The sequence below is a fragment of the Thalassomonas sp. M1454 genome (assembly GCF_007097525.1).
Classification (GTDB): Bacteria; Pseudomonadota; Gammaproteobacteria; order Enterobacterales; family Alteromonadaceae; genus Thalassotalea_A.
In genome coordinates, this window is sequence record NZ_VKDD01000002.1 from 980,416 (window position 1) to 1,038,086 (window position 57,671).

Below are 57,671 nucleotides of genomic sequence, written 5' to 3' on the forward strand. Positions count from 1 at the left end.
CTTCCAAGTCTTCAGAGCATGAGTGAATAATTTTACAAATCGACTCATCTGCTAGCAATTGCCAAAACGGTGATAGATCATCTACAGCAACCGGATCAATTAACGCTAATTGTTTGCCATCATAGGCTTGGATCAAACCTAAGTTTGGAAATAATGTACGTGTACGCACAAATTCAGTATCCACCGCCAAAATATCATCACTACTAATTTGCTGACAATAATCACTTAGCGCTTGTTGAGTTTCAATGTAGATAAACTGCACATTATTTCCTGATGTAAATTTTATAAATAATTATACCAATTTGATTAACTTCCCATTAGGTGCGAAATAAATTTAATCAACTTGATATTCGATAGCCCCAAGTCTAATACGATTGACTCAGAAACAAAATAAAAAAAGCCGAAGTTTCATCAACTTCGGCTTTTTGGTTAACAATTTTTACAAGCGAATACGATTAACGTAGCTCTTTACGTAAAATTTTACCTACATTGGATTTAGGTAACTCGTCTTTAAACTCAAACAGCTTAGGTACTTTATAGTTGGTTAAGTTGGCTTTACAGTGTTTAATCAATTCTTTCTCAGAAAGGTTTGGATTAGAGCTAACTAAAAACACTTTAACGATTTCACCGCTTACTTCATGCGGAATACCAATAGCAGCAGCCTCAATCACATCTGAGTGCATTACTAACACTTCTTCGATTTCATTTGGAAATACATTAAAACCAGAAACGATGATCATGTCTTTTTTACGATCAACTATTTTTACATAACCAGTATCATCAACAGTGGCAATATCCCCCGTTGCTAACCAGCCATCTTTAAGTATTTCAGCCGTTGCATCTTCACGCTTGTAGTAGCCTTTCATTACTTGCGGGCCAAATACATGTAACTCACCAGGCTCACCAATAGCACATTCGCTACCGTCTTCAGCAACAATACGAATATCAGTTGAAGGCGCTGGTAAACCTATAGTGCCGTTAAAGCCTTTTTGATTATAAGGGCTTACCGTAACCAGTGGCGCACATTCCGTTAAGCCGTAACCTTCTAACAAATAAGTTTTCGTTACTTGCTCCCAGTGATCGGCAACCGGTTTTTGCACTGCCATACCGCCGCCAAGAGCTAGTTTTAAGTGACTAAAATCTAAGTCTTTAAAACCAGGGGTATTGAGTAAACCGTTAAATAAGGTATTTACACCAGTAAGCGCGGTAAATTTATACTTACCTAGCTCTTTAACAAAACCAGGCATATCACGCGGGTTGGTAATTAATAAGTTAGTGCCACCAAGGGTGATAAACACTAAGCAGTTCGCCGTAAGAGCAAAGATATGATAAAGCGGCAAAGCAGTAACAACTAATTCTTCACCATCATTTAATAACGGGCTAATTGCCGCTTTTGCTTGTTGCATATTGGCAACCATATTACGGTGAGTCAGCATAGCACCTTTAGAAACACCCGTTGTACCACCAGTGTATTGTAAAAAGGCTAAGTCCTCACCGCAGATATCGACAGGGGTAAACGTATGCTTAGCACCTAAAGCTAAAACTTTATTAAAAGAAACCGTATTATCTAATTGGTATGCTGGCACCATTTTTTTCACATGGCGCACCACTAAGTTAACAATTGCGCCTTTGATCATACCTAAGCGTTCGCCAAGTGAGGTCAGGATTACGTGTTTTACTGGCGTATCTTTGATCACTTCGCTAAGCGTTGAGGCAAAGTTTTCAATAATTAAAATAGCCGATACATCGGCATCATTAAGCTGATGTTTTAATTCTCTAGCAGTATATAGAGGGTTAACATTTACTATGGTTAAACCTGCTAACAAACCTCCAAATAAGGCAATAGGATATTGCAATGTATTTGGCACCATAATAGCTAGCTTGTCGCCTTTTTTAAGGCCAAGTTCATGCTGTAGATAGGCGGCAAAATGTTGTGCTTGTTGCTCTAACTCTTTATAGCTTATTTTAACATCCATGTTAATGAATGCGGTTGTATCAGCATACTGTTTAGCATACTTAGTAAACATTTCAGCAATTGAGTTATATTTATCCGCATCAATTTCATGCGCAACACCAGGTGGATAACTCTTTTCAAGCCACACTTTTTCCACAGAACATCTCCTAAAATCTATCTTTTGCTTAGTTTTGTTTTAGCCAAAGAGCATAAAAACAGCCTAGCAATTTTATTATATTTTTGTTTTTTAATGGTTTTCTTAGCAAAATATTGTTGATTATAGTTGATATTTAGCAACTCTCGTTATCAATTAGCCACAATCTAGACAATACATTTACATAAAATTGTCATGTATCATTTCATAGATACAAACAAATGCAAGAGGTATGACCAGAAAAAACATTATTTTAATAAATTATTTACAAGCTCAGCTGTTTTGCCACTGCTTTCCATATGAGGGTGATGCCCACCTTCAATGGTAAAGCAGTTGAAATCATTAATATGCTCAGCAAATACTTTAATGCCGGTTTGGACCATATCAAAACCAGAGCTTCCAACAATTAAGGTAACGGGACAATGAATGTTAGCCACAACTTGAATTGCTTGTTTTAGTGAAAAACGTTGTGGCGATGTATTTCTTAAACGCGGATCTGATCGCCAACTTACCCCGTTTTCAACTTCAATAATGCCGCGCTTAACAATTAACTCAGCAGCACTATTAGGTAAGTCTGAAACATTCATTCTTGCTTGAATAGCAGCATCTAAATTTTTATGAACATTAAGTTTTCTAGGTGCTTTTTTAATTCGACTTTGTAAACCTTTACGTAATTGTTTACTTGGGTTTTCGCTTTCAGTTAATAAACCGATGGCTTCAATCAGCATTAATTTGTCGACTTTATCATTAAATGCCGAGGTAAATGCATTGGCTACCATGCCCCCCATCGAATGACCAATTATGCTAACTTTTTGCCACTGCTTATGCTCAATAATCTGTAATAAGTCATAGCACCAATCAATAAAATGATAATGAGCATCGATACTTCGGTGGGTTGATAAGCCATGTCCGGGCCAATCAATAGCAATAAACTGATAACGTTCAAGTAACTGTGGAAAGTCTTGTTGTAACTGCTTAAATAAAGGGAAAAAACTGGCCGCATTATCTAGCCAACCGTGCAAGCACAACACCACGGGCTTATCTTCATTACCAATAGCAACAGCGCTAATGGTTTTATCTGCTAACTCAAAATTAATATCTCGCATATTGCTCTTCTTTATATTGAAATCTGCTCTTACTTATTTAGGCTAGCCTTTTGGCTTTGCCACTTTACCTTTTCTACCTAAGCGATAAATACTTATTGCCCCAAGTCCTGTCCAAACAGCAATCCAGACAAACTCTGGAATAAAGGTTAGCTGTGACAGCGCACTACCATCACCAATGCCGCGGCCATCAATTAAATATAAAGGGCTTTGAAAACTATTAAGTAACACCATAAGAGCAATGATTTTTAGCACCAAAGGTAGGAGTTGAAAGTGGGATATTTTAACGCTAAGCAAAAATAGCGCGATTAGCAGTGCACAAATAAACAAGGTAAGAAAGTCGCGCACCCACAGTACAGATGAAATAACTAATAACGCTAAGATAAAGTAACTAAAGTACTTACTGTAACTGGATTTAAGGTCGGCAATTTTATAAATTAAAACGCCCCATGCCACCGCGCCAGCATAGCCAGAAAAGGCTATTAGAAAGGCTGAACCACCTAATGTAGTACAAAGGCCTGCACCATTAATAAACAATTGGATTTGCACAATACTACCGCCACTAACAAGTGCAGCTAAGCCATGACTAATTTCATGAAAGTAGCTTTCTAGCCAATTAAAAGGAATGGTTACATAAGGGATTTGTTTAAGGGCGATAGCAAGTAGCAGCAATAACCAAAAATTAGGCGCCTGCCAGGTTAAAAACTTATTGTGAGTATCACTCATTCACTACCATTCCTTACATCCCTCACATTGACTCTGACACCTTGAACCTAGCTTTTTATTCCCTGCCTGGTAGCTTCTGCCAAGTAACCGTGTCACGTAAATAAACCGGCTCGGCGTTTTCGGGTGCGAGTGCATTACCTTGCGCAAATTCAGCTTTTCCTATTGCTAGCATAGCAACAGCATCAGGAAATAATACATCAGCATCAACACTTACTTGCTTTTGGGTATTCGCAAGTTGTTCTTGATACGCATTCCAAGCACTGCCAACACCAACTAATGCAGCATCTGTCGTACTTGTTATATAATCATGGACAACACTTGGTGATAACACCGCTTCATCTTTTTGTGGTTGCATTATTTGCTCATCATTTAAGGCAAATAAACCACAATAACTCTCACTCATACGCGCATCGATGGCGGCAATAACTTGGCTAGCTCCGGATTTATTAAACGCTTGTTGCGCCATAGCTTGCAACGTTGACACGCCAACAACCTTTAAGTCGGCAGAGTAAGCTAAACCTTGCGCCACACCAATGCCAATGCGAACCCCGGTAAAGCTGCCCGGACCACGGCCATAAATTAAACCATCAAGTTGTGCTAACTTAATGCCAGCCTCTTTAAGTACTTCATCAACCATAGGCAACAGCAACAAACTATGAGACTGCGGGCTAAATTCATAACGACTGTATACTTGCCCGGCAACTTCAAGAGCTACCGAACACGCTTCAGTTGAGGCATCAATGGCCAAATAATTCATCTTTTTACTCTATTTCTTTATTAAATTTCGTTAGTGCGAATTTATTCGCACGTTATCTTCAAAAAAGCTAGTTTTTAATTTTTAGTTTTTAGTTTTTAGTTTTTAGTTTTTAGCCCATAAAATATCAGTTAAACCACCAGTTCCAGCAAAACTAAATTCTAGTTCCTCGTTCCTAGCTCTCCGCCTCTATCTCTTGCAAAAACTTAACCGCACTATTAATTTCACGAGTTCTTGCCATTGGCGGCAGGCTACTTAAAAACACTTGTCCATACGGGCGATTTACGATGCGACTATCGCATATCACTAACACCCCACGGTCGCTAACATCACGGATCAAACGACCAACCCCTTGTTTTAAGGCAATAACGGCATCAGGCAATTGGATTTGACCAAAAGGGTCGCCTCCGCGGCGCTTTAAATCTTCACTTTTTGCTTGTAGCAAAGGTTCATCCGGTGCCCTAAAAGGTAATTTATCAATGATAACACAAGTTAAGTTGTCACCTCGAACATCAACCCCTTCCCAAAAGCTGGCAGTGGCTAATAATATCGCATTTTTATCTTCAACAAAATGATCGAGTAAAACGCTTTTCGCCATTTGCCCTTGCACCAACAACGGGTTATCAACTTGCTCGGCTAAAAGTTCAGCCACTTGGTTAAGCACCCGATAAGAGGTAAATAGCAAGAAACAACTACCTTTACTTGCTTTAATTAAAGGCAAGGCAATATTAACTAACGATTTCGCTCGATTAAAATCATTCGCTTCAGGTAAATACCTTGGTACTAACAACTTAGATTGCTTGGGGTAATCAAATGGACTAGCCAATAATAACTGCTGCGCGTGCGTTAAACCTAAATCTTCGGCGAAATGAGTAAAGCTATCATTTACCGCAAGCGTTGCCGAAGTAAAGATCCAAGCCGATTCGTGCTCTTGCATATAGGCGCTAAATTTTTCAGCAATAGATAACGGCGTTTGATGCAGCACAACATGCCTACGGGTTGTTTCGTACCATAAGCTCATGCCTTTAGCTTCGGTATTATTCATTACCTCATATTTAGTCAGTAATTCACTAGCACGGTCAAAGCAATTATCAATAACCTCGGTGCGTGATACACACATTTTTAATACATCGAATAAAAACTTAAGGTCGGTATGTAATTGTACAAAAGCCTGCTTAAACTGCGCATGTTCAATTTTATGACGCCAATTGCCTCGCTCGTTATCATAAGGAAAAAGTAAGCGGAAATCACCCGCGCCTTTTTGCAGTTTCTCGGCGGCAATGCCCAGCTGTTTTACATCGGCTAATTCAGAGCGATACTGACTTATCGCATCACTAGCTAACTCCAATATTTGTCTGGTTGAAAATGCTTGACCAAAATACTCGCTGGCAATATTACCTATTTGATGCGCCTCATCAAAAATCACGACGTCCGATTGTGGAATTAATTCACCAAAGCCAGTGTCTTTTAACGCCATATCGGCAAAAAACAAATGATGGTTAACCACAACTAAGTCCGCTTCAATTGCTCGCTCTCGCGCTTTAACTAAATAGCAATTTTCATATTCAGGACAATTTCGCCCTAGGCAGTTATCTGTAGTTGAGGTTATTTGCGGTAAAATCAATGAGTCTTCAGCCACATCAACCAACTCACCTATATCACCAGACTGAGTAATACTCGCCCATTTACGCACCTTAACTAAATCAGCTAACGCAGTGGCATCTAAAGTTGCCCCTAGTTGATGCCTAGGCGGTGGTTGTTTACCTCTTTGCGGTACAGGTGGCGCACTATTGAAATTCTCTTCTAAGCGAAAGTTACACAAATAATTAGAGCGGCCTTTAAGCAAAGCAACTTTTTGTGAACTGGTTAAGGCTTTTTTTACTAGCGGTAAATCTTTGTGAAACAGTTGCTCTTGTAGATTTTTAGTCCCGGTTGATACCACAACCTTTTTGCCACTTTGCAAAGCAGGTATTAAGTAGGCAAATGTTTTACCGGTACCTGTACCTGCTTCGACAATTAAAGATTGTCCAGATTTGATCACCGACTCAACCTTACTGGCCATATCGACTTGCGCTTTGCGCGGGTTAAATCCTGGGATAATTTTGGCTAGCAGGCCATCTTCGGCAAAGGCCTTAGCAACTGAGGTCATGAATATTTCATTTTATAAAATTAATGCTTTTGAGAATAAATTGATCTAAGCAATATTGCAATATCAGCCATGCGTTTAAGCTATTATTTTCAACATCAAGACCCGCTCAAATAATAAACCATAAAAACTAAATAACTATGCTTATTCCATTTACGACTAAAGTTAATAAAAAAGTCATATTTATTTCATAGTTTGCCCTTGACGACAGGCGCTTAAACCCGATATGGTTATAACAACTAAAGCATTTAGACGAATTTATTATGAATAACCTTAAACTACATCATCACCATTTACTTATCGATTAGCTCTCAGGTTATTCGCTGAGGGGCTATGGACCTTTCAGCGCAGTGCAATTATAAGCAAGCCCCGAAAAGTCCAACTTTCGGGGTTTTTTAGTTTCAGATGCACATTTAAATTCAAATTTAACAAATTAACAGGACTAGTTTATGAGTAATACCGACAGCACCCGCCTTAGAATTGCTATTCAAAAATCAGGCAGATTAAGCGATGAGTCACAAGCCTTACTTAAAGGTTGTGGATTAAAAATCAACTTAGCTGATCGCCGTCTACTTTCTCATGTTGCTAATATGCCGATTGATTTAATGTTAGTGCGTAGCTCTGATATTCCGGGCTTAGTGATGGATGGTATTTGTGACTTAGGTATTGTTGGCGACAACACTCTTGAAGAACACGAATTAGAACGTGTATTAAAAGGTGAAAGTGCTGATTACGATAAAATCCTTTCTCTTAAGTTTGGTGGTTGTCGTTTATCTATCGCCCTACCTGAGGAAATGGAATACACCGGCGTTAAAAGTTTAGATGGCCTGCGCTTAGCAACTACCTACCCTAGATTGCTTAACCGTTTCGCAGAAGAAAACGGCATTAAGTTTGAAATGTGCCAATTAAATGGCTCTGTTGAAGTTGCACCGCGTGTTGGCCTTGCCGATGGTATTTGTGATTTAGTTTCAACTGGCGCAACCCTTGAAGCGAATGGCTTAAAAGAAGTAGCTGAAATTTATCGCTCAAAAGCTGCTTTGATCAAGAGAACTGACGGTTTATCAGATGAAAAACAAACCATACTCAACACTCTATTACCGCGCATCCAAGGCGTATTAAAGGCTCGCGAGAGTAAATACATCATGTTGCACGCGCCAAAAGATAAACTAAATGAAGTAGTCGCTTTAATGCCTGGTACTGAAACGCCAACGGTTTTACCTTTAGCTGAGCGAGATGATCGAGTAGCGGTGCACGTGGTAAGTACAGAAACCTTTTTCTGGGAAACGATGGAGCAGTTAACCGATTTAGGCTGTAATTCAATATTAGTTATGCCGATTGAAAAGATGATGGGTTAAATATTATGCTTACATGGTCTTCTCTTACAGAGCAACAACAAGTAGACGCCCTTGCCCGCCCAGCAATTGCAGATAATGCAAGTTTAGAGGCTGCAGTTGCCGATATCATCAGCGCCGTAAAAACAAATGGTGACAAAGCACTGTTACAGCTTACTGAGCAATTTGATGGCGTAAAATTAAATACTCTAGCACTTGCTAGTGATGCTTATGCACAAGCAAGTGCTCGTTTAAGCGATAGCCGCAAACAAGCCATTGTTACCGCCTATGAGCAAATAGAGCGTTTCCATAAGGCGCAAGTTGCCACAGATATCACCGTTGAAACCATGCCAGGTGTGCTATGTACATTAAAAACAGAAGCGATTGAAAGTGTTGGTTTGTATATCCCAGCAGGCTCAGCGCCATTACCTTCAACGGTATTAATGTTAGGCGTGCCAGCAAAAATAGCTAATTGTGAGCGCGTGGTTTTAGTTTGTCCGCCAAATAAAGACGGTTTAATTGCTGATGAAATCATTTACGCTGCACAAATTTGTGGTATTGATGAAGTTTATACTATTGGCGGCGCACAAGCTGTTGCCGCATTAGCTCTTGGCACACAAACTATTAAGCCTGTAAATAAAGTATTTGGCCCGGGTAACCGCTTTGTTACTGAAGCTAAAAAGCAACTGTCACAACAAGTACCTGGTTTTGCCATCGATATGCCAGCCGGCCCATCTGAAGTGTTAGTGATTGCCGACAGCAGTGCTACGCCTGCATTTGCCGCCGCCGATTTATTATCGCAAGCCGAACACGGCCCCGACTCACAAGTAATTTTATTAAGTGACAGCGAAGAGATTTTAACCGCGGTACAACAAGAGCTTGATAGCCAAGTAGAGTTATTGTCAAGAAAAGACATTGCCAAACAAGCGTTAACATCGAGCCGTTTAATTTTAACTGACGATATAGCACAAGCCGTGCAAGTATCTAACCTTTACGGTCCTGAGCACTTAATTGTGCAAACCGAAAATCCAAATCAATTATTAGCAAGTTTACGTAACGCAGGCTCTATTTTTGTCGGTGACTATTCGCCAGAGTCAGCCGGAGACTACGCTAGTGGCACCAACCACGTACTGCCAACCTATGGTTATTCAAAAGTTGTATCGTCATTATCACTCGCTGATTTTTCAAGACGCTACACAGTGCAAGAATTAACTAAACAAGGCTTAGCCAATATTGCACCAACCATCATTGAATTAACCGATGCTGAAGGCTTAGATGCTCACCAGCGTGCTGTTACCATTCGGTTAGAGGGTTAATACTAATGACTGACTCATTAACCAACAAATTAGTACGTGATGACGTGCGAGATATGGTGGCATACCAGTCAGCAAGGCGCGGCCAAAGTGGTGGTACTTGCTGGTTAAATGCTAATGAAGCGGGCGGTAACAATCAATTACAAATAAATTTAAGCAATTTAAATCGTTATCCAGACTTCCAACCAACAGAATTAGTGAATAATTATGCTCAATATGCCAATTTACCAGCGGAGCAAGTATTAGCAACACGCGGTGCGGATGAAGGCATCGAAGTATTGATCAGAACATTTTGTGCAAGTGCAAAAGATAATATCGTTATTTGCCCGCCAACTTATGGCATGTACGCTATCAGTGCGAAAGGTCATAACAGTCAAACCACCCTTGTACCATTAACCGATGACTTACAACTAGATATCCCTGCGCTTGAGCGACAAGTTGGCCAATGTAAAATTGTCTTTATTTGCTCACCAAATAATCCAACCGGCGATATCATTAACCGTGACGATATTATTCGCGTTATAGAGTTGTTTAAAGACTCGGCTTTAGTGGTTGTTGATGAAGCCTATATAGAGTTTTGCCCGGAGTGTAGTTTTGCTGAGCTAATTAATACTTACCCTAACTTGGTGGTACTGCGCACTTTATCAAAGGCATTTGCACTTGCTGGTTTGCGCTGTGGTTTTACCTTAGCAAGCAAAGATATCATTGCCATGATGAGTAAAATTATCGCGCCATACCCTATTTCACAACCTGTGGCGGCAATAGCAAGTAGCGCCCTAACCACTGAAGGCTTAGCAATAATGACTAATCGAGTGCAACAAACTCTCGGTTTACGTAAGCAATTAGAGCAATTTTTAGATAAACAAAATTGGCTCAATAAACGCTTTCAATCAAACACTAATTATGTTTTATTTAACACTGACTTAGCCCCGCAATTATTTAGCTTTTTAACTGAGCAAGGCGTACTTATTCGTAACCAATCTAGCCAACTTACTTTAGAAAATTGTTTACGAGTTAGCATAGGCAGCAAGCAAGAAATGCAACAATTTATCGATGCGACCAACGCATTTAACCAAACATTGAATAACAATCAACAAAGCAATTAGAGAGTCAGCATTATGAGCAGTGAAAATATTTTATTTATCGACCGTGACGGTACCCTAATTGAAGAGCCACTCATTGATAAACAAGTTGATAGCTTAGAAAAGCTAGTATTTGAACCACAAGTTATTCCGGTACTGTTAAAACTAATTGCCGCTGGCTACAAATTGGTTTTAGTTTCAAACCAAGACGGGCTTGGCACCGACAGTTTCCCGACAGCAGATTTTGAGCTAGCACAGAACAAGATGATAGAGATCTTTGCTAGCCAAGGCGTGCATTTTGATGAGCAATTAATTTGCCCACATTTTGACGAGGACAATTGCAGTTGCCGCAAACCTAAGCTTGGCTTAGTTTCTGACTACTTACAGCAACAGCGCATCAATTTTGCTAATTCATTTGTGATAGGCGATAGAGATACCGATGTACAACTTGCCGCTAATATGGGCTTACCTGCCCTGCAGTATAATCGTGAAACCTTGAATTGGAACGATATTAGCGACAAATTACTTACCTCACCTCGTATTGCTAAAGTAACCCGCACCACCAAAGAAACCGACATTAATGTGGTGGTTAATTTAGATAAAAAAGGCGCTAACAAGATTGAAACAGGCATAGGTTTTTTCGATCACATGTTAGATCAAATCGCCACTCACGGCGGCTTTTCAATGCAATGTAGCGTAAATGGTGATTTACACATAGACGATCACCACAGTGTTGAAGATACCGCCCTTGCCCTTGGCGAAGCATTAAAACAAGCCTTAGGTAATAAACGCGGCATTGCTCGTTTTGGTTTTGTCCTGCCAATGGATGAGTGCAAAGCAGAGTGTGCTTTAGATTTATCTGGTCGTGCGCATTTAGAATTTAATAGTGAATTTACTGATAACCGCGTTGGCGGTATGTCAACACAAATGGTGAGTCACTTTTTTAAAAGTATTACCGATGCAATGGCGGTAACGCTGCACCTTTCAACCACGAAAGGTAATTGCCACCACCAAGTAGAAAGCTTATTTAAAGTGTTTGGCCGCGCGCTTGGCCAAGCAATAGCAGTAAGTGGCGATGCGATGCCAAGTTCAAAAGGTGTGCTATGAGCCAAAATGTAACAACAGCAGATGCCGTTATTATTGACACTGGTTGTGCGAATATCAGTTCATTAAAATTTGCGCTTGAGCGCTTAGGTTATCAAATATTAGTCTCTGCAGATAAAGCCGAGATTAAAGGCGCTAAAAAGGTGTTTTTACCCGGCGTAGGCTCAGCAGAGTTTGCCATGAACAGCATCAATGAGCGCGATTTAGTTGACGTTATTCAAAACCTTACACAACCTGTTCTGGGGATTTGTTTAGGCATGCAATTAATGACCGAGCACTCAATAGAAAATAACATCGATACACCTTGCTTAAACTTAATTCCGGGTGAAATAAAGCGTATTACACCTGACAATGGCGATAATTTACGTTTACCGCATATGGGCTGGAACACTTTAGAGAACTTAAGTGATTCGCCATTGTTTAACGGATTAAGCGCTGACGATTATTTTTATTTTGTGCACACCTACTGCGCGCCAATAAATAGTGCCACTATTGCCGAAGCAAATTACGGCCAACAATTCTCTGCTTGTTTACAAAACAACAATTTTTTAGGGGTGCAATTTCACCCAGAGCGCTCAGGCAAAGCTGGCGCCAAACTACTTAGTAATTTTATGGAGCTGTGCTGATGATTATCCCTGCAATCGACTTAATTGATGGCAAAACCGTGCGTTTATACCAAGGTGATTACCAACAAAAAACCAATTATCAGCAAACACCAGAAGAGCTTGTTGCTAGCTATTATGAGCAAGGCGCACAAATTCTACACTTAGTTGATTTAGATGGCGCTAAAGACAGTAGCAAACGCCAAACCACACGGTTAAAAGAGATCATCAGCGTAGCTAAAATGCCTGTACAAGTTGGCGGCGGCGTACGCTGTCAGCAAGATGTTAATGACTTACTTGCCCTTGGTGCAAGTCGAGTTGTTATTGGCTCTCTAGCAATTAAAGAGCCTGAGCTGGTCAAATCTTGGTTTGGTATTTACGGTAAAGAAAAGATTGTTCTCGCTCTTGATGTACAAATAAGTGCTAGCGGTGAAAAACTCCTGCCAACGCATGGTTGGATCAATGCCAGTGATACCACATTAGAAAGCTTATTAGCGTTTTACGGCGAAGATACCGTACAACACGTTTTATGTACTGACATCTCAAAAGACGGTACCTTAACTGGCAGTAATGATGGTCTTTACCAAGAGTTAAAGCAGCAATTCCCAAGCATTACTTGGCAAGCATCTGGCGGTATTGGTAATTTAGATAATATCAATTCTGTCGCCCAATCTGGCGCTGACGGCATTATTTTAGGTAGAGCGTTATTAGAAGGTAAATTTACCTTAGAGGAGGCAATTGCATGCTGGCAAAACGCATAATCCCCTGCCTCGATGTAAAAGACGGTTTAGTTGTTAAAGGTGTACAGTTTCGCAACCACGAGATCATTGGCGATATAGTCCCACTGGCTCAGCGTTATGCTGATGAAGGTGCTGACGAATTAGTCTTTTACGACATTGCCGCGAGCTCTGATGGCCGTGTGGTCGATAGAAGCTGGGTTGAACGCATAGCACAAGTTATCGACATTCCTTTTTGTGTAGCTGGTGGCATTAAAACCGAACAAGACGCACAAACGCTATTATTAATGGGCGCAGATAAAATATCGATTAACTCCCCTGCGCTGTCTGATCCTAGCCTAATAACTCGCTTAACTCGCCAGTTTGGTCAACAATGTGTGGTAGTTGGCATTGACTCATTTTATGATGACAACACAGGCGTATATCAAGTGCATCAGTTTACTGGTGACGAGGCTAAATCAGCTAAAACCCGTTGGCAAACAATCGACTGGGTTAAAGAAGTTCAACAACGCGGCGCTGGTGAAATTGTATTAAATGTAATGAACCAAGACGGCGTGCGTCAAGGCTATGATATAGAACAGCTGTCTATGGTACGCGAACACTGTAATATACCACTCATCGCCTCAGGCGGCGCTGGTACTATGGAACATTTTAAAGACGTATTTTTGCAAAGTGATGTTGATGGCGCACTTGCCGCTAGCGTGTTTCACAAAGGCATAATCGATATCCAAGAGCTAAAAAGCTATTTACGCACCAACAACATAGCGATGAGAAAATAAATATCAAGGTGTCAGACACCTTGAAAATCAAGAGGGTCAGATCAACTTGAAATTTAAACACATAGAAGCGAACAAAGCATAGACTAGCTCTTGAGAGTTAAAACCAATATTTAACAAGAGAATAACAATGAAAGTAACATTAGAAAATATCAGTAGTTTGGCTTGGGATAAAATGGAAAACCTGATCCCTGCCATTATTCAACACGCTGACACTGGCGCAGTATTAATGCAAGGTTACATGAATAGCGAAGCATTAACTAAAACGATCGAATCAGGTAAAGCAACATTTTTCTCACGTTCAAAGCAGCGCCTATGGACAAAAGGTGAAAGCTCAAATAACTTCTTAGAAGTACAATCTGTACTTACCGATTGCGATAATGACTCATTACTTATCAGTTGTCGCCCGCAAGGCCCTACGTGTCATTTAGGCACTCAGTCGTGCTTCCCAGAAGAGCAATGCTCACAACAGAACTTTTTAAGTTACCTTGAGCAAGTTATTGATGAGCGTAGCCAACAAAAACCTGAAGACAGCTACACTGCTCATTTACTATCAAGAGGCACTGCCCGCGTTGCACAAAAAGTAGGTGAAGAAGGCGTTGAAGTTGCTCTTGCCGCAGCGACCAATCAAAAAGAAGAATTTATTGGCGAATGTGCCGATTTGTTTTACCACACTTTAGTTTTATTAAAAGATCAAGATGTTAGTCTAAGCCAAGTTATGGCAGTATTGCAGCAAAGACATAAGTAACTTATTAACTTAATAAAAATAAAACATGACTCTACAGATTAACTGGCAAGCTAAAACATTTAAGCAACTTACTACTGATGAACTATACGAGGCATTAAAACTGCGCGTTGATGTCTTTGTCGTAGAGCAAACGTGTTACTACCCAGAGCTTGATAACAAAGACCGAGACAGTGCAACCATTCACTTGCTCGGTTTCGATCAAAATACCAAGCAATTAGCGGCTTATCTTAGACTGCTAGCACCTAATATCTCCTACCCCGATTGCGTAAGTATTGGCAGAGTCGCCACTGCGCCAGAATACCGGGGTAAAGGAATTGGCCACCCGTTAATGCTAAAAGCATTAGAGCTTTGCGCGCAAACGTGGCCAAATATCGACATTAAAATTGGCGCACAAGAACACCTAGAAAAATACTACAATCAACACGGTTTTGTCCGTGTATCTGACATGTACTTAGAAGACGACATCCCTCATATCGATATGCTGCGGAGCAACGAACAATAAAAGAAAATCAACAGGGTCAGATGAACTTTAAGTTGCCTGCCCTTTTTAGCTTTTAGCTTTTAGCTATAATTATTTACCAAAATCTAAGCGCACACTAAGGCCTTCTTGCTTAACCGTTTTGCCTTTTTCTATCATAGGTTTGTATTTCCACCTATGTAATGCATCTATCGCAGCTTGGTCAAAAATCAACTCTGGCTCAGAATCAATAATAACAATATCTTCAGCCTTGCCTTGGCGATTGATTGAAAAGCTTAACTTTACCCAGCCTTTAATTTTATTTCGGGCAGCTTCAACGGGATATCTAGGTAATGAGCGATAAATGGGTTGCGCGCCATTATCTTGGATTAACTTTAGGTCAAACTCTTGTGGTGCAAGTGCAATATCAACCTCTAAATTAGGGACATTAATATCATGTTCAATAGGCGTTTTTGTTTCAACTTTATCTTGATTAATAATACCTGTAGGCATTACAGCAGGTTTAGGTGGAGGATCTAAGGTTCGGTGCTTACGCTGAATTTTTGTATCTTCCGGTTTATTGATAATAGTTACAATAGCCCAGTCAGGTACTTCTTCGATGTACCTTTCTTCTTGCACAACAAGAGAAGCCATAATTGCAAATAGGGCAAATGAAATAAATGCAGCTATAAAAATTGAAATAATAAACTTCAACACAGCTCCTAAATCGAACAACATCCTGTTATTTCAGTAAAAAATATACAAGAAGTATAGATGAATTTTTGTAACTTATCTTATTCTACAAGATAAAAAATAACACTAGTTGTTCACAAAACTTTACTCTAAAATGGCGTATCAAACCTATTTTCAAAAGCAAAGGAAACTCTAGATGTTGCAGTCACTGGTTATTAGCGGATTTTATAGCGGAATACTCGCGATTATTTTATTGGCTTTATCTTTTAAAGTTATTGGCCTAAGAAGAGAGCATAAAGTAGGCATTGGAGATGGCGATAACGCCGAGCTTGCTAAAGCTATACGCGTACATGCGAACTTTATTGAATACGTACCTTTAAGCATATTGTTATTGGCAATAAGTGAGTTAAACGGTGCAGCTCCTTGGTTTTTACATGCTATGGGTGGCTTATTAGTAACCTGCCGCTTTTTACATGCTATAGGACTTAGTTCAAGTATTGGCACTTCATGGCAACGCTTTGTCGGTACCTTAGGTACCTTCATCACTCTGTTAATCCTAGCAATAGCGAATATCATCTCTATCTTCTAAACAATATATCAAGGTGTCTGACACCTTGATATTTTGCGAATAAAAAAGGCTGCAAATGCAGCCTTTTGTTTCATCATTTTAACTAGAAATTAAGCTAGTTTTTCAGCAAGTAAAGCGCTTACTGTTTCAACTGGCTGTGTACCATCAATTGTGATGTACTGACAGTTGCCAGACTCAGCTTCTGCTTGGTAGTAAGACACTAATGGTAGTGTTTGCTCGTGGTAAATGCCTAAACGCTTACGCACTGTAGCTTCTTCGTCGTCAGGACGGATCGCTAAGTCTTCGCCTGTAACGTCATCTTTACCTTCCACTTTCGGTGGATTGTAAACTAAGTGATAAACACGACCAGAGCCTGGGTGTACACGACGACCGCCCATACGCTCAACGATAACTTCATCAGCAACATCAAATTCAATTACTGAGTCAACAGCAACGCCGTTTTCTTTCATTGCATCAGCTTGTGGGATTGTTCTTGGGAAACCATCTAATAAGAAACCACCTTTACAGTCGTCTTGAGCAATACGCTCTTTAACTAAACCGATGATCAGCTCGTCAGATACTAGTTGACCAGCATCCATTACTTGCTTAGCTTGTTTACCTAGCTCAGTTCCAGCTTTAATTGCAGCACGTAGCATATCTCCGGTAGAGATTTGTGGAATACCAAATTTAGCCATTAAAAATTGAGCTTGTGTACCTTTACCGGCGCCTGGAGCACCTAATAAAATAATGCGCATAGAGAAGACCCTAAATGTCGTCGTTTAATAAAATTTGTTAACTTACAATAATACTTGCCATCACACTAGCAAACAAGAGCTGAAGCGTAATTGATGTTTATTTTTTTGTATTATAGTCAGTATTGTTACACTTCTAGCAACAAAAGCTACTAGACCTTGGTGGTAAATATAATAAAAACCAGCAAGTATAAAGTTAACGCAAGTGACAAAAATAAAAATGGGAGACATTTGCCTCCCATTTTGCAGTAACAAATATCAAATTGATTACTTGATATTTTTACTTTTAGCTTAAAGTGCTTACTTAGTTAAGCTCAGCATTAATTTGTTTAAACGAGCAACGAACGATGCAGGATCTTTCAAGCTACCGCGTTCAGCAAGCATCGCTTGTTCAAATAATACATCTGTCCACTCTGCAAATTTAGCTTCGTCTTGCTCATTCGATACATGAGAAATTAAAGCATGCTCAGCGTTAATTTCAAAAATAGGCTTGCTCTCTGGTACTTCTTGACCAACAGATTGCATCAGCTTGATCATTTGTGAGCTCATGTCATTTTCGTCAGTAACAATACACACAGGAGAGTCAGTTAAACGTTGCGATACACGCACGTCTTTTACTTTATCGCCAAGCGCTGTTTTTAAGCGAGTAACCACTGAATCAAATTCTTTCTCAAGTTTCTCTTGTGCTTCTTTAGTTTCAGCGTCATCTAAGTCACCTAAATCTAAACCGCCACGAGTTACCGATTGTAGTTGCTTGTCAGCAAATTCAGTTAAGTGGCTCATTAACCACTCATCAATACGGTCACTTAGTAATAATACTTCAATGCCTTTTTTGCGGAATACTTCTAAGTGCGGGCTATTTTTTGCCGCGTCAAAGCTATCTGCAACTACGTAGTAAATTTTGTCTTGGCCTTCTTTCATGCGCTCAATGTAATCGTTTAGTGATACATTTTGTACGGCTGAGTCATTTTCTGTTGAAGCAAAACGAAGTAGCTTAGCAACCGCTTCTTTGTTTGCCGCATCTTCTGCTGGGCCTTCTTTTAATACTTGACCAAACTCATCCCAGAAACCTTGGTATTTCTCAGCATCTTTTTTACCAAGCTTATCAAGCATAGTTAATACACGCTTAGTACAACCTTTACGCATTGCTTGCGTTACTTTGTTGTCTTGTAAAATTTCACGAGAAACGTTTAATGGTAAATCGTTTGAATCAAGTAAACCTTTAACAAAACGTAAGTAAGTCGGCATAAACTGCTCGGCATCATCAAGTACAAATACACGTTGAATGTATAGTTTTAAACCTTGTTGACGTTCACGGTTGTATAAATCAAATGGTGCTTTGCTTGGTACATAAAGTAGTGAAGTATATTCAGTGCTACCTTCAACTTTGTTATGTGCCCAAAGTAATGGGTCGGTGTAGTCATGTGATACGTGCTTGTAAAACTCGTTGTACTCATCATCAGAAATGTCTGACTTATCACGCGTCCATAAAGCTTCCGCCTTGTTAACGCCTTCCCAAACTGCCGGTTGAGCTGGAATTGCAGGTGTTACTTCACCTTCTTCATTAGTGCTTTCTGGCACTTCAGCTACTTCAGGAGTAAGCATTTGTACCGGAATAGAAATATGATCAGAGTACTTAGTTACAATTGACTTTAAGCGCCAGTCATCTAAAAACTCTTTCTCTTCTTCTTTTAAGAACAAGATGATATCGGTACCGCGGTTTTTCTTTTCAATGCTCTCAACGCTAAAATCACCTTCACCTTTTGAAGACCATTCAACACCTTCGCTTGCGTCATGGCCAGCAGCACGAGTGCGTACAACCACGTTTTCAGCAACGATAAATGCAGAGTAAAAACCAACACCAAACTGACCAATCAATTGCGAATCAGACGCTTGGTCACCAGATAATTTTGAGAAGAAATCAGCAGTACCAGACTTAGCAATGGTACCTAAGTGAGCTATAACATCATCGCGAGTCATACCAATACCATTATCTGAAATCGTAATCGTATTGTTGTCTTTGTTTACTGAAACACGTACGCGTAAATCACCGTCACCTTCAAAAAGGCTGTCATCAGATAACGCTTTAAAACGTAATTTATCGGCAGCATCGGCTGCGTTAGAAACTAATTCACGAAGGAAAATCTCTTTGTTTGAGTACAAAGAGTGGATCATAAGCTGCAAAAGTTGCTTAACTTCTGTTTGAAAACCGTGAACTTCTTTATGGCCTGTATCAGACATAAAAATACATCTCCTAATAACTAATTGATTGCACCATTAATGGTGTATTTCTTGGTATGGAATATATGTGGGGATAACTGATTTTTTTTAAAGGGTAAAAATTAAATTTATCTTTTTTAGAAAAGTAATGTGTTTTTTTGCCATTGAAATAAAACTGTAATATTTCGGTAATACAATGCCATTATTCACTTAGATAATCGATTTCATCAATCAAGTAAGCTATATTGATGAAAGCTAAATATATAGATATACAATAACTTAGGAGTCAGCAATGACTAATGCTGCAAATAAATTTTTATTAACTAGTTTATCCTCGGCTTTATTATTCGCAAGTTACTCGGCCCATTCTGAAGAAGATACCAGCGGCTATGACAAGGTTTGGTCAGTAGCAAATTTATACGAAAATAAAGAATCTTCAGGCTTACAAAAGCTTGCTTTAAGTGGCCGCTTACATATTGACGCAGCTCACTTTGAAGCCGATGAAGGCAATGCGCCAGGTGAAACCGATGAATTTGAAGATGCCAACTTTCGCCGTTTACGCTTTGGTTTTAAAGGTCAATTTGCCGATGACTTCTCATTCAACGTTGAAGCCGACTTAGATATTAACAACGACGCTGATGATACCTACAAACGTTTAACCGATGCTTATATTAGCTGGAACGTAAATGACAATGTAACTATCAAGGCATTAAAACAAAGTGTTGGTTTTACTCTTGATGGTGCTACCTCTTCAAAGAAACTATATACACTACAACGTAATAACCTAACCAATAACTTATGGTTTACCGATGAGTACTTCACCGGTATTTCAGTTAGCGGTAAAGTTAATTCACAATGGAGCTACAAAGCTGGTGTTTTCTCAAGTAACGACGACCAAGAAATTGCCGTTGACGATGCCAACACCTTTGTTTTAACTCACCTAAAGTATAACTTTGGCGAAACAAGCTTTGCCGACAAGCTAAGCGTTTCTTTAGATTATGTGCACAAAGATACTGATGATGGTGCCGATAACTCTAAAGATGGTGCGCCTAATCATGAAAACGTTGTATCACTTAACTCCACCATGAAAAAAGGCAAATTTGGCCTAAGCGCTGAATACGCATTTGGTCAAGGTTACAATGGCCAAAGTGACTTATGGGGTATTGTTATCATGCCACATTTCGACTTCACCACTAAATTCCAAGGTGTATTACGCTACACCTACATGGAAAGTGACGACAGTAACGGCATCAAACTAGGCCGTTATGAAAAAGAAATCGGCAGTGGTAAAGGTGACGAGTACAAAGAAATGTACGGCGGTTTAAACTACTACTTCTACGGTCAAAAATTAAAAGTGCAAGCCGGTGTTCAATATACCGAAATGGATGACTCGGTTGATGCAACCGGTCGCTATGAAGGCTGGGGCTTTACTACTGGTTTAAAAATGTATTGGTAATAAAGCTAAAAGCTAAAAGCTAAAAATACTAAAACGCCTTAATGTGAGTAAAAGCATTAAGGCGTTTTTATTTATTCAACATCAAAGCTAGTTAAAAGTTCTTACGCCCCGAAAATGCGTGCGATAAAGTATTGCCATCAACAAACTCAAGTTCACCACCAACCGGGACACCATGGGCGATACGAGAGGTATTAATGCCGTATTTTTTAGCAATATCAGCAATAAAGTGCGCCGTTGCTTCACCTTCAACCGTAGGGTTGGTTGCTAAGATCATCTCATCGAAATCGCCACTGCCAAGTAAGGCATCAAGTTTGTCTAAACCTAGTTCATCTGGGCCAATGCCATCAATTGGTGATAAGTGCCCCATCAAGACAAAATAACGCCCGGTAAACTCACCAGTTTGCTCTATCGCTAAAATATCAGCAGGCGATTCAACCACACATAAAATGCGTTTTAATTGACGCTTAGGGCTTGCGCAAATTTCACAAAGCTCTAACTCGGTAAAGGTTCGACAACCTTGGCAATACCCAATATCAACCATAGCTTTTGCTAAAGTGTCGGCAAGCTTAGCGCCGCCTACGCGATTGCGCTCTAATAAATGAAAGGCCATACGCTGCGCCGACTTAGGGCCAACGCCAGGTAAACAACGTAAACTGTCAATCAGCTCTTGTACTAACGGGCTTAATTTCATGAAAAATACTACACAGATAAATAATGGCTAAAGGTTATCACAATATTTGAATTACGATAATGCTTTAAAGATAAAACTTCAGTAACTAGCAGCTAATTATGTGATAGCTCGGGGTCAAATATGGAGATTCTACATCTCGCTAGAGCGCGTGATAGGATGACGCGTGTTAATTTTCCCTCTAGCTCCTCGTTGTTACATAATCAAAAATCAAGTTGATCTGACCCCCTTGATTTTTATCAAGCTTCAAGAACTCTGACACCTTGACTTTACCTCATCCCTCGTCGTCGTTAACTCTCCCCTAGTCGTTTTCACTTTCAGTCGCTCTTTACCCTCGTCGATCCCTATCCCCTAATAGTACCGTATCCTTTCGTCGTTCCCGCGAAGGCGGGAATCCATGTTTTCCCGCGCTAAAAAACAAAAAGAGAGGCATAGCCTCTCTTTATAACAAGTTCTGTTTACTTAAACAGGATGCTCTTATAGTTCCTCGTTCCTAGCAACTAGTTCCAGCTCTAGCCCTTCACAACTGTTTGGTTGATCTGACCAAAGATAGAGCGGCCTTCTTTATCAAACATTTCCATTTCAATAGTGTCACCAAAATCCATAAAGCGAGTACTTGGCTTACCGTCATTAATGGTTTCAATCATACGAACTTCAGCAATACAGCTATAACCTACGCCGCCGTCATGAACGTGCTTACCTGGGCCATCATTAAGTTTATTAGACACTGTACCAGAACCAATAATAGTACCCGCACATAAAGGACGCGTTTTAGCGGCATGAGCAATTAACTCACCAAAGTGGAAAGTCATATCAATACCGGCATTAGGCTTACCAAATAACTCTTTGTTGTAGCAAGATTGCAATTCAAGCGATAACTTACCATTGCTCCATGCATCACCTAATTCACTTGGGGTAACACATACTGGGCTAAATGCACTTGACGGTTTAGATTGGAAAAAGCCAAAACCTTTAGCTAATTCGCCAGGAATTAAGCCACGCAGTGATACATCGTTAACTATCATCACTAAACGAATGTAGTTAAGTGCATCATCACTCGATATGCCCATTGGCGTGTCATCAACAATAACAGCAACTTCTGCTTCAAAGTCAATACCAAAGCCTTCGCTTTGCGGCATAACAATGGCATCACGAGGTGCTAAGAAAGCATCTGAGCCACCTTGGTACATTAACGGATCTGTCCAAAACGTTGCCGGCATTTCTGCGTTACGCGCTTTACGTACAAGTTCAACATGGTTTACATAAGCACTGCCGTCAGCCCACTGATAAGCGCGAGGAAGTGGCGATGCGCAATTTGTTTGCTCAAAGGCTTCACCTGCAATTGCTCCCGACTCTAACTCTTGAAAACGAGCTTCAAGCTTTGGCGCTACCGTTGCCCAATTATCTAATGCATCTTGCATAGTAGCAGCGATATCGCTGGCACTTACCATTTTGGTTAATTCTGTATTAACGACAACAAGCGCACCATCACGGCCAGACTTTAAACTTGCTAACTTCATTTTTCTACTCCTGGAAATTCTTCATCATTATGCAACCATGCAGCATGGTTCGGGGCTTTCTTAGTTTTAGCCCACTCATCTAGCATTGCTGGTGCAACGCGTTTTAATTCTTCTAACATACCTGGTTTATTGGTATTGGCCACTAACTCTAAACGATGGCCGTTTGGATCAAAGAAGTAAATTGATTTAAAAATTGTATGATTAACCGGACCTAGTACTTCAATACCAGCGGCTTCTAGTTGCGCTTTTTTAGCAACTAACTCGTCCATCGACTCAACTTCAAAAGCAATATGTTGTACCCACTCTGGTGTGTTTACATCGCGGCCCATTTTAGGCGAGTTAGGAATTTCAAAAAAAGCCAATACATTCCCTTGCCCTGCATCTAAAAATACATGCATATATGGATCTGGCGCTTTTGTTGATGGTACTTCGTTTTCAGCAATCGCTAATAAAAACTCCATGCCAACCACATCACGGTAAAACTCGACAGTTTGCTTAGCATCGTTACAACGATACGCCACATGGTGAATTCGTTTAATAGCCATAATCAATTACTCCTTTGCCAACAACTTAAGCCGTTTCGCCGATAACGCCACGTTCAAGTTGGTCACGCTCGATAGATTCAAATAAGGCTTTAAAGTTACCTTCACCAAAACCGTCATCTTCTTTACGTTGAATAAACTCAAAGAACACCGGACCTAACAGCGCATCAGAAAATATCTGTAGTAATAAGCGAGGTTGGCCACCTTCGGTTGTACCATCCATTAAAATGCCGCGCGATTGTAATTCAGCTACGTTTTCGCCATGACCTGGTAAACGCTCTTCAAGCATATCAAAGTATGTTGCAGGAGGTGCAGTCATAAACTTCATGCCATTCGCTTTTAAGCGATCCCAACAAGCGATAATGTCGTCACAAGCAAAGGCAATGTGTTGAATACCTTCACCATTGTACTTCATTAAAAACTCTTCAATTTGACCACCGCTGCCGGCTTCTTCATTAAGTGGAATACGAATTTTACCATCTGGTGCAGTCATCGCTTTTGATAATAAACCTGTGTATTCACCTTTAATATCGAAATAACGGATTTCACGGAAATTAAATAAGTCTTCGTAGAAACCTGCCCAGTAGTCCATACGACCACGGTACACGTTATGCGTTAAATGATCTAAGGTATGAAAACCACAACCTTCTGGGTGAATATCAACGCCTTCAATCCAGTTAAAGTCGATATCATAAATTGTTTTACCTTCAGCATAACGGTCGATAAGGTAAAGTGTTGCACCACCAATACCTTTAATAGCAGGTAAACGAAGCTCCATCGGGCCAGTTTGAATTTCAACAGGTTGAGCGCCCTTTTCAAGTACTTTTGAGTAAGCAAACTGTGCATCTTTCACGCGAAATGCCATGCCACATGCCGAAGCGCCGTGTTCTTGTGCGTAGTAATCAGCATGACTACCTTTAGTGTAGTTAGTGATAAAGTTAATATCACCTTGGCGCCATAATTCTACATCTTTTGATTTGTGCTTAGCGACTAAAGTAAAACCCATACTTGCAAAAATTGGTTCTAAAATACCTTTTTCTGGTGCGGTAAATTCAACAAACTCAAAACCATCAAGTCCCATCGGGTTTTCAAATAAATCAGCCATCTTCTTCTCCTGAAAATATTACCTTTTTTGTCGGTAACTTATATCTTTAATATGCTGCTGACATTAATGATTACGGCGAACAAATACAATTTTAGCTAGTAATTATAAGATTAAGAAAAGTTGCAATTTAGCTGTATAGCTGGCACAAAATGTTTACAGTCAAAACTTCATCACACACAAGTAAAACCAGATAGGTAAAGCAAAGGTAGCTGTACTTGGATTTTTAGCATTAGTAGCAATTTAAATGACAGGGGAAATATTAAAGTTGGGTGACATATATGTGTATAGTAGAGTTTACATCTGAGGTGATATAGAACAAAACAGAAATAAAAAAGTAAAGCCGTATTGTCATTACTAAGAAAAATTTCTCTTACTAATCAATGACAGAAATAGCATCAGAAAAGATGTTAATTAAAGGCTGTAAACGGCCGTTATATCCAGCAATATTTGCAGCTAGCCATTGTTTTGAATTCACGTTTTTCCATGACAATATGAAACCAGCTCTTTTAGCAACTAGCTCACAAAAGAGCCTGAGAGTGCGTCCATTACCTTCCCTAAATGGGTGTACAACATTCATTTCACAAAAAAAGTCAGCGATAACTTTAATAAATACTTCTTTATCCGAATCTAATAAATAGTTATTGTGAGTTAAGATTAAAAAACATTTTTCGGTTTCTTTTTCAATGCGACTTATATTACAAAAACGGGTATTACCTTTGCTAATATCAACCGTTCTAATTTGACCTGCCCAATCATATAAGTCTTGAAAAAGATGAAAATGTAAGCTTTTAAGAGTAGAAAAATTTAGTATGCGCTGAGTGTCATGATATTGAGTAAGTCTTATTGCTGTTAATTCAGCTTCGACATTTTCTAGTACATCGTTGGATGAAATTCCAAATAAATTAATAAGTACGTCTGTTCCAGGGTAACAGTATGGGTCATCATTAACCCCGTACTTATCAACCATGTGATACTTTTAGCTGCTTAATATATTCTTGAACATCTTTAGGGAGGGTTGTTTTATCTTTCACTAAAGACATCCCTTCAAGCTTTAGGCTGTCAATATAGTTTTTCAATTTAACAGCTTCAAACGCCTTGTCACGCTTTTCTTGAGTAGTCATAAATAGTCCTATTATGCGTGTTTAGTGTAGTTATACCATTTCCATTAATTATGTGACCAATTGAGAATTCTAGATAAAGCTTTATAACAGGTAAAATTTATTACCGATAGTTATTAATATCTTTATTAAATTTCAATTAGTTAGGGTGTTTTAGCGACATTCCCTCTGGGTAGTATTTTTATTTTTTATAAATTCTACTCAATGCGCTGAAATTAATGATATTGGTATTAATATAACCACTAATGATGAGTCATTCAACTTTTTATAATTAGCGAATATAGCCTCTCATGTTCACAAAAAAACGCGCTAACCAAAGGCTAGCGCGTTTTTATTTTAAGCTTTGTTAGCTTAGAAAGGCATTTTCATCCCAGGAGGCATTTGCATGCCGCCAGTTACGCTGCTCATTCTTTCTTTGCTTTCTTCTTCAACACGGCGAACCGCGTCGTTAAATGCTGCAGCAACAAGATCTTCGATCATGTCTTTGTCGTCTTCCATTAAGCTTTCGTCAATTTCAACACGACGTACGTTGTGGTTACCAAGCATAGTAACTTTAACCATGCCCGCACCCGCTTCGCCAATAACTTCCATTGCAGCGATCTCTTCTTGAGCCTTCGCCATTTTTGCTTGCATTTGTTGGGCCTGTTTCATCAGGTTACCCATGCCGCCTTTGATCATAATAGTATCTCCAAAATCTGTTGCGCCAACCTTAGAGGCAAACGCGTAAAAATTCAAGTATATTTCAGCAGAAATACACTTATTACTCATGTTATAAGGCTTCTATTGTGTTCTCTTCAATAAAAGCGTCAAATTCGTTTTGTAGGTGTTTAATAAATTTATCATTAGCAATTACGTCAGTCGCATATGCCAAACGTTTATCATTAATTACCGACTGTATATAAAATGGCGTAGTACCGGCATCACTTACTAAGTTAATCAATACGTCTGCATTGCTGTTTTTTAATAGTGAATAACACTGGCTAATTTGGTCCGCCGCAGCTTGCGAGTTTATATGATTAAAGTTTTGATCTAAGTTAATCACCAAGTGGTTATCTGTTGTTGCAGCGTCAATTGTCGCATTAAGGGTTAATTGCCTTACACGCCCGCCTAAGCCCATTGCATCAATCATATTTGCCCAGACATCAATCTGATTGGCATTTTTAATTACTGCGGGGTCAATACCATCTGGATTAAAGCTATTAACTTGCAGGTGCGATACATCAGGTAAAAGTTCATTTTCAGGTAAACTATTATCCGCTTCAGCTGCATCCATATTTTGCTGTAAATTATCGGCTTTATCAGCAAGTTGTTTGGCTGGTAAGTCAGCCTCTATTTCTGGCGTTACAGCAACATTAGACAATGCTTGTGCTACATCTAATGTGTCGCCATTGCCTGCCGAGCTTGTTTGTTCAATTTGCTCAGCTTGCTTTATTTGTTCTGTTGGCACAGCAGCTTGTTGCTCTATAGGCAAATGGCTGGCTTGCTTTTGCTCTTGTAGCTGAGTTTTAGCTACTAGCTTAGATTCAGCTTGCGCTGGCTTTAGCGCAGCCTTAGCTACTGGCTTTTTTGAGCTACCCTCCGAGAGTTTCTTACGACTCCTCAGCTGGTTGCGGATCGCTAGCATTTTCTCTACTTCAGTTACCGGTTGAGTAACCGCATCAGTAGCACTTTGACTATCTAATGGTGTTGGCAAAGCTTCAGTGTTTACCTCAGGCGCGGCTTCAACAGCATGCTCAGGTATATTGCTGGCTGCTTCTTGAGGTATTTGTTGAGGTGCTTGTTCTTGTTGAGCAGCTTGCTCAGCTGATATTTCACTCGGCTTTTCAAATACTTGCTGTGGCTCTGGAGTTTGAACAGGCTCTTGCTGGGCGAATAAATCAGGCTCTGGTGCAACATGAGTTTCAACATTACGTTGCTGCTGGGCAATCGCTTCAAGCTGTTGCTGCTCTGCGTCTAAACTTTGTTTACTAACGTCTTTATTTCTATCGATAGTTAAAACATCAGGCGTTTGGTCAGCTAAAACAGGTTCAGGTTTTTGCTCGGCTTCTTGCTCTAACAGTTGTTCAGGCGCTTGTGCAATTTCTTGCTTAAGCTCTTGTACATCATGTTGCGGAGCTTCAACATTAGTTTCTTGCGGCGCAACTTCTACTGCTGGTGTAGCGACTTTTGCAGTTGTTTGCTCTAGCTCTACATCATCAAATTGATTATTAAACTGTACGCCGCTTTGCTCTGTATTAGTTGCAACCGTATTTGCTAATTGTGCAGGCTTAAATGCAAGCATGCGTAAAATAACCATATCAAAGCCAGCTTGTTCGTCAAAGCTGTACGCAAGGTCTTTACGGCCATTAAGTACGATTTGATAATATAACTGCACGTCTTCAGGTGACATTGCGCTAGCAAATTTAGTTAATAACGTGGCGCGCTGTTGGTCAACATCAACAGAGTTTGGTACCAGCTGCCATAAGGCTACTTGGTGTAAAAGCTGTAATAACTCGGCTAATAATCGATGATAGCTTGGCGCATAACTGGCAATGTTTTTACTTAATTCAAGTAAACCTTGTGCGTCTTGTTTAATTAACGCAATTAAGATTTTAAATACCCAGTTTTGATCAACCCCGCCAAGCATTTGCTGCAGGTTTGCCACTTCAATATGGCCTTGGCCTTGCGCAATAGCTTGGTCAGTTAAACTCAATGAATCACGCATACTTCCGCGAGCAGCTTTTGCTAGCAGAGGCAATGCGCCATCTTCGTATGTAACGTCTTCAGCAGCTAAAATTTCAGTCAGTTTTTGTTCAATTTGACTCGGCGTTAACGCCTTTAAGTGAAACTGCAAACAACGCGATAACACAGTAACAGGTAGCTTTTGCGGATCGGTTGTCGCTAGAATAAATTTAACGTGCGGTGGCGGCTCTTCTAAGGTTTTTAATAAAGCATTAAAACTACTTTTCGACAGCATGTGCACTTCATCAATAAGATAAACTTTATAGCGTCCGCGTGAAGGCGCGTATTGTACGTTATCTAAGATTTCGCGAGTGTCATCAACTTTAGTACGCGACGCCGCATCAATTTCTAATAAATCAACAAAACGACCAGCATCGACATCTTCACAAACATCACATTTGCCACACGGGTTAGAACTGATCCCTTGCTCACAGTTTAAACTCTTAGCAAAAATTCGAGCTATGGTAGTTTTACCTACCCCGCGAGTGCCGGTAAATAAATAGGCATGATGCAAACGCTCTTGCATAAGTGCGTTCACTAAAACGGTAACAACGTGCTCTTGTCCCATTAATTCTGAAAAGTCTTTTGGCCGCCATTTACGAGCCAGAACTTGATAACTCATATGTTATTTATTCACCTGAGGTTATTTATTGTTATTATTTTTTATTGCCTAGCACTTGAGCTAGTTTCTAGTTTTTAATCACCTTCATACTCTAGCATTGAATAGACATCAATACCTAAAGCTTCAAGACGTTTATGACCATTTAAATCTGGTAAGCCAATAACAAAGGCTGCAGAGTTAACTGTAGCACCAACGCTTCTTATTAACTGCGTAGTTGCATCTATAGTACCGCCCGTGGCTAGCAAGTCATCTATCATAAGTACCACGTCATCTTTTGCTAACGCATCTTGGTGGATCTCAAGCGTATCGGTTCCGTATTCTAAATCGTAGGATTGCGAGATGGTTGCTCTAGGTAATTTGCCGGGCTTGCGTACAGGCACAAAACCAATACCTAATGCGAGTGCTAGTGGCGCACCAAAGATAAAACCTCGGGCTTCAGTACCAACAATTTTTGTAATGCCTTGATTTGCATAGCGCTGTTTTAAATGCTCAATACAAAAAGAAAATGCTTTTGGATCTTCTAAGATCCCAGTGATGTCACGAAACATAATGCCGTCAATTGGGTAGTTTGGCACATCATAAATAACGCTTTTAAGGTAAGAAATATCGTTTTCAGTCATCATCATAAATAATCAAATTAATTTGTTACAGGATAATAGAATTTAGATAAATTTTATAGTCACAAATTGCAACTAATCTAGGATAAAACTAATTAATAATGATTAAACAAGGAGGATGAAATTTTTAAGGTGATTAAACCTAAGGTGTTTTGTAGCAAATAGAGGGATATTTTAAATAATATAAAGCCGTGCTGGCTTTATATTATTTAATCATTTTTATCGAACAAATACGTATTCTAGGCTTAATAAGCCATAGAAGTTTGTTCTAATAAGTCAGCCACATTTTCAAGCAAAAGCTCGGTTGAAAGTGGTTTTGCTAAAACTATATCGGCGATGCATAGCTCTGGTAATTGCTCAACAACATCAAGGTCTTGAGTCGTTAAAAAAATTACCGCAGTTGGTGCGCGTTCGCCCATAGAGTGCAAGTTTTTTAATAATTGTGGTCCATTCATCAACGGCATTAAATGATCAACAATGCATAAATCAAACTTTTGAGTTTGTACTTTGGCAAAGCCATCTAAACCATTAACTGCTGTTGTAACCTGATAGCCACGGTTGCTTAAAGCGTCGCGAAATTGTGCTAATGCAGCACTATTATCTTCGACAAGCAATACTCGTTCAGACATAAATTTCCTTTTTATACAGCAAAAAATATTAATAGATTAAGAAGCGTAGGTGTACCAACCCATAACCATAGGTAACAACGGCATCGCGACCAATGTTAACAAAGCAAGGAATAAGTGACGTTTTGAACTACTTTCTTTAAATGAATTATCTTGAGACATATTATAACTACTACCTAATAAAAATTTGCGCGGATAATACACGATCAAATTAAATATTGATATAGATCAAATAAATTAGTTGTCTGTTTGTACAAAAAACATACAAGGATGTTAACAAGGGGTTAACCTTAGCTAATTAAGCCTAAAAATGATGGTTTTATAAAATCGTGGCGACTGCAATAACGCAGCTTATTGTTACTCAAAAAACAAACCCCGATAGATGCAAGCAAATATCGGGGTTGATTATGTTTAGTGTTGAAGCTTGGGCTTGTAAGACTGAAATCACTTTGCTTAATAAATACTAGTTCTCTTTATAACTGGTTTTATTTACCACCTTGTAAAGGCTAACCATAAAACCAAACTGAAATTAATATCGCAAAGTATCAGTTAACTATTTACCTTCACCACACTTGCCTTCGCCACATTTACCTTTGGCTTTAGCTTTACCTTCACCACATTTGCCTTCGCCGCATTTGCCTTTAGCTTTACCTTCACCACATTTGCCTTCGCCGCATTTGCCTTTAGCTTTACCTTCACCACATTTGCCTTCGCCGCATTTGCCTTTGGCTTTACCTTCGCCACACTTGCCTTCGCCGCATTTGCCTTTAGCTTTACCTTCGCCACACTTGCCTTCACCACATTTAGACTTTTCTTTTTCAGCGTCAAAATCTGATGAGCTCACAACTTGTTGGGCTTCAAATGGGTTAGTTTCAGCTTTAGCAGGCATTGCGGCTAATAAACCTAAAATTAACGCACTTAAAGTAACTTTTAATAAATGTTTATTTAATAATTTCATAATTCTCTTCCTAAATTTTAGTTTTTGTACCAAGTTGATTAATGAACTTGGCATTACCATCAACACCTAGTCTATGGCTATTTACTAAGACCAAGCTTCTTTATAAATAATTTCACTAGATCAACAAATTAGCAAGTTTTTAACAAAAACAAATATTTAAATTCTACTTTAGTGGTTAAATGCCCTTCACTTTTTGATCATAAATAATTCAGCAACCCGGTAACCAGAATAAATTTTGTTCAGCTAAATATAAGGTAAATCTCAAGTGGCATATCGCAGTTTAGTTTTTAAAGACTCTCAATATTCAGAAAATTAATGGGGTTATACAATGGGGTTGTAATAAAGTAGCAATGTTATTAAAACCCTAGCTTCCGTGCATATTTTACCTTGGTCAGGGATTGAACTCCTTGGGTAAGCTTTAATAACATTGCGTACAGGCATCAGACAGGAATTAGTTGATTAAGGGAGTTCAGCCAAGTCCATTTATCTGAATCTGTGCTCTGGATTTCTAACAGAGCACAGTAATAAATTTGAGTTGTAAAAGGCTATTTGTCAAACCCCATAATTTTATTTAATTGCTTATATCCCCCCTAAAATAAGCAACTATCTGATATTACTTAAAATATATTTTTTTACTTAGTTAACAGCTCACCTAACAAATGAATAAATAGTGAATAAAAATTGAATAGAAAACATAAAATATTACATTTTTAAAATGTTACAAAATATTTTAAAAAGATATTTGCAAGATTTAAATTAACCCTCTAAGGTTAAACTAACAACTTGAAACGGCGCTACGGATTTCGCCCTACAAACCAATGATATAAGACGATTGAAAAGGGTTTTATTTTTTACATTTGTTCAATAAATGTAATTATATACTCAAACTTTAAATTAAAAGAACATTTGTTCAATTAAGTTTAACTAACAAAAACTAAAATTGAATAAAAACTCTTTAAAATGGATATTTATTAGATTTAAATAAAGGACTAGTTATGAATAACACATCAAAATTAACCTTCATTAACGCTACACCACGTAAAAACAATAAAGCTGACACTTCAGCTGACTTATCTCAGTTCTCTAAGCAGCTATTAAAACAAATCCAACCGATAAAAATAACAAAGCACTATAGCTATAAATTCAATTTACCAAAAATAATACTTAGCTCGAATAAACAGCCAATCAACCCCAACTAGTTGTATAGCAATAACTCAAAGTTAATTTAGTATCGCTTACTACTACTTAACAAGAGTACTTCCACTACTCTATTTGTTATTTGGGTAACAGGCACAGGTGCATAAGGAGTTGCGCCTAAAATGGAAACCTCGATGGATTGAGGCTGCTATGGATAGCACAAGGATGACACTAAGCTAAGGAAAGCTGAAGGATACGAGTATTAAGCTGTAACTCGGAGGGCTAATAGTCCAGATCAGGAAGATCAAATATTAAAGGTGAAAGGAAACACCTTAAACCAGGGAGGATAAAGAGAGCTGTACAAATTTTTGTTGTTTAAGCTAATTTTACAGGAAGTAATTTAGCTCAAGTTTACGCTGATTTGTTTCTCTTTTGAATCTTCAATCAAGGTGGAAAGACTAAAAGCTAAAAGCTAAAAGCTAAAAGCTAAAAGCTAAAAGCTAAAAATAGAGAATTAATTGTTGGAATTTACAATTAAAATGTTGAGGCTAAAATTTTAAATTAAAATTATTTTAGTCCCTTATTTCGTCATCCCCGTGAAGACGGGGATCCAGCTTTTTAAACGGGTCAATAGAGCAATTTAACTATTTAAAAGTAAAAAAATGGAGTACTAATTACTTAGTACTCCATTTTATTTAGTAGGTATTGCTTATGGTTAAATTACTTAACTTGCGTTTTTAAAAAATCAGCAAACTCACCGGCAATTTCAGGGTGGCGCAGGCCATAAATAACATTAGCTTTCATGTAGCCTAATTTAGAGCCACAATCATGCGACTTACCTGTCATATTAAAGGCTTCAACTTGCTCAACATTCATTAAAGTAGCAATGGCATCGGTAAGCTGAATTTCATCGCCAGCGCCAGGTGGTGTAAATTCTAATAGCTTCCAAATTTCTTTCGATAATACATAGCGCCCGACTACGGCTAAATTTGAAGGTGCATCTTCAACGGCTGGCTTTTCTACAATTTCAGTCATTAAAGCTGAGCTACCAGGTGCTACTTCAGCGCCATCACAGTCAACCACACCATAGCTACTCACTAATTCCATTGGCACAGGCTCAACCATAATTTGGCTAACTTTGGTTTCATCAAAACGTTTGATCATCGCCGCTAAGTTTTCGGTTTTAGGATTAGCAGCTACATCGTCAATTAATACATCAGGTAATACCACAACAAATGGTTCGTCACCAACAATAGGCTTAGCCTTTAATACCGCGTGGCCTAAACCTTTCGCTTCACCTTGACGTACATGCAAAATAGTAATGCCTTTCGGGCAAATCGCTTGTACTTCTTCGAGTAAGGTTCTTTTTACACGTTTTTCAAGTGTTGTTTCAAGCTCAAACGACTTATCAAAGTGGTTCTCAATCGCATTTTTTGAAGAGTGAGTTACTAAAACGATCTCGGTAATACCAGCATCAATACATTCATTAACTATGTATTGGATTAATGGTTTATCAACCACAGGTAACATTTCTTTTGGAATAGCTTTAGTTGCAGGAAGCATACGTGTACCAAGACCGGCAACAGGAATAACTGCTTTTTTGATATAGCTAGGGTTAGATAATTTAGCTGGCATAATAATTTGGATCCGTTCAAATGTTATTTAAAATAAGTCGCTTTTATAGTGCTCAATATAACTATAAAAGCTATGCATATTAATAAAACTATATCATTGAATACAATCGGATTAAACCGACAGCAATGAGTTTTTAAAGTTAATACTCAAATAAAGTTAAATACCCTAATTGCTATATCTAGTGAAAACTAAGTTATTAATGATTTAAATCAAAGTAAACGCCAAGCCAGCGACTATGATTTATGTATAGAATTTAGAATAAAACAACATTGAGGTTAAATTATGTCGCACATTTTAGTTATTGCTGACTTTGAAGACGATAGTTTTATCGTACTTGAACAAGCGCAAGTTTTAGCCAAAGCCTATGATTGCTCATTACGAATTGTTAACTTTTGCTATGAAAATTTAGCCGGCATAAGCGATATAGAAGCTGCCAAACAAGCCATTATTAGTGAAGTTCACGAAAATTCAGCCCATAAGCTGGTAAACACGCTAGTTAAAGAAGTTGACTATGACTTTGAAACGGTCTGGGCAAAAAACATTCACCTTTGGATAAATGACTACGTAACCGAGCACAAGCCTAAAATGGTGGTTAAAACCGGCCATCGCAGTGAAGCGTTATTTTATACTCCTACCGATTGGCATCTTATAAGAGAGTGTAATGTGCCAGTAATGATCGCCACAGATAAACACTGGCATAAAGCTAACACGGTGTTAGCCACAGTTGATTTAGCAACTAATCTGCCAGAAAAACAGCAATTAAATGAAAAAGTATTACAACACGCTAGCATCTTAGCTAAGCAATTACATACCGACATGCACATTTGCTACACCATCGAAGTATCACCAACATTAAGTAAACTTGGCATTGTTAATAAAGAAATACTCGAAATACAACAGCTAGGTTTAATTAAAGATAAAGTGAAACTTATGGCAAGCAACTTTGGCGTGAATGAAGAGCACATTCATATTAAAACCGGAGAAATAGACAAAGTAGTAACCAGTGTTGCTGCCGCATGTAAAGCAAGCCATATCGTAGTTGGTACTGTTGGCCGCAAAGGACTTGAGCAAAAGCTAATAGGCAATAGCGCAGAGGCAATTATGCACTTAGCCAAAACAGATATTTTGGTATTAAAACCCTAAAACATAAAGTAAATATCAAGGTGTCAGACACCTTGATGAATAAGTAATGGCGCACAAGCTATTATGTACTTAACTAAAACTGATGATTTAGTATTAAAACCATAGCAAGAAAGTAAAGTTTACTATCAAGGTGTCTGACACCTTGATACTGGGGGCAAGGTAAGTAAAAGCGGATGTGTTAAAAGCGAACATAGACTCCAAGAGCGACGGTCATTGCAAACATATCTTCGTCTCTATCGATAAGGCTTTCATCGCCTTCTTCAATAAAGTCTTCGTAATCGGATGTAGTTCTAAAACCTAAAGAAAAGTCTAAGCCGATGTGTTGCCAGTTATAGCCAAGTCCACCATGAAATTGAGCGCCGGAAAAGTCTTCTTCAAATTCACCAACTTCTAGCGTTTCTGAATAAGCGCCACCACCGATATACCACTTAAAACCTTCATTTAAAAATCCGCCGCCCCAGTGTAATAACACATCAGTGCCACTAACTTCTATTTCTGAAAAATCTTCATGCTCTAGGCCGTAAAACTGTATTCGTGCCGATACTGAATCTGAAAAATGATAATTTACAAAAATTGCGCCACCAACAAAGTATTCATCGTCATAATCATAGTCATCAGCAAAGTAAGAGTTATCTTCAGTATAAAGGCCTAAACTGTATGTACTTAAACCAATAGCCCAATGTTTATCATCTTGAGCAACAGTCAACGGCACTAAACCTGTGGTGGTTACTGTAGAGGTTTCTTGGCTAGTCGTTTGGGTATCATTATTTGTACTTGTTATTTGATCTGACTCTGATGTTTGGCTTACTGTGGGCTCTAAGCTTTCAGGCTTGCTTGTTGATTCTTCACTATAAGCCAAAAATGGTGACGTACTTAGGCATAATATCGCCAATGATTTGAAAACAGTGCGGCTCATGATAAATCCTTATGGTCTGGGTAATATTTTTATTTTTTATAAATGCTACTCAATGAGCAGTAAGTTAATGAGATAGCTATACAGTATTGTTCAAAACAATTATTTTGCAATAACATCAATAATATAAATTAAAAACAGAGCTAATATAAAGCTTTGAAATGATAAAATATTTCAAGCAAGTATATTTGCTTTTAGTGTGTTTAAGGGCTACGTAAATTTCGCGCAAAAAAATACCAGGCATTACCTGGTATTTATATCCATCGCTCGTTTAATACGGGAAAAATAAAACTTATCGTTTTAGAAAAATAATTCAAGCCCCAAACCAGCTGCGGCATATTTCACATCATCATCACCGTACATCACGCCTTCAATATTAAGGTTTGCATCCTTACCTAGCTTAAAAGTAAAGCCTGCGCCGTACGAAGGTAATACTTCATCATCTTCCATAGCAATATCATAAACAGTTTTTTGAACTTCTATTTGTGATAAACCAACAAGTCCATAAACTGCAATACTTTTAGTTAATTCGTAGTTGTAACTGTAATAAACACCAAATAAGCTATTTAACTTATAATCAACCTCGTTTGAAGTGTGATCAGCAAAACTTTGACTAAAGCGGGTTTCAAACATTTGATTGTCTAAAAATTCATAGTTATAGCGTAAAGTGAAAGCAGAAAGTGCCAACTCATCAGCGCCGTCATTTTCATACATACCATGGTTGATCATAACACCGGCAAACATATCACCTTCTTTAGCCTGAATTTGCAAGCTAGAGGCCATTAAAGTAAGAGCGGCAGAAGCTGTAACTAAATTTAAAATTGATTTTTTCATGAAAGACTCTAATTATTATGTTTTTTTTAACATTACATTATCTTTTTACTAAAAACAACGAATATTTGACATCGTTATCAGACATTCTAAAAACAGCAATTGTAATGAACAAAAATAGTTGCAGAGCATGCTTATCTCAATAGGCAAAAGTCTTTATTAACTTATTGTAATTACTAACAATGCAAAAAATATAATCACTGCTATCCTTAAATTTAGCAAGCACTTTAAAAGCCACTTTACAGCCATTAAAGCTGCACAGACATAAAATAAAAAGGACGTTCAATCGATGCTTATTTCACCTAAAACATTATCTGCTTTTAGCTTGGTAATAGCAGGCTTAAGTCTAACACCTTTAACACAAGCGCAAGATTACTCGTATGCTAACTTCACCCCTAATCAACAATATTATTTAGGCGCTATGTTAGGTCATAGTTTACACATTGAAGATTCATTTGAAGAGTTTAATGTAAGCGCTATAGGTGCACGCTTAGGTTATAACTTTGATAAAAACTACAGCGTAGAAGTTCGTTACTCTAAAAGCATAGATAAAGACGACTTAGGCGGTTATGAAAGAGAGCTAGACAGCTTATACGGCATTTATGGCGTTGCTAGTTATCCTATTTTAAAAAAAGTGAATATTTACGGCATACTTGGTTACACTGATGCTGAAATATCACAATATAATAATGGCTTTAATACGACTTCAGACAACAGCGGCCCTGCTTTTGGTGGCGGCTTTGAGTTTGTAGTTAATAAACGTGCCCGCTGGGTTGCAGAAATGATTGTCTATGTTGACGATGAAGTTACATACGGCGCCTTTACTGGCGGCTTTCGAATCAGCTTTTAAACTTAAAGGCAATCCATGCTTTTGCCTTTTCTGTGGATTCCCTTCTGCAAGGGAAAGACGAGTGTGGTTTCAGCGAGTGTTGATTCCTAAGCGAGTATGGATACTAGGAAAATACAGCATATGAAAACAAAAAAGTCTGCACATACGCAGACTTTTTGAGAAGTGAATCACTAGTTAGCGTTTAAGCACCGCCAGATGCGCCACCAGTTTCACCACCTGAATCAACGATTTTATCAGCTTCATCAACGGCGTCTTCAATCTCGCTTAAGTCAACACCTTCGTTAGCAGCTTTTTCAATTTCAACAACTGCATCAGCAGCTTCAGGAGAAAGAGTAATGTTTTCATTGGCAGCAATCATAACCGCATCATCAAGTAATGCATCTTGAACAGCAATCCAAGCTTCACCAGCTTCAGTTGAGTTGGTATCAGCGAGTGTTGCAGCTGAGTCAACAATAGTAGTAATTGAAGTAGCAATATCATCACTTGCAGCAGTTGTTACCGCAGCATTAATAATTGCAAAACCAGATTCAGCAGCATCAGCAGCAGCAGTTTCGGCGGAATCATTTAAGTTAGGTAGTTGTAAATCAAATACGTTAGTACCTTCACTAACATCCACACCAAACATAGCAGCTACAGTTACAGTAACCGCTTCTTGCATATTGGCAAAACCTTCTGGTGAAGTTGTGCTTAAATCAGGTGCTGAGTTTTCAAGGTTAACAATAAGTAACTCTGTAGCTACTGAAGTAACAGCATTAACTTGTGTTTCAATTGTTGTTAATTCTTCTGACTCTTCAACAAAAGTCACGTTAGATAATTCAACGCCAGTTAGTAGCTCACTTGGTACTGTCTCACCAAAAGCAATAGGGTTATCTGCAGTACCACAGTTATCTGTATCACAAATCATAGTGGTGTCAGCATCGGCAACAACTTTAATTAGATATACACCGCTTTGGTCTAGTACAGCATTAAAGCTGTAATCGCCGTTTGCATCAGTAGATGTTGTGTAAATCGCTTTATTTACATCAGTATGGTGGTATAAGCTAACTTCAGCGTTAATTAATGCACCTTTAAGAGCATCACCTTCAAAAGAAGCAAAATTTGAAGAAGAACCATTGTCATCATCAAATAAATCACAACCAGTTAGTGAAACACTGGCGCCTACTAACATTAACGCAGATAATTTTTTTAATTTTGTATTAAACATTTAATATACTCTTATTATTAAAGTGAAAGTCCATTTAACACCTGAGTAACAAGCGCTTAAACTAACAAGGATACCGGTAACAAAATAATTACAGGTATAGCAATAATATAAACATTAATAAATAACTACAACCCCAAAAATGGATAAAATCCAATAAAAAGAATCTTTTTTGCACAAATTAATAAAATTTACTCTGTGCTTAGAAGTATAAGGCTTAAGCTCGTAGGATTTGCAATATTTGTTCAGTTTGTTGCAGCATTAATTCAACATCCCCTTTAGACTCAACATTCAACCGAACTACCGGCTCAGTATTAGATGAGCGTAAGTTAAAGCGCCACTGTCCCTGCTCGTCTTTAAATTCAAGTGAAATACCATCTGTTTGATCAAATGCCACCGCACGATCTTTAAAGGCGGCTAATACTTTTGCGATAGAGGCTTTAGGATCGACAAGTTTAGAGTTAATCTCACCACTTGATGGAAATGCATTAATACGCTCTTTTACCATAGAAGATAAGCTAGTGCCTTTAACAGATAATAATTCGGCCACTAATAACCATGGGATCATACCCGAATCACAATAAGCAAAATCTCTAAAGTAATGATGGGCACTCATTTCTCCACCGTAAATTGCATTCTCGATGCGCATGCGCTCTTTAATAAATGCATGGCCAGTTTTACTCATTACCGCCTCTCCACCAGCACGTTCTACTATATCAATCGTATTCCATGAAAGGCGTGGGTCATGAATAATTTTCTCTTTAGATCCTGAATCAAGTTCAGGATGACGGGATAGGTGTTCAGGATGACGGCTTGTGTTTTCAGATTTTAGTTGTGTGTTTTGTGCTTCTAGCTTTGAATTTGTAACGGTTAACTTTGAGCTTTCAGCTTGTAGCTCTTTCCCTTCAGCTTCTACCTTATCCCCTTGTGATAAGAAAGCTTCTGCGAGTAGGCCAACAATATAATAGCCTTCAATAAATTCGCCTTGTTCATCAAACAAGAAACAGCGGTCAAAATCGCCATCCCAAGCAATGCCCATATCGGCGTTATGCTCTTTAACTGCATTTGCGGTATCTGCTCGGCACTCCGGTAATAAAGGGTTAGGAATGCCATTAGGAAAATGGCCATCAGGCTTGTGATGCACTTTAATAAATTCAATATTAACGCCCGCATCAATTAATTGCTGTTCTATTGCATCTAAAGCGGGACCAGCAGCTCCATTACCACAATTAACTACGAGCTTTAATGGCTTAAGGTTTGCCACATGAATAAACTCAAGCATATGCTTAGCATAAGCTGTTTTTAAATCGCGAGTAACGTATTTACCTAGTTCGCCCGAATTTATTTCAGCACTATTTTCACTTGGTTGACGCGAATTTATTCGCGGGTTATCTTGCGAAGCAGAAATCTTCTCTCTTAGACTTTTACCAACAAGCAGCAACTCACCAGCCATAATTTTTTCAGCCAAAGACTGAATTGCTCTTAAGCCGGTATCACCCGAAATAGGCTTAGAATCTTCACGCACTAATTTCATACCATTGTAATCTAGCGGGTTATGTGAAGCGGTCACTTCAACACCACCACAAACACCAAGATGCTTAGTGGCAAAGTATATCTCTTCAGTCCCCGTCATGCCTAAATCAACAACATCTACGCCTTCATCTTGTAAGCCTCGAGCTAATGCAAATTTAAGTTGCTCAGAGCTTAAGCGAATATCACCACCTACAACCACTTTTTTAGGTTGAATTTCAATAGCAAAAGCGCGGCCAATAGCATAGGCAATTTCTTCATTTAACTCTTCACCTAACCTGCCACGAATGTCATAGGCTTTAAAACAGGTTAACTTCATTTTGAGGTTCTACCGTATCTGTCTTCGAAACGCACAATATCGTCTTCACCTAAATAATCCCCTACTTGCACTTCAATAAGTTCAAGTGGCAATATCCCTGGGTTTTCCAAAGCGTGTATTTGCCCTATTGGAATATAGGTGGATTCGTTTTCACGGACTAAGAAAGTATCTTCACCATTGGTTACTTTGGCCGTACCAGAAACCACAATCCAGTGTTCTGAACGGTGATGGTGCATTTGAATAGAAAGTTTTTCACCAGGTTTAACGGTTATACGTTTTACTTGATCACGCTTACCAAAGTCGATTGAGTCGTAGTTACCCCAAGGGCGATAAACTTGGCGATGTAAATTAGCTTCACAGCGATCATCAGCCTTAATTTGTTCTACAATTTTTTTAACGTCTTGTACTTTATCTTTATGAGCAACTAATACGGCATCTTTAGTTTCAACCACTATGCAATCTTTAATACCAACAGTAGCCACCAGTTTTTGCTCAGCGATGACTAAATTATTAGTACTCCCTTGGCTTACCACATCCCCTTGATGCACATTTCCTTGCTCATCTTTATCATTAATATCCCATATAGCCGAAAAACTGCCAATATCATTCCAATTAGCATCAAGAGGGACTACAACGACAGAGTCAGAGCCTTCAACTTGGCAAAGAGGCTCCATCACAGCATAATCAATTGAATCATCTGGACACTTAGCAAACTCATCGGCATCAACACGGATAAAATCCAAATCCACCGATGTATTGCCCACCGATAATTTACAGGCATTAAGTATGTCTGGGTTATATTTAGCAAGCTCTTCAACATAACGAGACGCTTTAAACATAAACATACCTGAGTTCCAGTAATATTCACCACTGTCTAAATATTGCTGAGCAGTCGCTAAATCAGGTTTCTCAACAAATGCGTCAACAGCAAATGCATTAAGTTGCTCACTCTGAACACTAACATCGTCCTGAACACCAACGCCGTCATCCTGAACTTGATTCAGGATCTCATGTTTTTTATCTTGGCTTGAGTCTTCTATTCGAGCGCCAGCACGAATATAGCCATAACCTGTTTCAGCATGAGTAGGCACAATACCAAACGTAACCAATTTTCCATGTTCAGCCAGATTAACCGAGTTTTGTACCACACGGCGAAATTCTGTTTGGTTTTCAATAACGTGATCGGCAGCAAGCACAAGCATAATAGGATCGTTACCCTTGCTAAGCTCACTCAATGCTGCAAGGGCAATAGCCGGAGCCGTATTGCGCCCTTCTGGCTCTAAAATAATAGAACCGAGGGCGTCAATAGCACGTAGTTGCTCAGCCACAACAAAACGATGTTCTTCATTACAAATACATAAAGGGGCAGTAACATTTAACCCAGCTAAACGTAACACCGTTTCCTGGATCATAGTATTGTCTGATGATATTTTTAAAAATTGTTTTGGCATTAACTTACGCGATAATGGCCACAAACGTGAGCCACTACCACCAGCCATAATTACAGGTGTGATCATAATTGTTTTTCTACCCTTCCTTATGTTTGCCCAATTTAGGGCATATATACATTATAATGCTTCAAAAATTTAATGTTGTTAAAGGACAATTTATGCAAACATATTTATTAGTGTAGTTTATTTTTACAACTCAGTTGCTTAAAACCTATCTCGATTAAAGTAAGCTTGATTTAAGTTATGATACAATCTTGGCTCTTTAGCAAAACCAGTTTTTATGGTGTTGGCTGTGCCCTCTGACTCTAAGTTAGTTTGTACGTAATAATCCCACTGTTCACTACCTTTAATTTGAAAGCCTAAATCTGACTTCATTGATTTAGAGAAGTTCAGTGGAATGCTAAAACCTAATGCAACAAAATCTTCTTCTTCACCGCCGTCAACATCATCAAATTTGGTGCGACTATATCGCAAGCCTACTTGTACGTTGCCAAACCAATGCAGAGAGCGAAAGGTAAAGCCTTTATCACCATGCCAATATTCCCCTGCTGTTAATTCTAAATCCCAATTAAGCGGCAAATAGCGGTAACGGTATTTTATTAATTTTGGGGCGTGATCAACGTTGCGCTTACCGCCCCAAGCATTAATTTCAGATTCATAATCACCATAAAGCAGGTTAAAGCGGTGGGTATTTGAGTTATCTGCCCAACGCGTTTCGTTTAACAAACCATCGACATTATCTTCGATACGGCCATAACTAAACTGGGTAAAGAAATTATATGGCAAGGCAAAACTTTGATGGAATAAGCGAGTATCTATGCCATCAGTTAAACCATATTTACCTTGAATATATTCACCATCTTCAAAGTCATCTGAATTACTGATTGTGTCAGATAAGTGACGCACCTCAATTACACCACCACTCCACACACTCATCTGTAAACGAGAGCTTAGGGCAAAATCATAATCAAATGTGCCGTATTCTGTACCCACTAATGATTTAACTTCAGGAGCAAGTGTAAGTCTTGGAACAAAATGAGCGGACTCAATATTTTCTACTTGCCAATCAACGTTAGAGTTATATTGGGCGCTTGCTAGAGATTGATTAACTTCACTATTAGCTCTAATTGGCTCTATATAACTAACAATACCAGCATTGGTTATTTGGATAACGCCTTGGATGTCACCTAATATCATTAACGCAATGTGACGCACGCTTGCTACGGCATCAAACTCATTACGATTATAAATATTATTCTCTACACGTATTACAACATCAGTATTCATCAGGCCAATAGCGACAGACTCAAAGCCTTCTGAAATTAAGCGTTGCTCTAATAAATCAAACCCGTTATTGCTCTGTAAAGCTGCAACTTTTGAACGAGCTGCTAAAGGCTCATCAGCTTTACTGCCCAATACTTCAACGTTAACAACCTCTTCGCCAACAGAATGGTTTAAGCTATGTTGATATTGTGAGCTTGCGGTTTGCTCTAAAGGCACTACAACCCCCGCACTAAACCAGGCATCGTGTTCGTTATGCTCATCATCACTACTATATAGCTGTGCATTTGCATATAGCTGCCAATCTTTAGGTAAATAAGCGCTTGGTGTAGAAAACTTAAATCCAGCGTTAAATGCATTAGCGTCATGTTCGGCGGCAATTTGTATCCACTCAAAAACTTGATACTCAACAGATGAAAACACGCCATCCATATAGCCAAAATTATTGTCCGATGAAGACACACCAAGGTTAACTCGAACTGCGCCCCACTCATTCAAACTATACTCAGCAGAGGCAAGTGCATAATAAGCTTCCGAGTAATTAGCCGCGCCGCCAAGGTCTTGTACCCCAACAGTCAAATCAAAATAATCATTCGAGATAAAATCAAGATGCCATTTTAGTGAGCCGGACAAATCTCGAAAACCACAGCCTGACTCTTCAAAGCCATTACAATCTAAATCACGCGAGGCTAAGCGACCTACCACTTCAACATTTGGTAATATACCAACGCCAAACTTTAAATCATGGGCTCTAGCAAAGCCGCCATCTTCAAGAAAGCCACCTCTAGTGTCGGTAAAGTTATCAGAGTAATTAAACTCAAAATCGCCCCAATTAATCACTTGCGTATTAGGTGTATTAAACACCCCCGTATAAGCATTAGCACTGATATTACTTACGATAGAAACGGCATTTTTGTCACCTTGCGAGTTACTAGTTTGCGAGTCAGTGTCAGCGTAAACATCTACGACAAATAAGCTATGAGCAATAGCTAAGCTAAATAAGAATGGAGTTTGTTTCATTTCCCTGAGACTTTTTTATATTATTTTTTGATGATTCATGTTAACTAAAAAGTAACAAGATTGCACGAGCCAATCACAAGCAAACCAATCCCCCAAATTATGCTTAAAAATATTTATAAGCTACAAATTAATACATATCGACAACAGCATATACCGCGCTAACCTTGCTATTATGGTGCTTTAAACAAAATAACCAATAAAAGAACCTGCCATGAATAAATTACTAGCTACTAGCCTAACGTTAACTAGCCTGCTTATAACACAACAAGTAAATGCTAAAACAACTGACAGCAATATATTTCAGCCAAATGAAAAGTTGTACCTAGGCGCAATGGTGCAAAGTAATTTATATAACGAAGACAGCAAAGATGATTTAGAAGCCAATAGTGTTATTGCCCGTTTAGGTTATAACTACAACCAAAACATGGCTGTTGAACTTAGGCTAGGTACTAGTTTGGACGCCGATAATATTGGCGGAATAGAAAGTGAAATGGACTCATTAGCCGGGATTTATTTAGTTGGTACTATGCCAATCAACCGCACATTATCTGTTTATGCTTTAATGGGAGCAACCAGCACTGAATTTACCAAAAGCTATCAAGGTTACTCTGAAACAGATACCTTATCAGGCGTATCAATGGGCGCAGGCATAAACATTCGTTTAATGCACCAAGTAGCATTAAATCTTGAACTGGTTAACTATGTAGATAAAGAAACTGCATTTGGCGGCCTAAGCGCCGGCGTAAAAGTTAGCTTCTAAGATAAAGTTAACGCCTAACATACAAGTGTTACTATCTAAGATAAAAGTTAACGTCTAAAACGAAGTTAACTTAATTAATGAACTTGGTATAACATAATTCAAAACAAACAAAGGGGCATAATGCCCCTTTGTATTAACTCGTCTTCCTCGTGTAGACGGAGATCCATAAACCAAAGCAAAAATTAGATAGTTATCTAGTTTCTAACTATCTAAGGGTTGGTCCACGCATCACTCTAGCCTATAGCACTCTATACTCTAGAATCTTGCCCCTGCCCCTGCAAATAAACCAAATCACAAATATCATCACTAGGAGCAAAACCGGTAGGCGCATTTAATAGAATATCGCGAATGCTTTGTTGATCAAAACGAACACAAGCTTCATGCAAATCAGTAAGCATAAGGTTTAACTCATCCCAAGGTAAAAACACTTCAGACGCAGTCATAATACGCTCGTTACCTGTTAGCTCTACGTCATCACCTATTAATAACTCTTCATAAAGTTTTTCACCAGGGCGGAGCCCCGTTTCAACAATAGCAATATCGCCATTAGGGTTACCCTCATGTATTAAATGCAAACCGGATAAATGAATTAACTTACTCGCTAAATCATAAATTTTAACCGGTTTACCCATATCTAATACAAACACATCACCACCCATGCCCATAGCACCTGCTTGGATCACTAATTGAGCAGCTTCAGGTATGGTCATAAAGTAGCGAGTAATATCTTTATGAGTAAGGGTTATTGGTCCACCTTTTGCTATTTGGCTCTTAAATAAAGGTACAACCGAGCCAGAGCTGCCTAAAACATTACCAAAGCGCACCATACAAAAACGAGTGTTATGCCCTTTTTTCTCAGCTAAAGCTTGCAAACAAAGCTCAGCCATACGTTTAGTCGTGCCCATCACATTCGTTGGACGCACAGCTTTATCGGTTGAGATCAATACAAAAGTTTCTACGTTTGAATTAATTGCCGCTTGCGCGCAGCGCAAAGTACCAAAGATGTTATTACGCACACCTTCAATTACGTTGTGCTCCACTATAGGCACATGTTTATAAGCCGCCGCATGATATACAGTTTGCACCTTAAATGCTCGCATGACTTTTTCTAAACGATTTTGTTTAACTACCGAGCCAAGCATAGGGTAAAGTTCAACCGCAAAGCCTTGCTCTGCAATAAAGTATTCTAGTTCTTTATGAATTGCATAAAGGGCAAATTCGGTAAGTTCAAATAACACTATAGCCTGTGGCTCTTGCAAAACGATTTGTCTACATAACTCCGAGCCAATAGAGCCCCCCGCGCCAGTAACCATAACCACTTTATTTTTAATATCAGCGTGCATTAAATCAGAGTTTGGTGGCACTGGATCTCGGCCAAGCAAATCATCAATACTGACTTCAACAAAGTCATCTATTTTGGCCTTACCTGATACCAAGTCAGTCATTCCAGGAATTGCTAGTACTTCTAATTTATGAGCTTCTAACTCATTAAGAATTTTTGCTCGTTGATTTTTACTCGCACTTGGTACCGCCAATAAAATTCGCTGCACGTTATGTTTATTAATCAATTGCTCAATATGTTTTTTATGATAAACCTTTACGCCATTAATCGATAACTTCTGCAAGCCTTTATCATCATCAATAAATGCAACGGGGCTATATTCAACACTTTGGTTCAAAGCATTAACTAACTGAATACCAGATGAGCCAGCGCCATAAATGATTACATTCGATTTTTTACGGTTATTTAAATTACTCGCCCAACTGCGCATAACCAAGCGACTCCCACCAATTAAGATAATTAAAAAGGCAGAATAGATAATAGGAATGGAGCGCGGCATTTGCACATCAATAAACATTGAACCTATGGCAAGAGCGCTTGCTGAAATAAATACACTAACGGTAACCGCAACTATTGCCATAGAGCCAAGAAAACGAATTACCGCGCGGTATAAACCTAAATTAATATTGGCAAGTATAGTAACGGGTACAATAATGCTTAACACTAACCAATAACCACTAGAAAAAATTCCATCATGATTTTCAAAGCGTAAGAAAATTGCTAACCAATAAGCAAAGACAATAAATAACGAATCAATTAAGACACTAATTAATCGTTTAATGGGACGAGATAAAGTAAACAGCCTATCCATGACTACAACAACACTTTTGAGGAAATTACATAGCCGATATACTAGTAAAAAACTTAGTTAAAGTAAATTAAACATTAATCCAAAAATCGCAATTTTGATTTAACGTGTGAAAAATTTCGGACCAACCATTCCACCGGAGGTCCGTATTTATTCGGACGTTATCTCCGAAGGACCAATCAATTTATTCGGACGTTATCTCTTTGATCGTGTGGCACTTCAACAACAGCATCACAAGTGCCAACATTTCCAACAGCATCCTCACTTTGATATGTAAAGGTATAATAACGGCTACCGACATTACCTTCCCTGTCAGACAAAACCATTCCAAGAGTATCATTTAAACCAAGTTCAAATTCTGCCATAGAATTATCTTCATCATTCAACGAATCACTTACACCAATTAAAAAGTAATCAGCTGGTCCTGATACTTGATCAACCGCAGTTACGGTCACCTCAATTTCGATCATACGTTTATTTGGAGGCCAAACTTCATTAGGGCTAGCAATACAGGTCATTTCAGGAGGCTCTTTGTCTATCCAGACTTGCACAGGGCCAACTCTAGTTTCAGGAGCATCATATTTATTGAAACTAAAGAAATTAACCTCATGTTTACCAGAATCAGAAATGATTATACTACCAGTATACAACTCACAATCGCCATTAACATAACTAACCGCATTACACTTTGGTTCACCTACACTATAGTATGTGTCATTAACACCAGATTCTTTAATGGGATTATAAGCAGATAACGTTAGCTCTACATCGGTTGCTACCCAAGTACCAAAGGTATAGATATTACCATCTGCTGTGGCGCTAGCACTCGTTCTTGGTGGGTTGGCTAATAATATTTGGTTATATATCGCATTCTTATATATGATTTGACCATCATAATCAGGGTGAGCACTACCAGCGTGGTCTATTTGTTTGTTCACTGATTCAGGCGCTTTAACAATCCATGATTTACCAGGAAGGTCACCTAAGCCTACCGAGGCACAATAGCCATGTTTTTCGAAAGCTGAAGCTATACCACCCGCTAATTTCCAATGATGAGTTGCTGCTGCATCCGCTACCTCTAAATTTAACGGCACCACCATTTCATTATATAAAAACTCCCATTCAGCAGGTGAAATAGCACCTAAGCCACAGGATAAACTTACAGCGGCACTAGGAAAGTTACCTTGTGAGTCACGAGTCGGATCAAAATACTCACTAATAACAACCACACTCGGAATTTTAGGTTCATTAGCTTCGCGCGCCTCGCCAACCATATGAATACGATTTTGTAAGTCAATGTATGCAACCTCAAGATTATCCATACTATCTCTTAAATCTTGTTTAAATTTATCATCTTCAGAGCATGGTTGTAACGGATTATTAAGAAGACACTTAGTAACAACCTCACCAAAACCGCCAGCAATATTATTAGCACCAGCCGAAATAGTTAACACATCAATTCTTGAAACGTGTTGTCTAACCCAATCTAACTGATCGTTAACTTTAGATATTTGGGCTTGCAGATACTTAGGCTCTGTTTTATTCATTCTAGTGTTATTTAAACTTGCTCCTGAGCAAGCAATATGAATAAAGCTTGTTGCTGGATTAGTCGACTTTATTTTATTCGCGGCTAAAGCAGGTCCCGCTAATGAAGAGCGATGACAACCGAGATCATCAGGGAAGCTAGAAAAATAATTCGAATAAAAATCATCCCAAGAAGGCAGCTGGTAACCTGATTGTTCAATAACGGGGTTGCCTTCACCACTGGCGACAGAGTCACCAATTGACACAATAACAAAATCTTCGGCAGGTTTAACAACAACCTTGCCCCCTGTGATTATTATATTGTTCACGGGATTAAAAGTACCAAAAGGCACATATGACACGGTATACGAATAAGTCCCAGGATTTTTATAGGTAACATTTCCGTAAACACGACAATTTTTAATTTGCAAAACATCTTCACAATTAGCGACCTGCCCTTGTATCGATGAATATTTAGAGTTACCACTAAACTCTATAAAGACTAAATAACGATAAGCATGTGAAATAGTGTCATCAATAAAAGCAAACTCTTGCAAGCCACTTTCGATGCCCGCGATAGCTGTTACAGTGTTATTTTGATTTTTAAAGCTAGATTTAAGGTTTAGATTTGAATTTGATTTAGAATTAATTGTTTGTTGTTCTGGGGCAGGATTTACTACATTAGTTTCTTGTGATGTTGGACTTTGCTCACTTCCACAAGCCACAAATAATAGGCTAAGTGAAAATAAGCAGACTTTTACTACATATTTACTAGTTTTCATAGACCTTCCTTAAATACCATATAGGTATTGGCAGAAACTAGGTAGAAAGAGTATGGCACAAATTGATAAATACACCTCATTTTGATTTAACGTGCGAAAAATTTCGCACCAACCATTCCTCCTCCCATAGGTCCGAATTTATTCGGACGTTATAATGAAATTTCAGGCATTATTTTATTTAACGTGCTAATAAACCTAAAAATGCTATGCTCAAACATTTACGTTGGCGACATATAAATCTAAAGGTAAAAATGTTCTACTTTAAACTAAAAAACTATCAACGCAGTAAAGTAAAAAAACAAGCGGTTATCGGTTGGATTATTATAATGTTAAGCATTTTTATTCCTGGTGGCGTTGACGCTTATTTAGGACAAGTTAATGCTATTCCCTTTAAAGTGATGGCACCTTTTATTGCTATAGGCTTTTTATTATTTATGGCTTCTGTTTTAAATTACATACTTGGCAAGCCAGAGCTTTTAACGCCGAATATAAACATTGACGCGGTTGGTATATATCAACAAAACATGGCAACTTTAACAAGATTAAAAAGTTTGCATAGAAAAACATTCGCCTTAATAATCCTTGGTGAAATTATTCTAGTATTACTATTTAGTAATGGAGAATACTTTGTATTATTACCAATACTTTTTGTTACCGTATTTATAACGATAATAGCAAATCACCTGCTCAATAACCGATACGCACGCTGCACTGCATGCAACGAGCTCCCACTTACCAGTTCAGGGCAACATCAGAACGTCATTTTCAACCTTACAGTGTGCCCTAACTGTAATTCTGAATTGGTTTAGTTAAAGTCACACTAAATTAACTTAAGCTGCACTATGATGATTTTTATCAATGGTGTTTCCTCTCGACAAAGATAGCGACCTACCCTACAGCCCCTGTCTGCTGGGCATTACAGACATAAATTAAAAATACGAAGGCGATAGAAAGACCAAAAATTTGCCATTTTACTCTGTCTTGCTCGCGACAATACTCAGTAAACAGCGCTCAAATATCTGAGTTTGCGTGTTGACTAATGTCAACACAATAGTTCATCGTAATTAACTATGTCCCACCTTTAAATACAACATGATCACGATATTCAAAGTTTGATAGGTTTTTAATGTTCTGGTTAAATAGTAATCTTTTTCAACATACGATTGAAGTATATTAAGTTCTGCGATTGTTGTGCGGAATAACTCGTCATAGCTCGCGGTATCATTCTGCAAGATCAATGTTCTAGATCCCATTGTTTTTATTGCTCAAAAAAATAAACTTTTATCATAATGTTTTCAATTAAATAGAGGCAAGACTATTAGTTTGTTTGCCATAAATATACGCAGCCACTAGCGTGGCTCTATTAGCGTGAGCGCTTATTATTTAATGCTACTGACCAACATATGACGTTTTTCTTCACAATAGATTGCTTTGGTGTACTAACTATTTATCAATCAAACCTAGCGAAATCAGTAGGTATATTAGCTTTTAACTAAAAAGACTTAGTTGTATTTAATTTGGTTAATAGACGCTCTTTATTTCACATTTTCACGCCTTAAAATACAACTTTCCATCACGACCATTTTTATTAATATTGCTACAGGAATGCTAGACATCGCTCCTATTCAAATAAGTCAAACCTTCTAGTGACTTATCTATTACATTGGTGCGATAGTCAGAATGTTTGGTTGGCTCATCACTGAACTATTGATTTCGCAATGATCAGGCAAACAATACCTAAAAAGATCAAGACGCTAGCTTTAATCAGGTCTTTATTAAGTAACCATTTAAGGGCCTCATGTTTGCAATTCACCTGACTCAATACTCGCCTTACTTTATTTAAACGTCTATTCATTAGTGTTAAGCCGCTTTAGGTCTATCGACTTTTTCGGTATGCGTACACTGATCGGCTTTAATAGCATATCCGCTACATCCCCAAAACTGACCATAGCGAGCACTGCGTAGCTTCATTGGCCTTGCACATTTGCCGCACAGTTTCATTTCAGTTTCACAATTGGGATTATTACATTTACTCGAATGTTTACCGTCTATCGAAGGCGCGCCACACGTTTCACACATTCTCGGTTTAGAGCGGCAAACACTGCCACTTGTACAAGAGTAAAAGTCACCAAACTTACCTTTACGAAGTTGATAATAGCCATCACTGCAATGCGCGCATTTATAGATTTTACGGTGTTGTTCTGCAAAATAATCCGACTCGATATGCAAATCAAACTCTGGTGCTAAAAGCTCGGTGATAAATTCTGATGGTGCCATAGGATCTGCGATCAAATGACTTTGATTTTTCGCTCTCGTTAACGCCACATACATCAAACGACGTTCTTCAGAGTGTTTAAACGAATCTAAACTAGGCAATAATGCTTCAACGACAGCTTCTTCTTCATTTTGATTTGGAAAACCTTTTTTACCTTGGTTAAAGCCAATTAAAATACAATAATCTGCTTCTAATCCTTTCGAGCCATGAAACGTCCAATACTTGATATTTTCGTTTTGCTTAGAAAATGATAACGCTTGTTTTGCATCGTTAAGTAAATAGCGATACCTTGCTAAAATCGCAATACTGCCAGTCGGATCATTGGCTCGGATTTGTGCCACTATTTGCTTTGTTTTCAGCTCAAGGTTATTACTGTCGCCTACTCTATCGTCATAAATAAATACTTGCTGCTCTGATACCTGGGTGTGAGTCACGACGTTTTTTACATACTGCTCTGGATTTTTCATCACAAAACGCCCTGCCGTATCGGCAATGCTATTGTTATATCTAAACGTCTTTTGCAATTTAGTGATCGAACAACTGCCGACACGCTTTTCAAACTGTGTCGTTAACTCTAACTTACCACCAGAGAAACGATAAATTGACTGCCAATCGTCACCTACGGCCGTAAGCGCTGGTTTATTACCTTTTTCAATGACCTGATTAAGTAGATTCATCCTCGCTGCAGAAATGTCTTGAAACTCATCTACCAAGATATGCGACCATTGTGGCTTGAACTCACCCGATTGAACACAAGCAGAGGCTTTTATGATCATATCATCAAAATCGATAGCACCTTGTTTACGCAATTCATCTTTATAAGCATGCAATAATTCAGCTAACACAATACTGTACTGTTTACTCTTTTCAATGCCATGCTGCTGCAGGCGCACGCGAATCGACTTTTCATTAAGCTCTTCAACGCGAATGGCCTGCAAACATTTCATGTATCGTTTGATACCTTCAATTAAAACACCTGAATTTTTTAGTGTCTCAAAAATATCGTTTTCGGATTTTGGAGAAATACTAAACCCAGCGTTGACCACTGCCTCTTCTAACGATTCGAGTAAGTTATTTTCGCAAAACTGATAATGGAACGTTTCCAACAAAGTAGTTTCTTGCTCTTTATGTAATGCTCTTTTCGATTCAATTTCTTGGTTGTACTTTTCACTGTCGATATCTGGACGAGTATTTCCCTCTCTATCAATACCAAAATGCTCAAGATAAATATCAGTGCCTGTAAAATGAAAGTCTGGCTTGTAATCAAAGCCAATCTCGATACGGCGCTTGGTCACATAAGGGGCCTCATATTGATAAGCGATACCATTCATGAAAAGCCAGTTTGCAATCAATAGTTCTTGATAACCCTTAACTCGTTCACCTTGTAGTGTTCTATATTCGTTATCTCGCACATAATCGTCATATTCCTTTTTCGTTTTAAAATCAAAAGGGTTAACGGGTTGGTATTGTAAGTCGATAAATTCACTTAAAAATTTTCGGTCAGTTTTCATTTTCTTAATAAACCACTCAGAAAGCCACATCTCAAACTTGATAGGATCTTCCATAAAGTGAGATATACGAACGGATTTATTACACGTTTGCATAATGCCTCTACCTAATGCATGAAACGTTTGTATTTGTGGCATATTATTTTCTGCGATGCCAACCGCTTTACCACGCAATAGCATACGCTCTCGCAACTCAGCTGCAGCCGCATTGTTATACGCCAGCACAAGAATTTCTTCTGGCTTAGCAATATTTCTATCTACTAAATCAAGCGCTTTAGCTACCATGACAGAAGTTTTACCTGTGCCAGCCGCCGCCAATACCAAGTTGCGATCATTATCTCTAATAACCGCTAATCGCTGCTCATCTGTTAAAGGATTAGATTCAATATTGTCATAAAACGATTGTCTGTTGCTCAGTGAACGTTTTTCAAACTCTTTGCGAATAGCGACAACATTTTTCTTAACCGGATATGCATCTTCAATCACATCAAGTTGCTCTAACGTTTTAAGGCTTATATATTGAGCCCAATTACGTTTAGACTTTTTATACGGGTTTAACACACTCTGTAACGCATCATCAATATCAGCGATATTACTGTCACGCAAAAATTCATCAACTGCCTTGGTTTTATACTCGCGAAAACTGTGCTCGACTTTATTTTCTATATGCTGGGCAATCAATTTGTTTAGCGCAATGACTTGCGATTTATCTGGAGTCGATTGAAGAAAGTTAAGATAGAACACTTCTCCTGCATTTATCGAGATTTTCCCACCCCAAAGTTTTTTCTTAAAAACTAAAAAGCCTTCAAGGTCTGAATAAGATATGCAGCGTTCTTTGCCTGATTTACTCTTGAGAATTAAAGAGTCGTCGAAAAACTCAACGCGAGTAAACTTCCCGAATAAACGAGAGAGAAAATCAGTCTTTATTTGTAAACTTAAAATGCATCTATTCATTACTTAAAAATAACCACTATCAATTTGCCGTTATATTTTTCTCAACCTTAAACTTCATCTAAGTGAACGAGAAAAGTGCCATAGCAAATAGTACTATTTTTACTTAAGCTGATTTGTTGCCTTTATTAGTAATGCGTTGCAAATTTGTTACCTAAAAGCCTCCATTCAAACATCATTAACATTTCAACAACAAACTGTCGCAACAATACGCTTCATAATTGACTAAAATTGTTCATAACTATGAGGTGCTAATGCAAGTTACTTAACCTAGAAGTAAGTGACGTATTAAAGTAAGTTTGAATTAAAAAGGCTTTGAAACTATGGCTAATTTCGCCAGTAAAATTTTAGATACATTAAACGGTACGACAACTAAAAAACTTGTCGAACAAGAGCAGTTAATAAAAGAATTACAAAGACAAGTTGATTCATTACGCAGCTCGGTTAGCATTTTAAAAAAGAATGTTGTAGCACTGAAAAGAGGCCAAATTTCTCCCCCTCAAAATGCCCCTAACATATCATGCCCGAAATGTCGCAGTCACTGGATAGCTAAAAAACAATACGGACTGCCTAATTTTGAAAACAAGGAACTAAGAGAGCAACTTAGTCTAGGAGAAATTACTTTAGGTGGTTGTGTAAGAACATACCCGATATCAAAGTCGTTTTATTGTAATGACTGTAAACTTGAATTTAACGCTACGGATAAATATGAGAATGAAGATGCTAAAGGTGTTCACGATTTTGACGATGACATTGAGTTCTAACGAGACAACTAAGCCCTAAAACTAATTAGAACTCTTAATATAGCAATATCTAAACTGAAGGTTCTATCAGAATACAGGGCAACATTTGACTATAGATGTATTGGCTTAGCACTAGTGTCTTAAGGCCTTGCTTAGATCGAGACAGTTCTGTTTATATTGCTCAATATTATCCAATTTACAGGACCATTTGCCATGGGTATTAGTATATTCTGCAATTAGGTTACCTATGTCATCATAAAAATTCACACAGATGTTTTTAGCTAAACTAGGCCAACCTTCTTTACGTAAAAGATCAAAAGTAAAACCCTCTGTGCGATAAGCCTTTTCCCAAATTTTTACTTTATTACCTAGCCACTGATATTTATTGTTTAGCAAAATTGATTTTATAGCGAATGTTCCACTTTCATATGCGTAACCATAGTTACTAATTTGGACAACAATCCCCCTTGCCCTGTCCTTCGGAATGACTGGCGGCAAGGAGTCCCATTCAAGCAATGGTATAGAGTAGTTTTTTAAGATTTCAGATTTAAATTGTGTAGGTTCTTTTATATCATCAATAAGGTAAAGTTCTTGTTCAGCTCTAGTTAGAGCAACATATAAGAGCCTACGGTCTTCTTGAATTATCTTTTCTTCTGAATCACCAAGGATCCGTGAAAACATCCAACTAGGATGAATTAATGGATAGTTAGAGCCATCAAAATCAACAACAATTACAACAGCCTTTTCTAGCCCTTTGTATTTATGTGCACTAGAAATATTGATGCTCTTTCGCACATCTTCTGGGAAGAAAGATTGAATATATTCAAGATAACAAGGTAACGAGCTATTTTTACTGTTAACGTAATGCTTAATATTATTTGTACGTGATAAAATTACGACATCCAAACCTTTGTTAATCGTTCCTTGAATAATTCGCAAAATAGCCGGAGTTAATGTATCCCCAAGATGAGTTCTATGCTCGATATTTGATGGTTTAAAGTGTTGTAATGGTGCTAAGTACACTAGACCAGAAGCACTTTTAGCAGCTATCGATTCTTTGCCGCGCCCTTTCATAAGGCTATTACCTATTTGAACGATATTGCTGCATGATCGATAATTGGTAGATATGTTTAGTATTTCTGCCGGGGATATATATTTGTTGAAGTTTTGATAAAACTCTAAATTAGAACCGGCAAAACCATTAATCGCTTGCCAATCATCCCCTACACAAAACAGTTTAATATTAGGTGACTTTTTTCGGATCGCAGATATTAATTGATGAAATAACTCCGCAAAGTCTTGGTATTCATCAATACATAAATATTTTAATGTTTCTAGATTTCCCTGTGAGCCTTTTCTTTTAAATACCGTTTTATTATTTTCAACTTCGATAATAGCTTTTTGTAGCAGACCATCAAAGTCTTCCTTATTGTACTCTTCAAGGTAAGATAAGTAGCTTTGATATAGTCCGTGAATAGCATTTAAAAATAAATCTTCTACTTGAGAAACTGACTGATATTTTTGAATGATATTAAACAAATCATCAGCAGATAATGATTGCTTTCTACAGCGCCCTACAAAGCCAACGGCAGCCTGAGTATAACGATCTACGGCTCTGTCCTTTATCCGCTCCCATATTTCATCATCAGAAAGTTTATTACAAACAACTCCTCTTCGATTTAGTTCATATTTTAATCGTTCATAAAATTCCGCTTTGCTTACTTTCGAAACATTACTTGAATATATATCAACAAGCTCCCAATTCTTATTGTTTTCCCAATAGACTTTTTTTTCTGCCGTCATTTCATCATAATCAACTTGACCTTTTAAACCAAAATACTCAATGATCACCCCAGAATTTTTAGTAAAAAATATGGTAAAATCAGGTTTATAATTAATCCCATTCCAATGATGGTTTCGTTCATATTTGTAGGCGACATCATGTTCAAATAAAAAGTCGGCGATGAGTTTTTCCCCATAGGATTTTACATACTCACCTTTTAAGCTTTGCGTCCTTAGGGAGCGACGAAATTTAAGCATATCTTCTTTAGATTTATCATAACCACCTTGAAGTATTGAAAACCAATCCTCGGTGAAATGTGCCATCATAATTTCACGAATTTCATCTCTGAATTTTGCATCCCTTAACTTTTCATCAATAACCCTTTGAAAATTCCGACTTAATTCAAAAACCTTAGTTTCACTATTATCAAACAGCAATGTTTCACTAGGGTGGACAATAGCATGCGCTAAAGCATGAAATGTATATACTTGTGGAATATTAATTTGTAATTTTTCAATCGCAAATTGAACTGCCTTCTCAGTCGCTTCTTCTTCATTAAACTCATAATGGCTATTATGCTGTGCTTTTTGTTCTTCAATATTTTTTTGAATGATTAACTCAGAGTCAAAATTTAACAGTTTAACAAGTCGCTCACGTACTTCTTGTACCGCTTTACGGTTAAAGGCTAATA

The 57,671-nt window shown here is 38.3% G+C and carries 49 protein-coding genes (2 of these 49 only partly in view); 17 read left to right on the plus strand and 32 right to left on the minus strand.

The annotated features are described in order from the left end of the window. The 6 genes from rnd to FNN08_RS06425 form a co-directional block, all read right to left on the minus strand. Positions 1-262, minus strand: partial view of a ribonuclease D gene (rnd, locus tag FNN08_RS06400; RefSeq protein WP_143583882.1) — the 5' end (the start) only. The gene continues 878 nt to the left of window position 1, outside the view; 262 of the gene's 1,140 nt are visible here — the first part of the coding sequence; it begins with the start codon at positions 260-262; its stop codon lies beyond the left edge, outside the window. 193 nt (positions 263-455) lie between these two features. After that, positions 456-2,111, minus strand: coding sequence for an AMP-binding protein (locus FNN08_RS06405; protein ID WP_143583883.1), 1,656 nt, complete (start codon positions 2,109-2,111; stop codon positions 456-458). A 245-nt stretch (positions 2,112-2,356) separates the two neighbouring features. After that, positions 2,357-3,214 carry an alpha/beta fold hydrolase gene (locus tag FNN08_RS06410; RefSeq protein ID WP_143583884.1) on the minus strand — a complete coding sequence of 286 codons (858 nt, stop codon included), beginning with the start codon at positions 3,212-3,214 and terminating at the stop codon, positions 2,357-2,359. A 42-nt stretch (positions 3,215-3,256) separates the two neighbouring features. Further along, positions 3,257-3,937: a M50 family metallopeptidase gene (locus FNN08_RS06415; protein ID WP_143583885.1), complete on the minus strand. Its 681-nt coding sequence runs from the start codon at positions 3,935-3,937 to the stop codon at positions 3,257-3,259. A gap of 55 nt (positions 3,938-3,992) precedes the next feature. Next, positions 3,993-4,694, minus strand: coding sequence for a tRNA (adenosine(37)-N6)-threonylcarbamoyltransferase complex dimerization subunit type 1 TsaB (gene tsaB / locus FNN08_RS06420; protein ID WP_143583886.1), 702 nt, complete (start codon positions 4,692-4,694; stop codon positions 3,993-3,995). A 172-nt stretch (positions 4,695-4,866) separates the two neighbouring features. Then, positions 4,867-6,840 carry an ATP-dependent DNA helicase gene (locus tag FNN08_RS06425; protein ID WP_143583887.1) on the minus strand — a complete coding sequence of 658 codons (1,974 nt, stop codon included), beginning with the start codon at positions 6,838-6,840 and terminating at the stop codon, positions 4,867-4,869. A 446-nt stretch (positions 6,841-7,286) separates the two neighbouring features. On the opposite strand from FNN08_RS06425, the gene hisG reads away from it, so the two are divergent. The 9 genes from hisG to FNN08_RS06470 all read left to right on the plus strand — a co-directional run bounded on the left by hisG (position 7,287) and on the right by FNN08_RS06470 (position 15,032). Continuing rightward, positions 7,287-8,192 carry an ATP phosphoribosyltransferase gene (hisG, locus tag FNN08_RS06430; protein WP_143583888.1) on the plus strand — a complete coding sequence of 302 codons (906 nt, stop codon included), beginning with the start codon at positions 7,287-7,289 and terminating at the stop codon, positions 8,190-8,192. A 5-nt stretch (positions 8,193-8,197) separates the two neighbouring features. Then, positions 8,198-9,484 (plus strand): histidinol dehydrogenase, encoded by a 1,287-nt coding sequence (gene hisD, locus FNN08_RS06435; protein WP_143583889.1) that lies wholly within the window; start codon positions 8,198-8,200, stop codon positions 9,482-9,484. A gap of 5 nt (positions 9,485-9,489) precedes the next feature. Continuing rightward, positions 9,490-10,587 carry a histidinol-phosphate transaminase gene (gene hisC / locus FNN08_RS06440; RefSeq protein ID WP_143583890.1) on the plus strand — a complete coding sequence of 366 codons (1,098 nt, stop codon included), beginning with the start codon at positions 9,490-9,492 and terminating at the stop codon, positions 10,585-10,587. A 12-nt stretch (positions 10,588-10,599) separates the two neighbouring features. Beyond that, on the plus strand, positions 10,600-11,670 hold the full coding sequence (gene hisB, locus FNN08_RS06445; protein ID WP_143583891.1) for a bifunctional histidinol-phosphatase/imidazoleglycerol-phosphate dehydratase HisB: 1,071 nt from the start codon (positions 10,600-10,602) through the stop codon (positions 11,668-11,670). Beyond that, entirely contained in the window at positions 11,667-12,293 is a 627-nt protein-coding gene (hisH, locus tag FNN08_RS06450; RefSeq protein ID WP_143583892.1) for an imidazole glycerol phosphate synthase subunit HisH, read from the plus strand. The genes hisB and hisH overlap by 4 nt, the downstream gene beginning before the upstream one ends. Then, on the plus strand, positions 12,293-13,030 hold the full coding sequence (gene hisA, locus FNN08_RS06455; RefSeq protein WP_143583893.1) for a 1-(5-phosphoribosyl)-5-[(5-phosphoribosylamino)methylideneamino]imidazole-4-carboxamide isomerase: 738 nt from the start codon (positions 12,293-12,295) through the stop codon (positions 13,028-13,030). Before hisH ends, hisA begins: the two co-directional genes overlap by 1 nt. Further along, the gene (hisF, locus tag FNN08_RS06460) at positions 13,012-13,785 is read left to right on the plus strand and encodes an imidazole glycerol phosphate synthase subunit HisF (RefSeq protein ID WP_143583894.1); all 774 of its coding nucleotides are present in this window, start codon (positions 13,012-13,014) and stop codon (positions 13,783-13,785) included. Before hisA ends, hisF begins: the two co-directional genes overlap by 19 nt. Positions 13,786-13,912: 127 nt before the next feature. Beyond that, complete coding sequence (gene hisIE / locus FNN08_RS06465; protein WP_143583895.1) at positions 13,913-14,530, plus strand: bifunctional phosphoribosyl-AMP cyclohydrolase/phosphoribosyl-ATP diphosphatase HisIE; 618 nt, start codon at positions 13,913-13,915, stop codon at positions 14,528-14,530. Between the two features lie 25 nt (positions 14,531-14,555). Next, entirely contained in the window at positions 14,556-15,032 is a 477-nt protein-coding gene (locus FNN08_RS06470; RefSeq protein ID WP_143583896.1) for a GNAT family N-acetyltransferase, read from the plus strand. Positions 15,033-15,101: 69 nt separating this feature from the next. Here the strand turns inward: FNN08_RS06470 and FNN08_RS06475 are convergent, their stop codons facing one another. Beyond that, positions 15,102-15,701: an energy transducer TonB gene (locus FNN08_RS06475; protein ID WP_185962574.1), complete on the minus strand. Its 600-nt coding sequence runs from the start codon at positions 15,699-15,701 to the stop codon at positions 15,102-15,104. Between the two features lie 175 nt (positions 15,702-15,876). On the opposite strand from FNN08_RS06475, the gene FNN08_RS06480 reads away from it, so the two are divergent. Next, on the plus strand, positions 15,877-16,269 hold the full coding sequence (locus FNN08_RS06480) for an MAPEG family protein (protein ID WP_143583898.1): 393 nt from the start codon (positions 15,877-15,879) through the stop codon (positions 16,267-16,269). Between the two features lie 89 nt (positions 16,270-16,358). Here FNN08_RS06480 and adk read toward each other — a convergent pair whose 3' ends face one another. Both adk and htpG read right to left on the minus strand, forming a co-directional pair. Continuing rightward, positions 16,359-17,003: an adenylate kinase gene (gene adk / locus FNN08_RS06485; protein ID WP_143583899.1), complete on the minus strand. Its 645-nt coding sequence runs from the start codon at positions 17,001-17,003 to the stop codon at positions 16,359-16,361. A gap of 297 nt (positions 17,004-17,300) precedes the next feature. Beyond that, a complete protein-coding gene (gene htpG / locus FNN08_RS06490) occupies positions 17,301-19,241 on the minus strand; it encodes a molecular chaperone HtpG (RefSeq protein ID WP_143583900.1) in 1,941 nt (646 codons plus the stop codon). Between the two features lie 271 nt (positions 19,242-19,512). On the opposite strand from htpG, the gene FNN08_RS06495 reads away from it, so the two are divergent. Further along, complete coding sequence (locus tag FNN08_RS06495) at positions 19,513-20,676, plus strand: porin (RefSeq protein WP_143583901.1); 1,164 nt, start codon at positions 19,513-19,515, stop codon at positions 20,674-20,676. Between the two features lie 91 nt (positions 20,677-20,767). Here the strand turns inward: FNN08_RS06495 and recR are convergent, their stop codons facing one another. The 12 genes from recR to FNN08_RS06550 all read right to left on the minus strand — a co-directional run bounded on the left by recR (position 20,768) and on the right by FNN08_RS06550 (position 31,193). After that, on the minus strand, positions 20,768-21,367 hold the full coding sequence (recR, locus tag FNN08_RS06500; protein ID WP_143583902.1) for a recombination mediator RecR: 600 nt from the start codon (positions 21,365-21,367) through the stop codon (positions 20,768-20,770). 509 nt (positions 21,368-21,876) lie between these two features. Further along, positions 21,877-22,884: a fumarylacetoacetate hydrolase family protein gene (locus FNN08_RS06505; RefSeq protein WP_143583903.1), complete on the minus strand. Its 1,008-nt coding sequence runs from the start codon at positions 22,882-22,884 to the stop codon at positions 21,877-21,879. Further along, on the minus strand, positions 22,881-23,429 hold the full coding sequence (locus tag FNN08_RS06510) for a VOC family protein (protein WP_143583904.1): 549 nt from the start codon (positions 23,427-23,429) through the stop codon (positions 22,881-22,883). The genes FNN08_RS06505 and FNN08_RS06510 overlap by 4 nt, the downstream gene beginning before the upstream one ends. 25 nt (positions 23,430-23,454) lie before the next feature. Continuing rightward, positions 23,455-24,531 carry a 4-hydroxyphenylpyruvate dioxygenase gene (gene hppD, locus FNN08_RS06515; RefSeq protein ID WP_143583905.1) on the minus strand — a complete coding sequence of 359 codons (1,077 nt, stop codon included), beginning with the start codon at positions 24,529-24,531 and terminating at the stop codon, positions 23,455-23,457. A 373-nt stretch (positions 24,532-24,904) separates the two neighbouring features. After that, a complete protein-coding gene (locus FNN08_RS06520; RefSeq protein ID WP_143583906.1) occupies positions 24,905-25,498 on the minus strand; it encodes a putative adenosine monophosphate-protein transferase Fic in 594 nt (197 codons plus the stop codon). After that, positions 25,491-25,652, minus strand: coding sequence for a YhfG family protein (locus FNN08_RS06525; RefSeq protein WP_143583907.1), 162 nt, complete (start codon positions 25,650-25,652; stop codon positions 25,491-25,493). The genes FNN08_RS06520 and FNN08_RS06525 overlap by 8 nt, the downstream gene beginning before the upstream one ends. A 348-nt stretch (positions 25,653-26,000) precedes the next feature. Then, positions 26,001-26,330, minus strand: coding sequence for a YbaB/EbfC family nucleoid-associated protein (locus FNN08_RS06530; protein ID WP_185962604.1), 330 nt, complete (start codon positions 26,328-26,330; stop codon positions 26,001-26,003). Between the two features lie 88 nt (positions 26,331-26,418). Next, positions 26,419-28,992 (minus strand): DNA polymerase III subunit gamma/tau, encoded by a 2,574-nt coding sequence (gene dnaX, locus FNN08_RS06535; protein WP_143583908.1) that lies wholly within the window; start codon positions 28,990-28,992, stop codon positions 26,419-26,421. A 74-nt stretch (positions 28,993-29,066) separates the two neighbouring features. Beyond that, positions 29,067-29,618 (minus strand): adenine phosphoribosyltransferase, encoded by a 552-nt coding sequence (apt, locus tag FNN08_RS06540; protein ID WP_221931772.1) that lies wholly within the window; start codon positions 29,616-29,618, stop codon positions 29,067-29,069. A gap of 236 nt (positions 29,619-29,854) precedes the next feature. Beyond that, positions 29,855-30,238, minus strand: a complete 384-nt coding sequence (locus tag FNN08_RS06545) for a response regulator (RefSeq protein ID WP_143583909.1) — start codon at positions 30,236-30,238, stop codon at positions 29,855-29,857. Between the two features lie 36 nt (positions 30,239-30,274). Continuing rightward, entirely contained in the window at positions 30,275-30,397 is a 123-nt protein-coding gene (locus FNN08_RS16480; RefSeq protein ID WP_260679277.1) for a hypothetical protein, read from the minus strand. A gap of 391 nt (positions 30,398-30,788) precedes the next feature. Next, positions 30,789-31,193: a hypothetical protein gene (locus FNN08_RS06550; RefSeq protein WP_143583910.1), complete on the minus strand. Its 405-nt coding sequence runs from the start codon at positions 31,191-31,193 to the stop codon at positions 30,789-30,791. A 995-nt stretch (positions 31,194-32,188) separates the two neighbouring features. Between FNN08_RS06550 and FNN08_RS06555 the strand changes: the two genes are divergently transcribed. Beyond that, complete coding sequence (locus FNN08_RS06555; protein WP_143583911.1) at positions 32,189-32,392, plus strand: hypothetical protein; 204 nt, start codon at positions 32,189-32,191, stop codon at positions 32,390-32,392. Between the two features lie 658 nt (positions 32,393-33,050). Here FNN08_RS06555 and galU read toward each other — a convergent pair. Next, on the minus strand, positions 33,051-33,965 hold the full coding sequence (gene galU, locus FNN08_RS06560) for a UTP--glucose-1-phosphate uridylyltransferase GalU (protein ID WP_143583912.1): 915 nt from the start codon (positions 33,963-33,965) through the stop codon (positions 33,051-33,053). Between the two features lie 282 nt (positions 33,966-34,247). On the opposite strand from galU, the gene FNN08_RS06565 reads away from it, so the two are divergent. After that, positions 34,248-35,108: a universal stress protein gene (locus FNN08_RS06565; RefSeq protein ID WP_143583913.1), complete on the plus strand. Its 861-nt coding sequence runs from the start codon at positions 34,248-34,250 to the stop codon at positions 35,106-35,108. A 178-nt stretch (positions 35,109-35,286) separates the two neighbouring features. Here FNN08_RS06565 and FNN08_RS06570 read toward each other — a convergent pair whose 3' ends face one another. Both FNN08_RS06570 and FNN08_RS06575 read right to left on the minus strand, forming a co-directional pair. Then, positions 35,287-36,024, minus strand: a complete 738-nt coding sequence (locus FNN08_RS06570; RefSeq protein ID WP_143583914.1) for a hypothetical protein — start codon at positions 36,022-36,024, stop codon at positions 35,287-35,289. Between the two features lie 297 nt (positions 36,025-36,321). Next, a complete protein-coding gene (locus FNN08_RS06575) occupies positions 36,322-36,855 on the minus strand; it encodes a porin family protein (RefSeq protein ID WP_143583915.1) in 534 nt (177 codons plus the stop codon). 286 nt (positions 36,856-37,141) lie between these two features. Between FNN08_RS06575 and FNN08_RS06580 the strand changes: the two genes are divergently transcribed. Continuing rightward, positions 37,142-37,702, plus strand: coding sequence for an outer membrane beta-barrel protein (locus tag FNN08_RS06580; RefSeq protein WP_143583916.1), 561 nt, complete (start codon positions 37,142-37,144; stop codon positions 37,700-37,702). 181 nt (positions 37,703-37,883) lie between these two features. Here FNN08_RS06580 and FNN08_RS06585 read toward each other — a convergent pair whose 3' ends face one another. From FNN08_RS06585 to FNN08_RS06600, 4 genes are all read right to left on the minus strand, one after another. Then, entirely contained in the window at positions 37,884-38,906 is a 1,023-nt protein-coding gene (locus FNN08_RS06585) for a hypothetical protein (protein ID WP_143583917.1), read from the minus strand. 214 nt (positions 38,907-39,120) lie between these two features. Beyond that, a complete protein-coding gene (locus FNN08_RS16485) occupies positions 39,121-40,752 on the minus strand; it encodes a phosphomannomutase CpsG (protein WP_260679278.1) in 1,632 nt (543 codons plus the stop codon). Next, positions 40,749-42,269, minus strand: coding sequence for a mannose-1-phosphate guanylyltransferase/mannose-6-phosphate isomerase (locus FNN08_RS06595; RefSeq protein WP_143583918.1), 1,521 nt, complete (start codon positions 42,267-42,269; stop codon positions 40,749-40,751). Before FNN08_RS06595 ends, FNN08_RS16485 begins: the two co-directional genes overlap by 4 nt. Before the next feature lie 138 nt (positions 42,270-42,407). Continuing rightward, positions 42,408-44,504, minus strand: a complete 2,097-nt coding sequence (locus FNN08_RS06600; protein WP_143583919.1) for a YjbH domain-containing protein — start codon at positions 44,502-44,504, stop codon at positions 42,408-42,410. A 211-nt stretch (positions 44,505-44,715) separates the two neighbouring features. Between FNN08_RS06600 and FNN08_RS06605 the strand changes: the two genes are divergently transcribed. After that, entirely contained in the window at positions 44,716-45,264 is a 549-nt protein-coding gene (locus tag FNN08_RS06605; RefSeq protein WP_143583920.1) for an outer membrane beta-barrel protein, read from the plus strand. A 248-nt stretch (positions 45,265-45,512) separates the two neighbouring features. On the opposite strand, the gene FNN08_RS06610 is transcribed toward FNN08_RS06605, so the two are convergent. Both FNN08_RS06610 and FNN08_RS06615 read right to left on the minus strand, forming a co-directional pair. Beyond that, positions 45,513-47,417 carry a polysaccharide biosynthesis protein gene (locus FNN08_RS06610; protein ID WP_143583921.1) on the minus strand — a complete coding sequence of 635 codons (1,905 nt, stop codon included), beginning with the start codon at positions 47,415-47,417 and terminating at the stop codon, positions 45,513-45,515. A gap of 176 nt (positions 47,418-47,593) precedes the next feature. Then, the gene (locus tag FNN08_RS06615) at positions 47,594-49,720 is read right to left on the minus strand and encodes a hypothetical protein (RefSeq protein WP_143583922.1); all 2,127 of its coding nucleotides are present in this window, start codon (positions 49,718-49,720) and stop codon (positions 47,594-47,596) included. A 251-nt stretch (positions 49,721-49,971) separates the two neighbouring features. Between FNN08_RS06615 and FNN08_RS06620 the strand changes: the two genes are divergently transcribed. Next, entirely contained in the window at positions 49,972-50,529 is a 558-nt protein-coding gene (locus FNN08_RS06620; RefSeq protein WP_143583923.1) for a hypothetical protein, read from the plus strand. Between the two features lie 1,051 nt (positions 50,530-51,580). Here FNN08_RS06620 and FNN08_RS06625 read toward each other — a convergent pair. After that, on the minus strand, positions 51,581-54,457 hold the full coding sequence (locus FNN08_RS06625) for a UvrD-helicase domain-containing protein (protein WP_143583924.1): 2,877 nt from the start codon (positions 54,455-54,457) through the stop codon (positions 51,581-51,583). Positions 54,458-54,777: 320 nt separating this feature from the next. On the opposite strand from FNN08_RS06625, the gene FNN08_RS06630 reads away from it, so the two are divergent. Beyond that, positions 54,778-55,218 (plus strand): hypothetical protein, encoded by a 441-nt coding sequence (locus tag FNN08_RS06630; protein WP_143583925.1) that lies wholly within the window; start codon positions 54,778-54,780, stop codon positions 55,216-55,218. Positions 55,219-55,329: 111 nt separating this feature from the next. On the opposite strand, the gene FNN08_RS06635 is transcribed toward FNN08_RS06630, so the two are convergent. Continuing rightward, positions 55,330-57,671: the 3' portion of a UvrD-helicase domain-containing protein gene (locus FNN08_RS06635; protein WP_143583926.1), read on the minus strand. 640 nt of this gene lie beyond the right edge of the window; only the last 2,342 of its 2,982 coding nucleotides appear in the window; its start codon lies off the right edge, out of view — the gene reads right to left on this strand; its stop codon occupies positions 55,330-55,332.

What these genes read in the sequence shown, in the direction of transcription:
- hisC (WP_143583890.1), top strand. Translation starts at nt 9,490, where the DNA reads ATGACTGACTCATTAACCAACAAATTAGTACGTGATGACGTGCGAGAT.
- hisA (WP_143583893.1), top strand. Translation starts at nt 12,293, where the DNA reads ATGATTATCCCTGCAATCGACTTAATTGATGGCAAAACCGTGCGTTTA.
- FNN08_RS06495 (WP_143583901.1), top strand. Translation starts at nt 19,513, where the DNA reads ATGACTAATGCTGCAAATAAATTTTTATTAACTAGTTTATCCTCGGCT.
- FNN08_RS06615 (WP_143583922.1), bottom strand. Translation starts at nt 49,720, where the DNA reads ATGAAAACTAGTAAATATGTAGTAAAAGTCTGCTTATTTTCACTTAGC.
- hisF (WP_143583894.1), top strand. Translation starts at nt 13,012, where the DNA reads ATGCTGGCAAAACGCATAATCCCCTGCCTCGATGTAAAAGACGGTTTA.
- FNN08_RS06470 (WP_143583896.1), top strand. Translation starts at nt 14,556, where the DNA reads ATGACTCTACAGATTAACTGGCAAGCTAAAACATTTAAGCAACTTACT.
- FNN08_RS06555 (WP_143583911.1), top strand. Translation starts at nt 32,189, where the DNA reads ATGAATAACACATCAAAATTAACCTTCATTAACGCTACACCACGTAAA.
- FNN08_RS06480 (WP_143583898.1), top strand. Translation starts at nt 15,877, where the DNA reads ATGTTGCAGTCACTGGTTATTAGCGGATTTTATAGCGGAATACTCGCG.
- hppD (WP_143583905.1), bottom strand. Translation starts at nt 24,531, where the DNA reads ATGGCTGATTTATTTGAAAACCCGATGGGACTTGATGGTTTTGAGTTT.
- FNN08_RS06605 (WP_143583920.1), top strand. Translation starts at nt 44,716, where the DNA reads ATGAATAAATTACTAGCTACTAGCCTAACGTTAACTAGCCTGCTTATA.
- FNN08_RS06600 (WP_143583919.1), bottom strand. Translation starts at nt 44,504, where the DNA reads ATGAAACAAACTCCATTCTTATTTAGCTTAGCTATTGCTCATAGCTTA.
- FNN08_RS06545 (WP_143583909.1), bottom strand. Translation starts at nt 30,238, where the DNA reads ATGTCTGAACGAGTATTGCTTGTCGAAGATAATAGTGCTGCATTAGCA.
- FNN08_RS06575 (WP_143583915.1), bottom strand. Translation starts at nt 36,855, where the DNA reads ATGAAAAAATCAATTTTAAATTTAGTTACAGCTTCTGCCGCTCTTACT.
- FNN08_RS06580 (WP_143583916.1), top strand. Translation starts at nt 37,142, where the DNA reads ATGCTTATTTCACCTAAAACATTATCTGCTTTTAGCTTGGTAATAGCA.
- htpG (WP_143583900.1), bottom strand. Translation starts at nt 19,241, where the DNA reads ATGTCTGATACAGGCCATAAAGAAGTTCACGGTTTTCAAACAGAAGTT.
- FNN08_RS06520 (WP_143583906.1), bottom strand. Translation starts at nt 25,498, where the DNA reads ATGGTTGATAAGTACGGGGTTAATGATGACCCATACTGTTACCCTGGA.
- FNN08_RS06410 (WP_143583884.1), bottom strand. Translation starts at nt 3,214, where the DNA reads ATGCGAGATATTAATTTTGAGTTAGCAGATAAAACCATTAGCGCTGTT.
- hisG (WP_143583888.1), top strand. Translation starts at nt 7,287, where the DNA reads ATGAGTAATACCGACAGCACCCGCCTTAGAATTGCTATTCAAAAATCA.
- FNN08_RS16480 (WP_260679277.1), bottom strand. Translation starts at nt 30,397, where the DNA reads ATGTCTCAAGATAATTCATTTAAAGAAAGTAGTTCAAAACGTCACTTA.
- hisH (WP_143583892.1), top strand. Translation starts at nt 11,667, where the DNA reads ATGAGCCAAAATGTAACAACAGCAGATGCCGTTATTATTGACACTGGT.
- FNN08_RS06565 (WP_143583913.1), top strand. Translation starts at nt 34,248, where the DNA reads ATGTCGCACATTTTAGTTATTGCTGACTTTGAAGACGATAGTTTTATC.
- FNN08_RS06630 (WP_143583925.1), top strand. Translation starts at nt 54,778, where the DNA reads ATGGCTAATTTCGCCAGTAAAATTTTAGATACATTAAACGGTACGACA.
- FNN08_RS16485 (WP_260679278.1), bottom strand. Translation starts at nt 40,752, where the DNA reads ATGAAGTTAACCTGTTTTAAAGCCTATGACATTCGTGGCAGGTTAGGT.
- apt (WP_221931772.1), bottom strand. Translation starts at nt 29,618, where the DNA reads ATGATGATGACTGAAAACGATATTTCTTACCTTAAAAGCGTTATTTAT.
- FNN08_RS06505 (WP_143583903.1), bottom strand. Translation starts at nt 22,884, where the DNA reads ATGAAGTTAGCAAGTTTAAAGTCTGGCCGTGATGGTGCGCTTGTTGTC.
- hisD (WP_143583889.1), top strand. Translation starts at nt 8,198, where the DNA reads ATGCTTACATGGTCTTCTCTTACAGAGCAACAACAAGTAGACGCCCTT.
- recR (WP_143583902.1), bottom strand. Translation starts at nt 21,367, where the DNA reads ATGAAATTAAGCCCGTTAGTACAAGAGCTGATTGACAGTTTACGTTGT.
- dnaX (WP_143583908.1), bottom strand. Translation starts at nt 28,992, where the DNA reads ATGAGTTATCAAGTTCTGGCTCGTAAATGGCGGCCAAAAGACTTTTCA.
- FNN08_RS06570 (WP_143583914.1), bottom strand. Translation starts at nt 36,024, where the DNA reads ATGAGCCGCACTGTTTTCAAATCATTGGCGATATTATGCCTAAGTACG.
- FNN08_RS06415 (WP_143583885.1), bottom strand. Translation starts at nt 3,937, where the DNA reads ATGAGTGATACTCACAATAAGTTTTTAACCTGGCAGGCGCCTAATTTT.
- galU (WP_143583912.1), bottom strand. Translation starts at nt 33,965, where the DNA reads ATGCCAGCTAAATTATCTAACCCTAGCTATATCAAAAAAGCAGTTATT.
- hisB (WP_143583891.1), top strand. Translation starts at nt 10,600, where the DNA reads ATGAGCAGTGAAAATATTTTATTTATCGACCGTGACGGTACCCTAATT.
- FNN08_RS06620 (WP_143583923.1), top strand. Translation starts at nt 49,972, where the DNA reads ATGTTCTACTTTAAACTAAAAAACTATCAACGCAGTAAAGTAAAAAAA.
- tsaB (WP_143583886.1), bottom strand. Translation starts at nt 4,694, where the DNA reads ATGAATTATTTGGCCATTGATGCCTCAACTGAAGCGTGTTCGGTAGCT.
- FNN08_RS06625 (WP_143583924.1), bottom strand. Translation starts at nt 54,457, where the DNA reads ATGAATAGATGCATTTTAAGTTTACAAATAAAGACTGATTTTCTCTCT.
- hisIE (WP_143583895.1), top strand. Translation starts at nt 13,913, where the DNA reads ATGAAAGTAACATTAGAAAATATCAGTAGTTTGGCTTGGGATAAAATG.
- FNN08_RS06425 (WP_143583887.1), bottom strand. Translation starts at nt 6,840, where the DNA reads ATGACCTCAGTTGCTAAGGCCTTTGCCGAAGATGGCCTGCTAGCCAAA.
- FNN08_RS06510 (WP_143583904.1), bottom strand. Translation starts at nt 23,429, where the DNA reads ATGGCTATTAAACGAATTCACCATGTGGCGTATCGTTGTAACGATGCT.
- FNN08_RS06585 (WP_143583917.1), bottom strand. Translation starts at nt 38,906, where the DNA reads ATGTTTAATACAAAATTAAAAAAATTATCTGCGTTAATGTTAGTAGGC.
- FNN08_RS06610 (WP_143583921.1), bottom strand. Translation starts at nt 47,417, where the DNA reads ATGGATAGGCTGTTTACTTTATCTCGTCCCATTAAACGATTAATTAGT.
- FNN08_RS06550 (WP_143583910.1), bottom strand. Translation starts at nt 31,193, where the DNA reads ATGAAATTATTAAATAAACATTTATTAAAAGTTACTTTAAGTGCGTTA.
- FNN08_RS06595 (WP_143583918.1), bottom strand. Translation starts at nt 42,269, where the DNA reads ATGATCACACCTGTAATTATGGCTGGTGGTAGTGGCTCACGTTTGTGG.
- adk (WP_143583899.1), bottom strand. Translation starts at nt 17,003, where the DNA reads ATGCGCATTATTTTATTAGGTGCTCCAGGCGCCGGTAAAGGTACACAA.
- FNN08_RS06525 (WP_143583907.1), bottom strand. Translation starts at nt 25,652, where the DNA reads ATGACTACTCAAGAAAAGCGTGACAAGGCGTTTGAAGCTGTTAAATTG.